Below are 56290 nucleotides of genomic sequence, written 5' to 3'. Positions count from 1 at the left end.
TATACAACAGAGCTATACAGTTATACTCTTCATCATGATCGCCAATACCTAGAGCATGACCGAACTCATGAGACACACAGGATTTTCTGTTCCAATCATTGTAGTTGGCAAAGTAATACACATTGAGCTTTATCTCGCCAAGTGCATACTTACCACATAGCCCATCATTTTGATTGTATTCATTGATTGTTAGATTCCAATTGCTAGAATTCGAGGGTTTTGGATATATATTTACTTTCCCTAATGAGGACCAAGTGCTGTCCGCATGGCTTACAGCACCCCCGTACCGGGTGTAGTTGAGGTATATCATCTTGCCACCTGCCACAGCATCATCCCACCAAGGTTGTTGATGTACTGTGGCAGCTTGCACAACTAAGCTGGGAAGTAGAGTAAGTAGGCAAACTAGAAGGGTGACAGACACGAGGGATGGTTTATAACCAGGCAATAACTGGGTGCTTAGGATTTTTTGATCATATCGTCACCCCTGCAAAAGTTATATCTGTATATTATATTGTGATACGATTGTATAACTAGATGATTATTTAGTCAGTAGATAGTTAGATAAAAAATTTAGGTACAATAATTTCCTAATAGTTATGCTCTGCGATCCGATATGGCTTTATAAGCTAGCGGATTCCGTAATAATTACAAATATCTAGAGGGCATCTACCTATATGGGCTCCCGCGGAGGACGAACGTCGCGTAGCCTAGCCCTCCCAGGAGCACTACACCCAGGCCGGCCAGGCACACGCCGTACCAGCCGGCGGCATTCCACGCGGCCACACCCAGGTAGGAGCCCAGCGCGCCCCCGGCAAAGTACGTCACCATGTAGGCCGTGTTCAGCCTGTTGCGAGCCTCGGCAGAGAGCCCTAGCACCCGCGTCTGGTTGGAGATGTGCACCGACTGCGTGCCGGCGTCCAGCAGGCAGGCCCCCAGGGCCAGCAGCGGGAGCAGCGCACCTCCCAGCAGGCAGAGGTAGGCCAGGAGCAGCAGGAGCAGCCCGGCGGCGATAGTCCGCAGGGGGCCTCGCGCATCGGCCAGCCTGCCCACGACCATCGAGGTGAGCGCCCCCGCCAGCCCCGTCAGTCCGAAGAGGCCCGTGACGGCGCTGCCGTAGCCGTGGGAGGGCCCCTCCAAGTAGAAGGCGAGCGTCGCCCACAGGATGCTGTAGCAGGCAAAGGTCGTAGCCCCGAGAAAGCATGACTGGCGCAGGACAGACTCCTCCCTCAGCAGATGCCACAGGGAGCGCAGTAGACGTCCATAGGAATAACCCACTCCGGAGACGCTGCGCGGCAGGCCCCTCAACAGGGGCAGCAAGAGCGTCGTGGCGACCGCCGCGAGCACGTACACCAGGCGCCACCCCAACAGCTGTCCCAAGAAGCCGCTCACCACGCGCGCCACGACTATCCCCACGAACAGGCCGCTCATCACCGTGCCGATGACCCGGCCCCTGCCCTCGGCATCCGCTAGCCCCGCGGCGTAGGGCACGATGATCTGCGGCGTGACCGTCACGAAGCCCAGCAGCAGCGAGAGCGGCAGCAGCAGCGAAGCCGAGGGCGCGATAGCAAACAGCAACAGCACCGGCACGGAAGCCGCGGCCGTGAGGAATATCAGCCGGCGACGGTCCATCCTGTCCCCCAAGGGCACGAGCAGCAGCAGGCCAAGAGCGTACCCCAGCTGTGAGAGCGATACCACAGATCCCATGCGGGCGTCCGATACGCCGAGGTCGCCGGCCATCTGCGGCAGCAATGGCTGGCTGTAGTACAGGTTGCCCACCGTGACGCCGCAGGCCACCGCCAGCAGCAGCAAGAGCCCCCTGCTTATCCCCTCTCTCTTGGTCAGATCACCTATCACGACCTCCATGATAGCAAGAGGCGCGCCCCAGAGGCACGGCGCCGGCCACACCACAGGCGTGGGGCTTCTATTAAAAGATAAAGGCAGAAATACCTAGTTCATTTACGGGCTTAGTGATTACTTTAGACAGCTTCTATTAAAGATAAAGGCAGAAACACAGCCAGGTGATGGCCTGCAGGTGGGCCGCGGGCGCATCCCCGCTAGCGTCGCAGCCTGGTGACCACCAGGCCGATCACCAGCAGCGCCAGGTAGGCGGCCACACCGGAGAGGATGGGGCCACGACGGGCGCCCATCGCGACCATCCCCTCCCGCTCGCCGGGGCGCGGCCCCGCAGCAGGGTGCCCGGCCTCCCCCGGCGCCTTCTCGCCCTCCTGCTTGCCTCCGGGGGCATGCTCCTCGATGACCTGGTTGATCTCCGTCCCCAGCAGCAGGATGTACGCCGAGTAGTACATGTAGAGCATGAGGATGATCACCCCCGCCAACGCGCCGTACGTCTTATTGTAGGAGCCGAAGTTGTTGACGTAGAGCGAGAAGAGCAGCGAGAACACCAGCCAGAGCGCGACCGCGACCAGCGAGCCCGGCGTGATGAAGCGGAACTGCTGCTCGACGTCGGGCGCGAAGTAGTAGATCAGCGCGAAGGCCAGCAGGACGAAGCCCACCAGCACGGGCCACTGCAGGATTATCCAGGTCCACCTGAACACCGGTCCCAGGCCGGCGGAGGCCCTGGCTATGGCGGTGGCTATGTCGGCGCCGAACACCACCAGCACGAGCGCGGCGATGATCAGCACCGCCGCCCCGAGCGAGAGCAGGATCGAGATCAGGTACCTCTTCCAGAACGGCCTGCCCTCCTTGACCTCGTACATCACGTTCATCGCCTCCATCACCGAGCGGAACGCTCCCGAGACTCCCCACAGGGCCAGCAGGATGGACACCAGCGCGCTGAGCCCGAACGCTCCCGTGGCCTTGCTCTGCGCTATCTGCCTGATGGGCCCGCCGATCAGGTCCACGGCCTCCCGGGGCATCGCCGTCGAGGCGCGGCTGAGCAGCTCGTTCACCAGCTCCTCCGCCCTGAAGATGCCCAGCAGCGACAGCAGGAAGACCATGAACGGGAAGACCGCGAACAGCCCGCTGTACGTCAGGTGGCCGGCGAACACCGACAGATGGTCCTCCTGCGCCTCCTTCAGCACCTGCTTGACGAAGTCCACCAGACCCAGGCGCTCCGTCATCGGCACCTCGACCTCGTTGCCCGTCCTCTCCGCCCTCCTGATCAGCCCCATCCCCGGCAGCTTCATCGTTCTCCCTCCTGGCGCTTGCCCACCTCTTGCGGGCTACCAGCTCTTGGCGCACAGCTCGTGCCAAGGATCGCTCCCCGCCTCACCCAGGCCCAGGGCTCCCTGTCGACAGGTGTTGACATCGAGCGCATGGGGTGTAACATTATGTTGACAGATGCTCTCGGAGGGGTGCAAGATGATAGGTCTAAGGAGGCGCCTCCTGGGAAGGTTGGTGCTCGTCCTGCTGTTTGCGGTGATCGCGACGGTCGCCCTCAACATGAGGGTGGCGGCCAACCCTACGGTGGACTACGGGACCAAGGAGATCACCGGCAGGCTAAGGGAGCAGCTGGCGAGCCGGGCCCTGAGCTACGCGAGGGAATACCGCGTGGGGGGCAGGATGCAGGTGGTGCTCGTGCGGGAGCTAACGGAGGAGTACATCGCCAGGCTGGGACTCTGCCATGACCGTGACCTGAGGAGCCAGGATGGACGCTGGGCGTTGGTGGTGGTCAAGGGCAACTTCGGAGCCAGCAACATGCTGGGGATCATGCTCAGCGGGGAGCTACAGCGCCAGCTCAGGTACAGGTACGTGGGCTTCGTGCTCGACGCGCGCAGTGGCCAGCACGCAGGCGTGGAGTTCGCCTGGCCAAACGACCAGCCGCTCCGTGACCTCCTGAGGGAGGGCGAGGCCCTGAAGTCCCCGTTCCCGCCCCGGGGCAGCTGCGAGGGCTAGCCCCGCAGGGATGAGCGCAACCCCCACGGGACCAGCCATCGCCCGACGGTGCTGCGCGCCTAGCCACGGTGCCAAGGCATGCTCGACAAATCCTGCAGGCGTGCTCACAAGGCTCGACGCTGGCCCCGCCCACAGGGTGTCGCTGCTGTGGGCACCAGATCGGGAGCGAAGGGGCTACCCGCAACTCCATATATCATATATAATTGACGTGGCCTATTTCTGCTGAGAGGTGATCACGTTGACAGTGCGCGCAGCTATCGTTGGTACCGGCGGCATAGCCCACTCCCACATGCGAGCGCTCGGCCGCCTGCGGGACAGGGTGGAGGTGGTTGCCCTAGTGGACACCGACCCCTCCCGCTTGGAAGCTTTTGGCAACGAGTTCGGTATAAGGAGGCGCTACCCCAGCATCGAGCAGATGCTGCAGGCTGAATCGCCAGACCTAGTGCACATCTGCACCCCTCCCTGGACGCACACGGAGCTCGTCGTCCGCAGCCTGGAAGCCGGCGCCTGGGTGCTCTGCGAGAAGCCGCTGTGCGGGTCGCTGGCGGACTTCGACCGCATATCGGCGGCCGAGGAGAGCTCCGGTAAGTACTGCAGCACGGTGTTCCAGTGGCGGTTCGGCACCGCCGCCCAGCAGGTGCGCCGGGCGATAAACTCCTGCGAGCTGGGCAGGCCGCTGGTGGCGGTGTGCAACACCACCTGGTACCGCGACCAGGGGTACTACTCCGTGCCCTGGCGCGGCAAGTGGGCCACGGAGCTGGGAGGCGTCACCGTCGGCCACGGCATCCACCTGATGGACCTGCTGCTGTGGCTGATGGGGGAGTGGCAGGAGGTGACCGCCGTGGCGGACACGCTGGACCGCCAGATAGAGGTGGACGACGTCTCGATGGCGATCGTGCGCTTCGAAGGCGGCGCGCTGGGGAGCATCGCCAACAGCGTGCTCTCCCCAAGACAGGAGAGCTACCTACGGCTGGACCTGCAGGGGGCGACGCTCGAGGTGCGCGCCCTCTACGGGTACTCCCGCGACAATTGGAGCTTCACCCCAGCTCCCGAGCGCGACGCGCCCAATCCCCTGGACTACCCAGCCGAGCAGGATGTACCGTCCTCCCATGAGGCCCAGATAGCTGCCCTGCTGGACAGCATGGAGCGAGGGGAGCGACCACTCGTCAGCGGGCGGGAGGCCAGGAGGATCATAGAGTTCATGAGCGCGCTGTACAAGTCCGCGGCGACCCGGCAGCCTGTGGCCCGAGGGGCCATAGTCGAGGGCGACCCCTTCTACCACCACCTGGCTGGGAAGGTCGGATGAGGGTGCCCACGATCAGCCGCGTGGAGGTGTACCCCGTGGAGCTGCCGATCACCCGCACCTTCGTCTTCGCCTCTGGCTCGGCCGGGAAAGCGGGCGCGGGGGCACGCCTGGTGTTCGTGCGCGTGCTGGACGAGGAGGGCAGGTACGGCTGGGGTGAGTGCCGCCCCATGCCGGGGTGGTCCTACGAGACGCTGGAGACGGTGGTGACCACGCTCAGGCGACACCTCATCCCGGCGGTCGTGGGCACGCCAGCCAGCGACCTGGCGGGGCTGCACGCGCGGATGCACGCGGCAATAGGCCGAGGCCCGAGCACGGGGCAGCCGATCGCACGGTCGGCCCTCGACATGGCGGTGCACGACCTGCTGGCGCGCGCTCTGGGGGTGCCGCTGCGCGCGCTGCTGGGGGGCAGCCCCCGACCGGCCTCGGTGGCCCTCAGCTACACCGTGACGGCTGCGTCACCCGAGGCGGCTTCCCGGGAAGTGAGCGCCGCCAGGGCGAAGGGCTTCGAACACTTCAACTTCAAGGTGGGTGTGCACCCAGAGACCGACGTGCAGGTCGCCAGGGCCATCAGGGAGGCGGCGGGCCCCGAGGCTTTTGTCTGGGCCGACGCCAACCAGGGCCTGGCCGTGGAGCGGGCCGCGCGGGTCGCCGAGGGCCTGGCGGAGGCGGGCGTGGACGTGCTGGAGCAGCCCTTTGCCGCCGACAAGCCACACCTCATGCGGGTGTTCCGGGGGAGGTGCCCCCTCCCGCTGGCGGTGGACGAGGCCTCGGTGAGCCCCTCGGACTTCCTGCTGTACGCCTCCGAGGGGCTGGTGGACTACCTGGTGGTGAAGGTGACCCGCAGCGGTGGCCTGTGGCCGAGCATCGCCCAGGTGCACATAGCACAGGCCTTCGGCCTGCCGCTGCTCATCAGCGGGCTGACCGACTCCATGCTCACCAAGATGGCCGCCTGCCAGCTGGGCGCCGCCTTCGGCTGCCAGGGTCCCGCCGCGCTCAACGGCAGCCAATTCATCGACGACAGCGCGCTCTTTCCCACCAAAGCGCAGGTGGAGCACGACGGCAGGGTGTGGCTGCCCGAGCTGCCCGGGGTGGGTATAGAGCCCGACATCGACACGCTACGCTCGCTCGAGGTCAAGGAGGTATAGCGATGCAGATACACCTACACGAGGCGGAGGGGTACCTGGAGCTGGAGCACGAGGGCAGGGCCCTGTGCAGGTACGTCTACCGACCGGACACCCCCAGGTACGAGTCGCCCAGGCCGTACTTCCATCCCGTGACCACGCTCGGGGGCGCGCTGCTCACCGACTACCGGCCGCCCGACCACCCCTGGCACGTCGGGATCTCGATGACCGTCACCAACCTCTCGGGGCACAACTTCTGGGGAGGGCCCTCCTTCGTGCGCGACCAGGGCTACGTGCCCCTGCCGAACCAGGGGGTGGAGCAGCACTTGGGCTGGAGCGCCGAGGATCCCCGACGGCTTGTGGAGTCCCTCAGCTGGATCGGGCACGACGGCAGCCAGCTGCTGGAAGAATCCCGCACGCTGGTACCCCACATATCGGGAGAGAGGCTGTGGGGGCTGACCCTGCGGTTCGACCTGCGCAACGTGACGGGACGGGAGCTCGTCTTCCGGTCGCCCACCACGGATGGCCGGCCCATGGCGGGCTACGGGGGGCTGTTCTGGCGAGGGCCCGCGTCCTTCGTCGGTGGCCGGATAGCTGCGGCAGGGGCGGGGGGACCAGAGATGATGGGGCGTCGGTCCCCCTGGCTGGCCTACACCGGCCGGGATGAGAGGGGAGAGCTCGCCACGATAGCCTTCATCGACTACCCCGACAACCCCAGGTTCCCCACCCAGTGGTTCGTGCGGCAGGAGCCCTACGCGTGCGCCTCGGCGGCGTTCATGTTCGACGAGCCCCTCAGCCTCCCGCCCGCCGGCAGGCTGGTGCTGCGCTACAGGGTGCTCTTTGCCGACGGGGAGCTGACCGGCGAGGAGATCGATGGGCTGGCCGAGCAGTTCTGGCGGGAAGAGTAGGTCCCAGCCTAGAGCATCTACGGGGCTGGGACCGGGCACAGGAGGTTACATGTGTTCCTGGGGGTTGTCCCAGTAGTAGGCCTCGGGATCGTACACGGCGGGGGTGGGGTGGATCCAGGTGTTCACGAAGCCGTGTAGCGCCAGGTCCTCCCTCTTGGGGACGTTCATCAGCCCCTCCTTGTAGAGCACGATCCTCGGGTAGTTGGCCACGCAGCCCATGAAGAACGGGCCATCCTCGACGTGGATCTTGACGATGTCCCACACCAGCTTGTGCTGCTTGATGGGGTCGGTCTCCCTGCGCGCCTTGTCGTAAGCCTTGTACAGCCGGTCGATGGGATCGCCCGGCTCGGGCAGCACGTGAGGTGGCTGCCTCTTCCACGGGTCGCGGTTCTTCTGCTGCTGTATCTTCTGTGGATCGGTCGACTTCAGGATGTAGCCCTGCCCGTGGAGCGGCGCCCAGCGGGAGGTCTCCAGCGGGATGAGCCAGGTGGGGTTGACGAGGGAGTTGGGCCCATCGCTCACCTCCCAGGCCGTCTTGGAGAGGATCTTGCCAGCGTTCCACCGATCATCGTAGCCGGTCGGCGGCTGCGGGTTGGATCGGGCGTTGAGGCCGATGGCCTGCCAGTCCTTGGCCAGCAGCTCGTTCTTGCGGACGTGCTCGCTGCTCTGTGGCTCGGATGCAGGATAGTCCAAGGTGATGAGGAGCTTGCCGCCGTTAGGCAGCTCGCGCCAGCCATCGCCGTTGACGTCCTTCACCCCCAGCTCATCGAGCATCTGCTTAGCTTTCTCGGGGTCGTAGGTGGCGTAGGAGTCCCGCCACTGCTCGTACACCTTCTTCCCCTGATCGTTGAACACGAACTCTATGGACTTGGGGCTGGTGGTGCCGGTCGTGATCTCGCCGGTCTGCAGGTACACCAGCTTCTGCACGTTGCTGCGGTTGTAGGCGTAGGAGAGCGCCTGGCGGAACTTGGGGTTGCGTATCAGCTGCCGCACCTCGGGGTCGATGTAGTCGTAGTTGAAGAAGAACACGGAGGCCGTCCCCGATCCGGAGTCCCACAGCTCGATCTGCAGCTTGCTGCGCGGCTGCGCCTGCTTGAAGGTGGCTATGTCGTCGACGTTGATCGGGACGAAGCCACCGTGCACGTAGTCCACGGCCCCCTGGGTAAACTTCAGCTTCAGCACCTCGGCGTCCTGCACGTTGTTGTGCTGGATGGTGTCGATGTACGGCAGCTGGTTGCCCCAGCGGTCGATGCACCAGTAGTAGGGGTTGCGCTCCCAGATGGTGTACTGACCGCGCTTGTACTCCTTGAGGCGCCAGCCGGTCATGGTGGGGCACTCAGGGTTGGTGGCGAAGTCCGCCTTGGCGTTGAAGGTGTCCACCCAGTTCTTGCCCACCTTGGGGTTGTACTTGGGGTGGAACTGCTTGAGGTAGTGCTTGGGATCCATCCATCGGGGGCCGATGCCCCGCTTCACCCAGCAGGCCATCAGCCCGGGCAGCAGCGGGGCCGGGGCATCGAAGGTGATCTGCAGGGTGACGTCGTCTATGGCCTTCAGCTTGGCGGGGTTGCCGGTGGCCGATACCAGCTCGAACGGCACCGCTTCGGGGTGCTCCGGGTTGAGCACCTCATCCTCCCACCAGAAGAGGATGTCGGCGGTGGTGTAGGGCTCGCCGTCCGACCAGCGCAGCCCCTCGCGCAGGTGGAAGGTCCACACCGTCTGGTCCTCGTTGGCCTCCCAGGCCTCCACCAGCCCGGGGCCTATCTGCAGGCCATCGCGCAGCCAGCGCAGCGGCGAGTGTCCGTACATGGACTCCTGGATCAGGTGGCCCGTGGCCCAGTCGCCCTGGTCGGTGCAGGCCATCATCAGCTTGCCACCGTACTTGCCCTGCTGCACCCACTTGTGGGGCACGACGTAGGGGTGCTTGGGCAGCCTCTGCTCCACGGGCGGCAGCTTGCCTGCCTTCACCAGCTCGGCCAGCATCGGCGCCTCGTTGTACTTGCCGGTGTAGGATTCGGGCGTGGCCTGCCCTATGTTCTGCACGGGGGTGGAAACGGCCTGGGGCGTCACGTTGGCGGAGACTGTGGCTGCCGCGGTCGGAGACCCCGCGGGCGAGGCCGAGGGCGAGCTTGAGGGGGAGCTTGAGGGGGAGCTCGTCGGCGTGGATGCCGGGCTGCCCCCGCAGGCCGCAAGCAGCAGCGAGCCCGCCGAGAGCGCCGATAGCCTGAGGAACCTTCTGCGATCCAGCTTGGTCATGAGATCCTCCTAGAGATGTTTTGTGAGGGCCTTCCAGAAATATAATATACGTTTACTGTAGAGCACTCAATAATTACTTAAATATTAAGTACTTTTAGTATGCGTTGCAAACAAATAGCGGGCTAGAGGCCCACGCGTCGCCTCCAGGTGGAGATCCACCGGCGCACCCTGGCCACCTCCGCCGGTGAGAGGGAGTCCTGCCGGTCGGGCCGGGGGCCTCGATCGCGCAGGAGCAACTCGCCCGCCCAGGCGAGGAAGGCCGGCATGTGCGCGAGGCGGCCGCGCCTGGACCTGTAACCCCACCTCCACCCCAGCTCGAACAGGCGCACCAGCGCCACCACTATCCACGGCCTCGAGCCCACGTCCAGCCGCAGGATGGAGAGCGTGCGCGCCCAGTCTGCCCTGGGATCCCCCAGGCGGGCGTTGGCCCAGTCGAGCAGGCCGGTGACGCGCCCGCCATCGGTCATCACGTTGAACGGGTGCACGTCCAGGTGCAGGAGGGACTCCCGGCCCAGAGACACCCTCTCGAGCAGGCACCGCAGCTCGGGGTCCAAGGGGATCGCCTCCAGCCAGGAGGGCAGCGCGCTCCGGAGCTCGGGAGGCACATCCAGCGCGTGCAGCTCGGCCTGGAGCCTGCCCATGCTCGCCCCGAGGTGACAAGCCCTCCAGGGGCGCCTCATCAGCTCCGTGGCCATCGGTCTGCCCGGGCACCAGGACATCAGTATGGCAGCTCTGCCCTCCAGCGTAAGCAGCGCGTGAGGCTCTGGTGCGGGTATCCTGGTCCCCTGCAGGTGGCGCATGACGAGGTACTCCCTGCGGGCGAGCTCTTCCTGCCTGGGCGGGAACACTCTGAGGCCGTAAGTGCCGCCCTCGCACTCCAGCCTGAGCACCTGCGTGTGCCTGCCGCCGCGCACGAGCGACGCCCTGCGGAGCTCGCCGGCTCCGAGACGGCGCAGCACCTCCCGCAGTTGGGCCATGCCCTCTCCAGCCCCCGCCTGCCCCGACACAGCGCTAGCCCCCCTCCGCCAGGTAGCGGGCTGGCCGGTCGAGGCCGCCGGGGGAACGCCCCGCGGCCATCAGTCGAAGTCCGGGTAGTGGGCGGGGTCGAACGGCAGCGAGACCGGCTGGCCGCTTCGGTAGGAGGCTATCGCGCCCCAGGCCATCTCGACGGCGTATCGGCCGTCCTCGCCCGTCACTGGGGGCTCCCTGTCCTCGAGCACGCACTGGAGGTAGTCCCTGAGCATGGGCCCCGCGCCGCCGGTGGTGTCGGATTCGCCGGGGATGATGGTCTCCAGGCTGCCTGAGGACAGCCTGGTGCGCGACACCGTCACCCTGCCCCCCTCCTCCAGCCACACAGCCCCCTCGGTGCCCGTGACCTCCGTCGCCCAGGAGGGGGCGCCGAGGGCCCGCGAGCCCGCGCCCTCCAGGACGCCGATCGCGCCGCTCTGGAACCTGTAGAGCACCGCTATCTGGTCGTCCGGCAGCGGGGTGGGCTTGTCCTGGGTGTAGAACGACCCCGCCTCGGCGTAGGCCCTGCTGGCGGGGCCCAGTATCCAGTGCATGAGGTCCATGTGGTGCACCAGCGTCTCGACGGTGACGCCGCCGCTCTGGCGCAGGTCGTAGTACCAGCCCTGAGGCTTCTCGAGCCACCCCAGGTAGAGGAAGCTGCGGGTGTACATGCGCGTCGGCTCGCCGATATCCCCCCTGCGCACCACCTCGTGGATGGTCCTGGAGGCCGGGTCGTAGCGCGTGGGCTGGCCGGCGAACAGCTTCACGCCCGCCTGCCTGGCGGCCTGTATGATCTCGTCGGCATCCCGCAGCATCACCGTGAACGGCTTGATGATGCAGATGTGCTTGCCCGCCTGGGCCGCAGCCACGGCGATCTCCCTGTGGAGGGCCGGCTGCGTGAGGATCTCCACGAACTGGATGTCGTCCCTGGCCAGCAGGTCGTGGTAGTCCTGGTAGTAGTCGGCGCCACCCGCCTGCTGGGCGGCCCGCCTGCCCCGCTCCTCGCTGATGTCGGCCACGGCCACTATCCGCGCGATGTCGCTGCACTGGGTGGTGAGCCCCCGAATGTGCACGCCGGAGATACCGCCCGTGCCTATGATCCCAACGCCTACCTTCTCGCCCATGCGCACCTCCCGTATCCCTGGAATGACCTCAGTTTAGCACAGGGCAGCCAGGACGGGACAGGGAGTGTTGACAGCCCAAGACGATTGATGTTACCTTGGCTTCCAGACACCCCTATCTGGAGATGAGGAGTTGAGGTTCAGCGCAAACATATCCACCCTGTGGCGGGAATCGCCCTTCATGGAGCGCCTGCAGAGGGCCAGGGCGGCAGGGTTCGAAGCGGTGGAGTTCTGGTGGCCCCGAGGAGAGGACCTGCAGCAGCTTGCGGCGCGAGTGCGGGAGCTTGGGCTGTGGGTGGTGCTGTTCAACTTCGACGCCGGCGACATGCCCGCGGGCGACAGGGGACTGCTCTCCGACCCTGCCCGGCACCAGGGGTTCCGCGAGCACGTGCCGGTGGCGCTGGAGCTGGCGCGCGCTCTGGGCTGCAGGAGGCTGAACGCGCTCGTGGGGCTGCGGATCGAGTCCCTGCCGCTGGAGGAGCAGCTGGAGCTGGCACGCCAGAACGTCGCGTGGGCGGCGGACCAGGCAGCTCCCCACGGCATAGAGGTGCTGATCGAGCCGGTGAACACCCACGAGAACGGCCCCTACCTGCTGCCGACGGTAGAGGAGGCCGTGGCGTTCATCCGCGCGGTGGGCAGGGGCAACGTCAGGCTGCAGTACGACCTCTACCACGCCCAGGTGATGCTGGGCGAGCGCCCCAGGGAGGCAGAGCTGCTGGAGCTGTTCGACGCCCATCGCGAGCTGATCTCCCACGTGCAGATCGCCGACTGGCCCGGCAGGGGCCAGCCCGGGAGCGGATCGCTGGACTTCCAGCAGATCCTGAGCGCGCTGGAGGAGAGGGGCTACGCAGGCTACGTGGGGCTGGAGTACATCCCCCGGGGAGTGGGCACCGATGAGAGCCTGCGCTGGCTGCCGCGCGAGGCGCGGGCGGGCGACGCGCGACCGTCGCAAATACTTCTGGCGGAGGGAAGATGATGGAGAGGATAGGCTTTATAGGGCTGGGCATCATGGGCAAGCCCATGGCCAGGAACCTGCTGAAGGCGGGCTACCAGCTGGTGGTGCACAACCGCAGCCGCGGGCCCGTGGAGGAGCTGCAGCGCGAGGGCGCCGAGGGCGCGGGCTCGCCCGCCGAGGTGGCCGAGCGGTCCGACGTGATCATCACCATGCTGCCGGACACCCCCGATGTGCGCCAGGTGGTGGAGGGCGAGCAAGGGGTGCTGGAGGGCATCAGGCAGGGCTCACTGCTGATCGACATGAGCACCATCTCGCCCATCGCCACGCGCGAGATAGCCAGCAGGGTCGAGGAGAGAGGCGCACGCATGCTGGACGCGCCCGTGAGCGGCGGGGATGTGGGCGCCCAGCAGGGCACGCTCTCCATAATGGTCGGCGGCAGGGAGGAGGACTTCCAGCGCGCTCTGCCTATCTTCCAGGTGCTGGGCAAGACGATCACCTACCTGGGCCCCAGCGGCTCGGGGCAGGTCGTGAAGGCCTGCAACCAGATAGTCGTGGCGCTCACGATCGAGGCCGTCAGCGAGGCCCTGGTGCTGGGGGCGAAGGCGGGCGTGGACCCTGCCAAGATCGTGCAGGTGCTCATGGGAGGCATGGCCGGCAACAGGGTGCTGGAGATGCGCAAGGACAATTTCCTGGGCCATACCTTCAACCCGGGCTTCAAGGTAGCGCTCCACCATAAGGACCTGGGGATAGCCCTGCAGACGGGGCGGGAGCTGGGTGTGCCCCTGCCGGCCACAGCCCTGGTGGACCAGGCCTTCGCGGCGCTCGAGGCCAGGGGAAGGTCGCAGCAGGACCACACGGCCCTCATCACGTTCATCGAGGAGCTGGCCAGCTACTCCCCCCAGTATGAATAACTCTTCATCCGAGGGCGCTGCGGGCGCTGCCACTATTTAATGGAAATGGGTTACAATGGGCACACGAAGATCTGTGGAAGGAAGGCCATACCATGAGAGCGATCTCGATGCTACTGGGTCGGCTGGCCTGCCACCTGGCGCTCTCCGCCTGGGTGATGGGGCTGGCAAGGCTGTCGCAGGAGCTGCCCGCATGGGGGGTGGTGGAACCGATGAACGCCCGCACAACGATCGAGCTGCCGACCGAGGAGGACGGGCTCAGCGGGCTGTAGCCTGCGCCCGCTTACGCGACCGGTAGTTCCTGGCCTTGTTGCGGCTGCCGCACACCTGCATCGTGCACCACGTACCCGACCTGTTCTTGGAGTGGTCATAGAAGGCCCACTGGCAGCCCTCGTCCCGGCAGACCTTCAGCCGCTGCCAGGTCCCCTCGAGCATCGCGGCGTAGATGATCGCCAGCATGTGCCCCAGAGCCTCGTACACCCCCGAGGAGCAGGGCTCCAGGTCCAGCCCGCCGTCGGGGTCGAACCGGAAGGCCACCCGGATGGCGCCCACCAGCTGGTTGAGCTTCCCGACCGTGTCAGCGGGCAGGGGGTGGCAGTTGTTGGCCGCCAGCAGGTCTCGCAGGCACTCGCGGAAGGTGAGCGCCGCCCGCAGGTCGTCCTCCCCCAGCTCCGCGTCGCCATGCAGGAGGCCGTGAGCCTCCAGCCAATCCCGCAGGCTCCGGGGATCCGTCAGCTCCTCGCGACCATCCTCCATGTCCAGCGTGTTGACGAAAGCCCTGACGAGCTCCAGATCGCCAGGGGCACCTTGATCATGCATCTGCCCTCTCCCAAAACTTATCATAACCAGTTTACCACTTATGCCGGTGACACTACAAGCCTGATCACCGTCTAAATAGCTTGACAGGTGACACCGGTGCCCCTACAATAACCATCAAAGACCTTTTAAGAGTAACAAGGAGGGTGGGTGATGTTTGGGAACCTGTACCTCATGGAGAGGGAGATGTGGGAGAGGTGGCAGGGGCAGCCCCAACCGGCTGGGTGGGATCCGGGCGACCTCGGCATCTGGAGGCTTGCCACCGCTCTGAGGAGGATCGCGGGCACGCTTGTTGCTCTATACACGGCGATAGCTCGAGCAAGAGAGGATACAGCATGTCCGCAGAACACCCCCAACTTGAGGATCTACTGGAGAAGTTCGGCCATCAGGAGTTCAAGGACGGCCAACGAGAGGCTCTCAGAGCGCTGTTGTCCGGAAGGGACGTCATAGCCATCCTGCCCACGGGCGCCGGCAAGTCGCTGATCTACCAGCTGGCATCGCAGCTGCTGCCGGGGGTGACGCTGGTGGTCACCCCCCTGCTGGCGCTGATGAGCGACCAGCTAGAGGCCATGGAGGAGGTGGGCGTGAAGGCCGTGGGCTTCAGCAGCCTCTATCCCGAGACCCGCGAGGCGCTGGAGGGCATCAAGCGCGGGGAGATCAAGCTGGTGTACGTCACCCCAGAGGGGGCCACGGGCGGCAACCTCCGGGAGGAGCTGGACGACAGGCCGGTCTCGCTCTTCGTGGTGGACGAGGCCCACTGCATCTCGGAGTGGGGGTACGACTTCCGCCCCTCCTACCTGCAGCTGGGGGAGGTGGTCGAGGAGGTGGGGCGTCCGCCGGTGCTGGCGCTCACGGCCACCGCCACCCCGTGGGTGAGGCAGGACATCGCCCGGACGCTGGGGATGCGCGATCCGTTGGTGGTGGCCCACGGCTTCGACCGCCCCAACCTGTTCCTGCAGGTGCACCGGCTGGAGCAGCACGAGGACGAGCGGCAGGTGCTGGAGGCGCTGCTCTCCGGCCAGGTGGAAGCCTACACCGAGGAGGTGAGCGCGCGCATCAGGAGGGCGCTGGAGGGCCCGGGGCTGATCTACACGAACACCACCAGGGCCGCCGAGGAGACGGCCGGGTGGCTCAAGGAGATGGGCATCCCCGCGGGCTACTACCACGGCAGGCGCCGCAAGAGCGAGAGGGAGCGTGTGCAGCAGGATTTCATGGAGGGCAAGCTCAGGGTGGTGGTCGCGACCAACGCCTTCGGGATGGGGATAGACAAGCCCGACGTGCGCTTCGTGATCCACCGCGACGCGCCCGCCAGCCTGGAGGCCTACTACCAGGAGGCCGGCCGGGCGGGCAGGGATGGCGAGTTCGCGTTCTGCTGCCTGCTGCACAAGGACGAGGACCTTGAGAAGGCGGCGTTCATGGCGGGCTCAAGCGACCTGACTCTGGATGAGGTGAGGCAGGTGTACCAAGCGCTGCGCAAGATCAGGCGGCGGGAGCTGGAGGACATCCAGGAAGAGACGGGCCTGGGAAGGAGCCTGATCGTGAGGGCGCTGATGGCGCTGGAGCGCAGCGGCTTCATCCGGCAGGAGGAAGACCGGATACTTCTCACGCGGAAACGCTTCGATCCCCAGCAGGTGTCGCTGGAGGAGGAGCACGCCCGCAGGGAGTACGAGCGCAGCCGGCTGGAGATGATGCGCTCCTATATGGAGTCGCCCGGCTGTCGAAGAGAATTCATCCTCAACTACTTCGGGGAGCAGATGCGGGGCGAGCGCTGCAATATGTGCGACAACGACCTGCTGGGCAGGCGGCCGCGGGCCTCGCGCGTGGACCACCCGTTCGAGGTCGGCCAGAGGGTGAGGCACCCCTCCCTGGGTGACGGCACGGTCCACAGGATAGAGGGCGACAAGATCACCGTGCTGTTCGCGAGCAAGGGGTACCGAGAGCTCTCCCTGGAGCACATCGTGCGGGAGGGCCTGCTGGCGCCCCTAAGCCAGGATGATCGTCAGCCCAGCGGCCTCGAAAGGCGCTAGCTCCTCGCGGGGCACGGAGGCCTCGGTCACCACGTGCGTCAGGTCGGCCAGAGGCGCCACGATGTAGGGCTGGGCGGCCATGATCTTCTCGGCGGAGGCCAGGGCCACCACCTCGGCGGCGCTGGCCACCATGGCCCTCTTGACGTGGGCCTCCTCCAGGTTGTCCGTCGTCAGCCCCAGCTCCGGATGCAGCCCACCGACGCCCAGCATACACAGGTCCGCCCTGATCATCTGGATCTCCTGCAAGGTGGCCGCGCCCACCGTGGACATGCCGTGCTTGTACAGCCTGCCGCCCAGGACCACCACCTCCACGTAAGGGTGCTCGCCCAGGGCCACCGCGATGGGGGGGCTGTTGGTGACCACCGTGGCGTGCAGGTCCTTGGGGAGGTGCTGAGCCACCTGCAGGGTGGTGGTCCCGCCGTCCAGGATGATCACCTGGCCGTTCTCCACCAGCTTGGCGGCCGCCTCGGCGATCGCCGCCTTCACCACCGGCTCCTGTTGCTGGCGGGCCGAGTAGGGCGCCGTGATCGACTGTGACCTCGGGAGGGCTCCCCCGTGGACCCTCACCAGCAGCCCCTCGCGGGCCAGGTCCCTCAGGTCCCTGCGGATGGTGTCGTCGGAGACCCCGAGCTTCTTGCTGAGGTCGTGCGCCAGCACCTTCCCTTCGCGGGCCAGAGTCTCTAAAATAAAACGCTTCCTCTCCTCAGTGAGCATCTACACCCCTTCTTCCCGAAACTGCCAATTTTTGCATGAATTTACGGATTTTTGCACGAATCCCCTTGATTTTGCGGAATCATGCTGTATACTTAATCTCGGAAACGGTAATCATGCAGAAAAACGCATGAACCGTGCAAGACCAAGAGAATTTTAACATAAGTATAGGTAAAGTTGCTGAGTTAGATAGGCAACTTGCCGAGCGGGGAAAGGGTAGAGGCTGACGCCGCAACCGAGGGCAGCGAAGCGGCCTAAGGGAGGGCAGAGAGATGAGAAACGACGTAACAGTAGTTGAAGTAGTGAACAATCCAGATCTGCAGAAGCGAATCGGGTATGGCGTCCTCGACGTGCGCACGGAGAGCGGCGTCGGCTTCGAGGATGTCTACAGGTACTCGTACGCTTCTCGCCCGGAGCTGCACCCGAAGGCCACGGCTCACAGGCTGCAGAGGGTGCTCGGCAGGGCCATGACCGAGGCCGAGGCGAGGGCAGCGATGGAAGAGATCGAGTGCTACAAGCGCGCCAGAGAGCAGCAGCTCGGCAGGGAGTTGACCTTCGAGGAGGCGGCCCGCGAGTGGGACGAGCGCCACGGCGCCGAGTTCCGCAAGCGCTGGTTCCTCTCCCAGCCGGAGCTGAGCCAACGCAGAATAATGCCCGGCGCCCATGAGCAGGGGCCGGGGGCACTGGCCAAGACCACCACGGTGGTTGTGCCGGAGCTGGAGCCGCTGCTGGAGTCGGGCTACGGCGTAGGCGACGTCCTGCTGGCGGCGGCAAGGCACCCTCTCAGGGCAATGAGATACGTGCTGAGGGTAGTGCCAAAGGAAGAGAAGCCGAAGTACTACGTGAAGTTGATAGCTAGATTGACTGGCTGGGAATTGAGTGAAGAGGAGGCCCAGGAGGCCTGGCAGGAGATCCTGCAGCACAGGCAGCGCCTGCAGGCACAGGGCTTCAAGGACGTCTCCCTGGAGAGGGCGGCCGTGGACTACTTCAAGAGGCTGCGCCTGTCCGGGCTCGACAGGGAGGCCATCTGGAGCACCGCCAAGGGCAAGCTGAGGGCCCTGGCCGAAGAACGAGAAGAGGCAAAAGAGAAGGCTGCCCGGTAGGGGCAGCCCCTGAACGAGAAGAACGCTTGGCATCTCAAAGGAGGTACCAACTATGAAGATTATAGCAAGAATTCTGAAGATTGTGAGAAGCAGGCATCATGCTTGCGAGCATATAGGCTGCACCGCGCGCGAGGTCCCCGAGTGGGGCACCATAGAGCTGCCAGAGCTCAAGCGCGAGATGCTCGCCTTCGGCCCCATCGTAGGGGTCGGTCCCAGCCAGTAGGCTGACAACCTAACTTAGACTACTACCTTCCTGCCACACTACTCCTCCTGCACCTGGGGGCCGGTGATCCCGGCCCCCAACCCCTTTAAATCCCCTAGTCCCACCGGGGCGTGACCCAGGACTTGCGTGCCGAGCCCTCGTACATCGCATCCATCACGGAGACCACCCTGGCGGCCTCCATGGGGGTGACCAGGGGGACGTCCTGCCCCTCGAGGGCATCGAGGAACAGCTCGAAGGCGTGCGGCAGGGGCTCCGGCAGGTCCGCCCAGGGGGTGCGGCCGTCGGCGCCCTCGATCTCCTCGCACTTGTAGTACAGCTCGCCGTTGACCACCGCAGCGTGGGCGCGCGTGCCGCTCACGATCAGCTGGGCGGGGTTGTCCAGGTCGACCCAACCGGCGGCCACGGTGCCCACCGCCCCGCTGCTGAAATCCAGCAGTCCCTCGCCGAACTCGTCGGTCTCCCCGTACCTGCCGGTGGCGTTGCCGATGCAGGCGGTGGCGGAGCGGACGAAATCCCCCTCGAGCAGCCACAGCATCAGATCCAGCGCGTGGCTCCCGAGGTCGCCGAAGCCTCCCACCCCCGCATCGTTGAGGTCGGCCATCCATCGCCACTCCGTGTCGAACCAGCCGAGCAGGGCGCCCGCGTGGCCGTTGGAGGCCCTCACGCGGGTGATGCGCCCGAAGCGTCCCTGGGCGATCTCCTGCTTGAGGAACCTGTTGATGGGGTGACTCCGCATGAAGTAGCCGGTCTGGAACTTGACGCCCGCGGCCTCGATCGCCCGCGCGAGCTCGAAGGCCTCCTCGGCCCGTGCCGCCAGCGGCTTCTCCACGAACAGGTGCTTGCGCGCGGCGGTCGTCTCCAGCACGAGGTCGGCGTGCCTGCTGGTCTCGGCACAGATGATGACCGCCTCGACCTGGGAGTTGGTCAGCACCTGCTCGGGCGTGCTGGCCAGCTGCGCGCCGAACATCGTGGCGTACCTCTGAGCCCTCTCGCCATCGTGGTCCCACACGGCCACCACGCGGACGGACTCACGGTTGCGCAGCCGCTGCGCGAAGTTGGGGGTATGGATGTGCGCTGCCCCAAGTATGCCTATGCCTATCATGAAGCCCTCCTCTATTGGATTACAAGTGTCAGTGTACCCCATAGGCGCCGAGAGGGCATAGCTGCCCCCGGGCCGACGATCCGGGTATCATGTAATAAGCACGCTTGGGAGGCACGCGATGATCCACAGCAGGAGAATCAACCGACCGGTCAAGAGGTCCGGCGCCGAGAGGTACCTGATGGTGACGCTGGTCGCCTTCGCGGGCTCCGTGCTGCTCACGCGGCTGTTCCTGTGGCTTACGGGCTACCCGCAGCTGGGCGGCAATGGGCTGCACATCGCCCACGTGCTGTGGGGAGGACTGCTGCTGTTCGTGGCGTCCATCCTCCCCCTGGTCTTCGCCAACCGCTGGGCCTACTCCCTGGGGGCGCTGCTTTCGGGCATCGGGGTGGGGCTGTTCATCGACGAGGTCGGCAAGTTCATCACCCAGAACAACGACTACTTCTACCCGCCGGCCGCCCCGATCATCTACGCCTTCTTCCTGCTGACGGCCCTGCTGTACCTGAGGATCAAGCGGCCGGAGCCCAGGGACGTCAGGTCCGAGCTGTACCGCGCGCTCGACATGATGGAGGAGGTGCTGGACCACGACCTCGACCCGCACGAGAGGAGCCAGATGCGCAAGCTGCTGCGGGACGTCCGCAGGCAGGCCGGCAACAACAACCTCGGGCGGCTGGCGGACGCGCTGCTGGAGTTCATCGACTCCAAGGAGCTGGTGGTCGTGATGCCCTACACTAGCCCCTGGGCAAGGCTCAACAGGCTCATATGGAGGGCGGAGTCCTGGCTGACCGAGAGGCGACTGTGGCTGGGGCTCATCGTCGTCTCCGGCGTGGTGGGGGCGGCGATGCTGCTGGACCTGCTGACCAACCTGGGGATCTACCTCCTGCCCAGCGTGGACGCCAACGGCAGCCTCTGGGTGAAGCTGGCCAGGTACTCACGCATCGAGCTGACGCCAGGGGTGACCTACGGCCTGCTCGCGCTGAGGGTGCTGCTCCAGGGCGTCATAGGGGCTTGCCTGGTGGTCACGGCGGCGCTCCTGCTGATCGGGAGGACGCGGAGGGCGATCGGGCTGGGCACCATCACGCTGCTGGTGGCGCTGACCGTGTTCGACCTGCTGCTGTTCTACTTCAACCAGTTCCTGGCGGTGTCCAGCGCCATATACCACCTCGTGCTGCTGCAGGGGCTCAACCTCTACGAGCGGCTGCACATCCCCGACAGCGAGGGCCATCCCGGGCAGGAGCTCGTTACCCAGCGGGGAATGCCCCCGCGCGAGGGCGGCTAAATCCCGTGTCTACCATTGGCACAGGGCGATGCCCACGTTGCGGAACACCCCATAGGGCAGCCCATGCTTCCGGCAGAAAGTCTCAAAGACGTTCTGCAGTGACAGCGGCACGACCACGTCGTGCGACGACAGCACCCCTCCATACCTTATGTGCTCCAGGGCCGTCGCATACTCCCACGACATGTGCTGCACGGTGTGCAGGCTGTCGTGGTGGAAGTGGTCGATCTGCCCCAGGGTGCGCAGCAGCCCAGGCAGCTCGTCCCGGCTGTCGCCCAGGATGAGCCGCCAGCTGGAGGAGAGCTCCGGCGGCACCAGGAAGTCCTGTGAGGGGGCACCCGGTGGCCGGGGCTTGGGCAGATCGATGCTGTAGAGCGTCCCCCCACCGTTCTCGCGCATCGCCGCCAGGATATGCGCGCTCGAAGCCCCGTAGTTGACGCCGGTCTCGACGACCACCTCCGGCCTGAGCGCCCTCACGAGCATGTACAGCGTGACCAGGTCGAAGTGCGAGGAGGTCTCCTTGTCCCGGACCAGCCTCCCCAGCTCCTGGTACCAGCGGAGGTACCAGGAGGCGAAAGCTGAGGACCAGTACTCATCGTGCAGGGCGGCGGCATCCACGCCGAAGTGCTCGCTAAGGAAGCGAATCGACCTGGCGCGCTCCTGCTCGAGGTCCATTGCAGCCTTCCTGCGCTCGATCAGTGGGCTGGTGGCCTTGCGCAGCAGGATCCAGGGGTCCCTCATCACCTTGACCAGTTTGCGGCCGATCGACATGCTCCACCTCCGCTTGTGTATTTACATCTATGCGTAGCGTATCTATACCTATATGTACTATACCTGTAGCGGACTATGGTGAAGGCGGGGTCGAGGAGAGGTTGAGAATCCACGGAGGTATGGGCTCTGTACGGGCCGCTTGAGAGGCGACCTGGGTGACTCAGAGCTCGAAGGTGAGGGCCGCAAGGACAGTGCGCCCCACGACCTCCAGGCTGTGGGGGCTGCAGGCTGAGGGGTCGTCCCGCAGGGTGTGCCAGTGAGGGTAGTCGAAATCTATGACGTCCACCACCGGGATGCCCCGACGCAGCAGAGGCAGGTGGTCGTCCAGGATGCTCGCGCCCCTCTCCTCCACGAACACGTCGCCGTGCCCTGCCAGCCGGGCCGCCGCCCACACCCTGTCGTTGACAGCGCGCGCCATCTCCTCCGAGAATCCCTCGCGGGGGATGCGCAGGGCCCTGTCGCCCACCATGTCGAGCAGCACCCCCCAGGATGGCCTGCCCTGCGGGAGGGTGGAGGCGTAGTGCCGGGAGCCAAGGTACATGCTCGCCTCATCGGGGCCCCAGTCCTCGCCATCGAAGAGGGCAAAGCTCACCCTGATGGGCGGCCTGAGGACCTGTAGCGCGTGGGCGATCTCCAGCAGGACGGCCACGCCACTCGCACCATCGTTGGCCCCCGGGATGGGCAGCCGCCTGCGATCGGGATCGCGCTCGTTGTCGGCTCTGGGCCTGGTGTCCCAGTGGGCGCAGAGGAGAACGTGGTCCTCCCCTCCCCCATGGTACTGCGAGAGGATGTTACACATCTGGACGCCCTGGAAGCTGAAGGCTTGGGGAGAGGCGCTTCCAAGCGTCGCGCGCAGCTCGCGCAGGAGGAAGTCGCGGCATCTGCTGTGGGGGGCCGTCCCCGGCACCCTTGGCCCGAAGGCCACCTGCCGAAGCAGGTAGCCCCAGGCCCGCCGACGGTCGAAGGGCAGCGGGCCCACGGTCGGGGTGGCCGTCCCCGGGGCGCCACAGCCCAGCTGGGCGCCGGCCAGCCCGAGCAGTCCCCACAGGAAGGTCCTTCTATCCAGGTGACTCATAAGACATTGGAGCACAGCAACGGATGTCCGTCAAATCAGGACGGCGGGGGCCAGGGGGCACCCCCCAGCTGGCGCGCACGCCGGAGGATCCCCACGTAGTACACGGCGAAGTAGGTAGCCACGAGCGAGAACACCGCGATGGTGAAGGGGTCCCCCTTGGGCCTGATGGCCTGCAGGGCGTCGCCGAGCGACACCCTGTGCGCGCCCGCCGGCATGGCTCCCACTTCCCATGACCTATCGCGGTAGAAGACGTACAGCCGCCAGGCCTTCAGGACCAGCTGCACCAGCAGCAGGGTGAACACAGCCACCCCGATGCCCCTCGGAGGCACGAAGTACACCCCGTCGGGCAAGAGCTCCACCAACGACTCCCGCAGCGCGAAGGCCGCCAGCAGCAAGCTCAGGGCGGTGCCCGTGGCCGCGCCCACCAACGCGGCCAGGTCGCCATCCTGCGCCGCGAGGGCCGACGCGAGCATCAGCCCCACGCCAGTGGCCCCGCAGACGCAGGCTGTGGGCAGCAGCTCCCACCTGTCGACGCGCCGGCGCACCACCGTCCGCCGCCATCGCTTGGCGACCGCCAGGGCAGCTATAGCCAGCAGGCCCGCAATCGCCACCCCGTAGCTCACTCCTCGCCTCCTTCCCGCCCCCGCAGCAGGCCGCCAGGGGCATACAGCAGCCTCGCCAGCAGCCCGCGCAGGAGCTCCCTCTCCTCCGGGCTCAGCGGCCCCAGCCATTCGTCCTCAGAGCGCGCGACCACCTCCAGCGCCTCGGCGAGCTTCTCCCGCCCCCGCTCGTTTATGACGAGCTCGTACATCCGGCGGTCCTGGGCGCTGCGCCTGCGCTCCACCAACCCCCAGCGCTCGAGGTCATCGACCACCGCCACCATGGTGGACTTGTCCATCCACGCCTCGTCGGCCACCTCGCCCTGGGGGGCGGGGCCGTGGGTGGCCAGCGCGAGCAGCACCCCGAAGTGGCGGGCCCTCAGGCCCAGGGGAGCTATCGCCCGCTCGAATCTCTCGCGAGCGAGCCTGCCCGCGGTGGAGAGCAGGAACCCGGCGCTGTGCAGGATATCCGGGCCCTCGCGCGATCGATCTAAGGCTTCCATATCGTTTGTCATACAAACTATTGTAAATGCAATCTGTTTAAAGTGCAAACTATATGCCGGGCTATGCCCCGATGGGCGAATTGGGCCATAATCTTATCTAGCACACAGGCGAGGAGTGTAGAGATGGCGAAGTACAGCGTAAGTCAATGGATCTACGGCAGGGAGCCCCTGGAGCACAGCCTCGACAGGCTCGCGCGCTACGGCTACCAGGGGGTGGAGCTGGCGGGTGAGCCTGGGGAGCTGGAGCCCGCCAGGGTGCGTCGGCTGCTGGCCGACCGCGGGCTGGTGGCTTCCTCGATCTGCGGGCTCTATCCCCCCAAGCGGGACCTCTCGCACCCGGACGGGGAGCTGAGGCGATGGGCCGTGCATTACGTCAAGTCGTGCTGCGAGCTGGCCGCCGCGGTGGAGGCGCCCACCGTGATAGTCGTGCCCTCCCCTGTGGGCAGGACCGCCCCGGTGGCCGACGCGCGCACGGAGCTCGAGCTGGCGATGGAGAGCCTGCGCGAGGCCGGAGAGCACGCCGCGGGGCTGGGCGTCACGCTCGTCATAGAGGCGCTCAACCGCTTCGAGACCTACCTCATCAACAAGCTCGAGCAGGCCGTGGAGCTGGCGCGACGTGTGGGTCTGCCCAACGTCGCCGTCATGGCCGACACGTTCCACATGAACATCGAGGAGCCCTCCATCGCGGGGTCGATCCGGCGGGCGGGAGACCTCATCCGCCACGTGCACATAGCCGACAGCAACAGGGAGTCGGTGGGGCGGGGGCACATCGACTTCGCGGAGGTGCTGCGAGCGCTGCGCGACGTGGGCTACGACGGCTGGCTCACCATGGAGTTCCTGCCGCCGGTCTCCAACCCCTACCTGGCGGCCGACAGGCAGGACCGCGAGGGGGTGATGGACCTGTACACGGGGGAGTGCATCAAGCGGTTGCGGGAGATCGAAGCGAATCTGGGCAAAAGTGTTAACCTCTGAGGGCCAACTGTTATAAGATGTTGCGACAGGAGGTGATACACTCTATGCGTACTAGCGTTATCAGCGACGAGATCTCGCAGGACATAGGCGAGGTGCTGGAGGTCTGCCGCCTGAAGGGGCTGCGCACCATCGAGCTGCGCGCCGTGGACGGCAGGAGCATCCTCGAGCACGATGATGCCTACGTCCGTCAGCTCAGGAGCAGGCTGGATGCCGAGGGCGTGCAGGTCTGCGCCATAGCCTCGCCCTTCCTCAAGTGCCACCTGCACGGTGATGGCGCGCCGCAGGGCGCCACCCACTTCGCGTCTCCCGCCGCCAGGGACGAGCAATGGCAGGTGCTGGAGCGATCGATCGAGGTGGCCCACATGCTCGGCGCACCGATCGTGAGGGCGTTCTCCTTCTGGAGGCTGCCGGACCCGGCCTCCGCCCGAGAGGAGATACTGGAGGTGCTGGCGGAGGCCGTGGAGCGCACACGTCCCTCCGGCTTGAAGCTGGGGCTGGAGAACGAGCACGCCTGCAACATCGCCACGGGGGAGGAGGCCAGCTGGTACCTCGAGCGGCTGCCATCACCCCACCTGGGGCTGATCTGGGACCCCGGCAACGAGGCGGCTGCGGGCTCCAGGCCCTACCCCGACGGCTACCGGCACATCCGGGACCGGGTGATCCACGTGCACGTCAAGGACCTGGACTCCTCCGGCAGGTGGACCGTCATCGGCCAGGGCAGCATCGACTACGTGGGGCAGCTGCGGGCGCTGGCGGATGACGGCTACGATGGCCCCCTGTCGATCGAGACGCACATGCGGATACCCGAGGGGCCGAGGGAGGCTACGATGAGGTGCATAGATGGCCTGCGGGAGGTGGCATCCCGAGCGGGCGTGAATCTGGAGTAGACAGGAGAGGAGAAGATGGAGACTTTCGGCGTTGGAATAGTCGGAGCAGGCACCATAGGCAAGGTGCACGCTGCGGTGCTGAGCCGCCTGGAGGGCGTGAGGCTGTTGGCCGTGGCTGAGCCCCGGGAGGAGGTGGGCAGGCAACTTGCCGAGCAGGCCGGCATCGACTGGTACCCCAGCATGGAGGAACTGTTGGCCCGCCAGGACATCGACCTGGTGACGCTGGCGACCCCTTCGGGCATGCACCCCGACCAGGCGGTGATGGCCGCTCGGGCCGGCAAGCACGTGGTGACCGAGAAGCCCATGGCCATCACTCTGGAGGGAGCCGACAGGATGATCCGGGCCGCGAGGGAGGCGGGGGTGACGCTCTCGGTCATATTCCAGAACCGCTTCCATCGCGACGTCCTCAAGCTGAAGAAAGCCATCGATGCCGGGCTGTTCGGCCAGCCGGTGTACGGCAACGCCTTCCTCCACTGGTACAGGTCCCAGCAGTACTACGAAGAGAGCGGTGGCTGGCGAGGCACCTGGAAGTACGACGGCGGCGGGGCGCTGATGAACCAGAGCATCCACTACATAGACCTGCTGCAGTGGATGATGGGCGACGTGGAGAGCGTGGAGGGCTTCACGGCCACCCTGGCGCACAGGATCGAGACCGAGGATGTCGGCAGCGCGGCCGTGCGCTTCCGCAGCGGGGCTCTGGGCACCATCCAGGGCACCACCGCAGCCTACACCAGTCGACCGCCCAGGATAGAGATCGTGGGCACCGAGGGAGGGGCCACCCTTACCGGCTCCTCCATCACCCTCTGGGAGCCCAGGGAGGATCGCGAGCTGCTGACGGCCGAGGACCTCGAGCGCACGCGCCATCCCGAGGAGGGGGAGGAGTGGTGGCTCACCCACGCGGTGCAGTTCCGGGAGATATTCCGCTGCCTGCGGGCAGGGCAGACTCCTCCGGTGAGCGGCGAGGACGCCCGCAAGTCGCTGGAGATCATCCTGGCGATCTACCAGTCCCAGCGGACGGGCTGCGCCGTGCAGCTCCCGCCAGAGACCGGGGAGAGGTAGGCATGGCGGGTAGGCTGAGGCTGGCTCCCGGAGGCAGATACCTGCTGGACGAGGCCGCTGCCCCGTTCTTCTGGCTCGCGGATACCCCCTGGAGCGGCCCTCTGCTCTCAAGCGAGGAGGACTGGGAGCAGTATCTCGCGGACAGGCAGCGCAAGGGCTTCACCGTCATCCACTGCGTCACCACCCAGTGGAGGGCAACGCCGGCCAGCGCCGAGGGCGAGGTGGCCTACGAGGGCAGCGGCCCCATCAGGATCAACCACCGCTTCTTCGACCGCATCGAGAGGCGGGTGAGGGCGATCAACGACCAAGGCATGGTCGCCGCCTGCGTGCTCCTGTGGGACTACGGCCCACCCGACAGGACACCGGGGGAGCTCCCCGAGAGGTACGCCGTGGAGCTGGCAAGCTACATCGTCGACCGCCTGTGGGAGCTGGACACCGTCTGGATACTCGCCGGCGACGGCGACTACACCGGCGAGAGGGCCCGGCGGTGGCAGCGGATAGGTCGGCAGGTGTTCGAGGGACGCGACGGGCTGGTCGCCATGCACTCCAACAGCATGTCCTGGCCCTACGACGCCTTCGAGCACGAGCCCTGGCTGCACGTGTGGGGCTACCAGAGCGGCCACGGGGACGACGAGCGCACCATCCGGTGGATCTACTCCGGACCGCCCACCACCAGGTGGCGCGAGCTCGCGCCGCACCCGATCATCAACCTGGAGCCCCCGTACGAGGGCATCAGGGCGTACCAGTCGGGGCGCCCGCACACGGACTACAACGTGCGGAGGGCGGTATGGTGGTCGCTCCTCTCGCTGCCGCCGGCGGGGGTGGGCTACGGCGCGCACGGGCTCTGGAGCTGGGAGACGGAGCCTCGAGTGCCCATAGAGCACCCCAACTCGGGCGTGGCACCGACCTGGCGGGAGGCGATGGCGCTGCCGGGCAGCGCGCAGATGGAGCACCTAGGCTCATTGGTGAGGAGCCTGCCGTGGTGGGAGCTCAGACCCGCGCAGGAGCTCCTCGATCGCCAGTCGGAGCGCCCTGAAGGGCACATCGCGGTCGCCGCGGCGCTCGATGGTGGGCTGATGCTGGCTTACACCCCGCTCGGGGAGGGGATCTCGCTGAGGCACACGCCAGCCACCGCCAAGTGGTTCGACCCACGGCACGGCACTTGCCTGCCAGCGGAGGTGGGGCTAGATGGCGCGTACGCACCCCCAAGCCGGGAGGACTGGGTGTTTGTGGCCGGCGACGAGTCCCTACTGCCGAAGAGCTGAGACCATGATAATAACTACGGGATACGAAAGGAGACCATATGGCGAGGATACACATCTGGGGTGGAGGGCCATACCACCCGTATCGCGAGCAGGGGGGCTGGCTCATCCAGCAGCTCTCTCCCTGGGGCAACGAGGTGGTCTACAGTGAGGAACGCTCGGTGTTCGACTGGGAGACGTTGAGCAGGGCCGACCTACTGATCATCATGGGCCTGGAGTGGTCCGGCATGATGGAGCTGGACGCCAGCCTGTGGGAGGATTCCAGCCGCAAGCCGGAAAGGTACGAACCCTTCTCCGACGAGCACATGACGGCGGTCCAGCGCTTCCTCTCCGAGGGGCGAGCCCTCCTGTGCCTGCATGCTGGCCTGGCCAGCTTTGACGACAGGCCGGAGTTCGAAGAGATCTTCGACGGCCGCTTCGTTTGGGGGCAGTCCACACATCCCCCCTACGCTGAGTTCGAGGTGCAGGTGGTCCACCCCGAGCACCCCATCTTGGCGGGCGTAGGGAACTTCGTCACCCCCGACGAGCTGTACTACAACCTGCGGGAGCCCAGGAGGTCGGCGGTGCTGCTGGAGGCAGAGTACGATGGCAGGCGCTGGCCGCTGGCCTGGGCGGGCAGCTACGGAGAAGCCCGCACGGCCTACATCGCGCTGGGGCACGACATGCGATCCTTCGCCACCCCCAGCTTCCAGAGCGTGGTCCACAACGCGATATCCTGGCTACTAGATCAAGAAAACTCATGAGGAGGCAAGGATGTACAGGGTAGGCATAATAGGTGTTGGCAGGGGCGGGGAGGGCATCGGCGCGCACAGCATAGGCTACGCGCACGCCATGGCCTACTCCAACGATCCCAGGTGCCAGATCGTGGCGGCAACGGACATCTCCATCGAGAACCTCAACAGGTTCACCGAGCAGTTCGGGGTGACCTCCAGCTTCACCGACTACAGAGAGATGCTGCTGGAGGCGCACCTGGACATCGTGAGCATCTCCACCTACGTAGTGTTCCACCGCGAGATGGTGGAGGCCTGCGCCGAGGCGGGCGTGAAGGGCGTGTGGTGCGAGAAGCCCTTTGCGCTCACGATGGACGACGCCAGGGCGATGGTCGAGGCCTGCGAGCGCGCCGGCACCAGGCTGGTCGTCAACCACCAGCGACGGTACCTCGACGTCTTCCAGCGGGCCAAGCAGCTGCTGCGCTCGGGTAGGGTAGGTCAGCCGGTGATGTTCATGGCCTCCCTGCCGGGCGCCGACCTCATAGAGTGGGGCACCCACTGGCTGGACATGTTCCGGTTCTTCGCCGACGATCAGCCCGCGCGCTGGGTGATGGGGCAGGTCAGGTGCACCGGCGAGAAGAAGGCCTACGGCCACCTGCTGGCGGAGAGCGCCCTGGCCTACGTGTGCTTCGAGGACGGCACCCGCGCGCTGCTGGAGGACGGCGAGATGCTCAACGGCGGCTTCACGATGCGCCTGCTGGGCACCGAGGGCTGGATAGACATCCTGGGAGAGGGACAGCTCCAGGTGCTGGACGGCAACGGCGTGGAGACGATCGAGACCCGCTCCAACGTGCACTCCCCAAAGCCGGGCCACGAGATGGACGAGCCCTTCGGGAAGGTGCTGGACGCGCTCATCGGCTGGATCGAGGGAGGGCCCGAGCCACTGGTCTCCGGCAGGCAGGGGATGCTCTCGACGGAGCTGTACCTGGCGGCCTACGAGTCGGCCTGGCGGAGGGACAAGGTCGACCTGCCCCTGCGCGAGCAGCACAGCTTCCCACTGGACCTGATAGCCGGCGAGGGTCGATAATAGGAGGCGTGCACAGAGCTTGCTAGAAAGGAGAAGCATCTTGCGTCCAAAGGACATGTCCCGCAGGGAGAGACTCAGCAGGTACCTGCTCGCCTACCTCATGCTGGCGTCCATCATAGTGGTAGGGTTCGTGGTGCTGGTGATCATCTGGCCCCAGTCGGTCCTCAACATCATAGCCATGCTGTTCGATGTCACGGACGTGGACGTCCGCTACGCCGGCACCTTCGTCTACCTGATCGCGGGCATCCTGTTGCTTATCATGCTGTTCGTCACCATCATGGTCGGCGAGCCCTATCTGCGCAAGGGGGCGGAGATGGGGCAGCTGCGCCGGCGCTACCTGAGGATCATCATCCCCCTGATAGCCTTCGGGCTGCTGGGGCTGGTCTTCTGGATACTACCACTGCTATAACACAAACATCACTGGAGGTGGAGGATGTCTGACAACTGGCAAGGCGCTGGGGGAGATACCAGCTGGTTCGTGCACGACCGCTTCGGCCTGTTCATCCACTGGGGCATCTACTCGCTGGCGGCACGCCACGAGTGGGTCAAGCACCGCGAGAGGATGACCGACGAGGAGTACCAGAAGTACTTCGACCACTTCTACCCCGACCTGTACGACCCCAGGGTGTGGGCGCAGGAGGCCAAAAACGCCGGCATGAAGTACTTCGTGGTCACCACCAAGCACCACGACGGCTTCTGCCTGTGGGACTCCGCCCTCACGGACTACAAGGCCACGAACACGCCATGGGGCAGAGATGTGCTGCGTCCTATGGTGGAGGCCTTCAGGTCCGAGGGATTCAAGGTGGGCTTCTACCACTCGCTGATCGACTGGCACCATCCGGAGTTTCCCATAGATGGACTGCACCCACGGCGCGACGACGTAGCCTTCAGGGAATCCCAGAAGCAGCGCGACATGCGCAAGTACGTCGAGTACCTCCACGGCCAGGTCAGGGAGTTGCTCACCCAGTTTGGCAAGATCGACATCATGTGGTTCGACTTCTCCTACTCCCACATGGACTGGGGATGGTCCAAGGGCAAGGGGAAGGACGACTGGCAATCCGAGAAGCTCATACAGATGGTGCGGGAGCTCCAGCCCGGCATCATCGTCAACGACCGCCTGGAGATAGGCGGCGATATCAAGACGCCCGAGCAGTACCAGCCGGCAGAGTGGCTGAAGGTGAACGGCCGACCTGTCGTATGGGAGGCCTGCCAGACGCTGAACGGCAGCTGGGGCTACGACCGCGACAACAAGGACTTCAAGCCGGTCGACATGCTGGTGCGGATGCTCGTGGACTCCGTCTCCAAGGGAGGCAACATGCTGCTGAACGTCGGTCCCAACGCCAGGGGAGAGTTCCAGTCGGAGGCCATCGAGACGCTGCGGGGCATAGGCGAGTGGATGCGCCTGCACAACCGAGCCATCTACGGCTGCACCGCCAGCGAGTTCACCCCACCGCCCGACTGCCGCTACACCCAAAACGGCAACAGGCTCTACCTGCACGTGTTCGCCTGGCCCTTCGGTCACCTGCACCTGCCGGGACTGGCAGGCCGGGTGGAGTACGCTCAGCTGCTCAACGACGCCTCCGAGATCCGCATGAGCGTGATAGACCCCGAGCAGCAGGCACAGAACACCACCATGGGAGGCATCGGCCCCGACACACTGACGCTGCACCTGCCGGTACAAAAGCCCCCGGTCGCCGTGCCGGTGATCGAGCTCTTCCTGAAGGACTAACCCCAAGGGCGCACGCACACCACGCAGGGGCCACAGGGCCCCTGCCCCACCCCCTAACCCCACATCATAGCCTTATGTAAAGTGCCCCTACGCACTCCCTGCACCTCGGAGCACACCCAGGCAATCTCGGCCTGCCGGGAATATGACCACTCTCACACCCCGGGGCGGGACACCTTCCCGACGCGCCTCCTGGCGCTAGGGTCATGCCCAGTTGATGCCACTGAGAGCTCCAGTCCGGAGCTCCGGTTCACCCCCACGCGTGTGGGGACGATTATCCCCCTGGCAGAAGGCGTTGCAGCGGTTGCGGTTCACCCCCACGCGTGTGGGGACGATGTCGTGGTGGATGGAGAGGCGCTGCGGGCGGCGCGGTTCACCCCCACGCGTGTGGGGACGATAGCTCCAGGAAGCGTCGGAGGAGCTCGGAGGCCGGTTCACCCCCACGCGTGTGGGGACGATATGGTGCGCCTCTCAACCTCGGGCTCGCTCTACGGTTCACCCCCACGCGTGTGGGGACGATGCCCCCGGAGCGCAAAGCAGGCGTCATCTGTAGCGGTTCACCCCCACGCGTGTGGGGACGATGCGCGCTCGAGCTCCGCCCGTAGTTCCGTGTTCGGTTCACCCCCACGCGTGTGGGGACGATAGCAGCGGTCGGCCAAAGAGGATCCCACACAACGGTTCACCCCCACGCGTGTGGGGACGATGTGCCCGGGTTCAAGGCGGTGGCGGACTACGCCGGTTCACCCCCACGCGTGTGGGGACGATCTCCCCTGGCAGCGGTGGGCGTGGTCGCGCACCGGTTCACCCCCACACGTGTGGGGACAATGGTGGAGTGAGCTCCCACCCCCCTGCGGACAACGGTTCACCCCCACGCGTGTGGGGACAATGTGAGCTCCTGGGGCGCGGGCATGTCGTTGTTCGGTTCACCCCCACGCGTGTGGGGACGATGATGCCCGGGTTGCTGGCGGCAGTGGCGCTGCCGGTTCACCCCCACGCGTGTGGGGACGATCTTATGTGCTACTCACCATTTTTGTCCCCCAACGGTTCACCCCCACGCGTGTGGGGACGATCCCGCACCCCTGGTGCTCGCGCCCGCGCCCAGCGGTTCACCCCCACGCGTGTGGGGACGATCCCGCACCCCTGGTGCTCGCGCCCGCGCCCAGCGGTTCACCCCCACGCGTGTGGGGACGATCTCGTCTCGCTCATCTCTCGAGATCGACGTTACGGTTCACCCCCACGCGTGTGGGGACGATGACGAGAAGGCCAAACAGCCCCGAGGCGGCTGCGGTTCACCCCCACGCGTGTGGGGACGATAGAGAACTCGAGCCCCCAGCTCTGCATCTCCTCGGTTCACCCCCACGCGTGTGGGGACGATGTACCCACCGGGGGCAACACCGTGCAGGTGCAGGGTTCACCCCCACGCGTGTGGGGACGATACTTGCTAACTCCGCATTCTACCTGGGGTTTAATTTTAGATGCCCCGTTTGGTATCGTGCGGGCATGCTTCCGGGCTCCGATGGAGCGCGTCTGACTGCGCGCTGTCCGGTAAGCTCCGGAACAGCCCTGCAGCTCGCTATACGCCCCCTGCCACTTAGACCTTGACCAGCCATAGCCCTTCGAAGTCGACCAGATCCCTGCTCGTGTCCCCGAAGATCCTCATCTCGAACCCCTGCTCGTTGTCCGAGGTGTAGATCATGACTGCCCCTCCCATCTCCTCGGGTCCCGTGCGCTCCACGATGCGCTGGCACACGAGCTCCCATAGCTTGTCCCGTACGAGCGCTGATGGTCGGCCTACGAACACGCCCGTCCTGGGTTCGAGCAGCCAGCGGGTCAGCTCTCCCCTCACGCTGGCGGGGACCTTCTCCACCACTATTACCGTCATGTGTCCGCCTCCCCGGGATCTTCCGGGCCAGGCGTCCTGGCAGCGTTGTAGCCTCCCTGTATCTCCCTCGCTTCGGGGTCCCACCAGCCCCCGGGCACCCCTGGGTCGGAGTCGTATGGATTCTGGTACTTGTGGGGGATGGGACTGTCCACGTTTAGTACGGTATCTATGTCTTCGACTATCCTGGCGAGCAGGCGAGTCTCCCGAAGGATGTCGCGGCACTTGCGCCTCACACGGCTCTCGAGGGATGCGCCGCCCTCGGCCACTGCGTAGAAGGCTGCTGGCATGGAGATCTCCGTCTTGTAGAGGTCTGCTACGTCGTAGACGAAGGACAGCATCTTACCCGTATGGATGAAGCCCAGGGCGGTGGAGTAGCCAGCGGAGACGATCGCCGCGTGGCAGACGCCATACAGGCAGCTGTTGGCCGCGGATATGGCACGGTTGATGGCATCGTTCGAATGCCATGACTTGCTGCTGTAGTCCCTCCCCTTCCACTCCACCCCGGTCTCTCTGCTTAGCTGGAGGTAGGCGCCCCTCACCCTTGCGCCCTCCATGCCGCGTATCTGCTTGAGGCTGGTGTTGGGGTTGATGGGGTGGCGGAAGCGGATCTCGTACATCCGACGGACCACCTGCAGGTGCAGCTCTGGATCACTCCACAGCATCGCCTGCCTGAGGGTGTTGGTTGCGGAGCGGGTCTCGCCCATGCCTTGCGCGTAGAATCTTACACCCTCCTCGCCGACCCAGGCCACCAGGCACCCGTTGTCGGCTAGGGTCTGGATGGCTGCGTGCGTGATCGACGTCCCGGGGCCGAGCATGAGCAGCGAGAGGCTGGCACAGGGCACCATCGTCTTGCCTGTGGCATCGTGCAGGGAGATCGCCCTGGCGTCCTGGTCGATCCTGCAGTGCTCTACGTAGAGGTAGGACCAGCTGTCGCTGACCCTGGGGAGTATGTGCAGGTCCTTCAGCCTCATGGCGCATCCCCCTCGTCAGGGGGCTGGGCGCCGGGGGCTATGGACAGCAGGCCAAAGCCGAAGGCCTTGCCGCTGCCGACGCCCTGCTCGAGCGCCTGCATGAAGCTTTCCCTGTCGGTGACCTCCAGCACGCCCTCGAACTGCACCGACCCGAAGGTCAGCCTGCGGTTGCCGCCTGCATCTCGCCGCCACCCATGGGTCTTGTTGTTGGGGAGCACGCGCAGGTTGGGCACGGCTTGCTGGCGCACGGTGATGCTGAGGAGCTTGAACCCGTGCTGGTCGCCCTTGCGTATGAGCCAGTCGATCTGGTCCTCCTCGCGCTGGAGCTCCACCCTCTTGCCCCTCCATCTCTCGGCCTGCTCGGTGTTGCCCCTGGCTATCCGCCTGGTCGGGTTAGCTCGGAGCCTGAAGATGAAGCGGTCTCCCTGGTTGATCCGGCTGTACTTATCGTCCACGCGCTTGCACTCTGCGGGGAATGCCAGGTACCCCTCTGGCAGGCGACTCCAGTCGGGCTCCAGCCTGGACTGCACTATCACCGTGGGGAAGCGTCCTGCCTCTTCCAGGCGGTACAGGACGCCCATCTCCGCCCTGGGGGAGGATGGGGTGGGCAGCAGGGGGAAGGCCGACAGGATGCGGGAGTGGAGCGCGTGGCAGTTGCTGAGGTCCTTCTGGACATCGCGATGGCGTGGCTGTAGCCTGAGCCTGGAAAGGTAGAGCACGGCGATCACCTCCTTGCGTCCTGCAGTGCAGGGTTGATGATTATCTCGGTGCGCACGAAGCGCGCGGCGTACTGCCTGTTGCCTATCTCGAAGGATATGGGCACGTCGTTGCGCAGCTCTTCGCCCTCCGGATCCTCGAAGACGAACCGCAGCCGATGGGCGCCCTCGGGCCAGGGGTAGGAGATCAGAGCGGTGCGCAGGTCTTCTTCCCGGATGGGTGGCCCCAGCGGAGGTTCCTTCGGCAGGTGGATGGGCTCGCTGGGCACACAGCTCTTCCTCCCGAGGAAGAGCTGCCAGCGGGGGGCCCTCAGCGCCTCGTCGATCTGCTCCAGGAGGGGTCTGTCCTCCTCCCCTCCCTCCAGCGCCACCAGGAAGCTGGCGTCCGCCAGGTAGTAGCGGGAGGACTGCACTGGCCGTTGGTCACCGGTGACCGTTGCCACGCCGTACCGCTCGCCGGCGGGTGCGCCGCCTGCTGTATGGTAGTCGCGCATCACTATGCCCTCGCGGTCCACGCGCACTCCCATGCGCAGCCTGACCAGGTCGTCGACGGGCGCCGTGCGGGGACGTCCCAGGGCGGCGCAGATCAGCCCTATCACCCCGCTCTTGGAGGGCTCCCGGCCGGTATCCCTCACGGTGAACCTGCTCTGCGTGCCCCAGGACTGCATCGGGCCTGAGAGTCTCATGAGAAGCGTGGGCATCACGCACCTCCTGCCGCTGCGACCACCTGTTCTACCAGGGCCTTCACGGTCTCCACTCTGGCGTCTCCGAGGTGCTGGAGGGGCACATCTTCCAGGGTGATGAGCGCCTTCTTGCGGATGTCATCGCCGCCGTACACGCTGACGAGCTTGCCCCAGTAGCTGTCCAGAGCCTGAATGGAGCGCCCTACGAGGTCCTCCTCTCTGCCCGGAGCTACGGGCCTGGCGAAGGCGTTGGCCAGGGACCATGGAGCACCTTCCCTGACGACCGCGAAGACCATCGAAGGGGGGTTGTGGGCTGCCATGCTGTTCTGCTTGCCGGTGGGGATAGCCCGCACGGAGGCGTGTATGAAGGCCTCCAGCGTCTTGAGCGCCAGCTCCCTGTCACCCTGGAGGTTGGTGATCAGCTGCTCCATGCTCACGTTGGAGTAGCGATAGAAGCATGCGGAGTTGAACTCGACCGTGCCCATCATCCCGGCGCCCGTCTCGCTCTCGGGCTGGAGGTCATCCACAGCGGTGTAGAAATCGAACTCTATGCTGACGCGATGCGTGGATATCGCGTGGGCGACCTGCGAGGCAGCATCGATGTTCTTGTCCGGCAGGTCCGCCAGCATGCGCCCGAACAGCGCCAGGTCGGCGGCCTTGCCACCGTCCAGCCTGGCAAGCAGCTCGCGGCTCATATCCGCCGGCACCTGCTGTGCGGCCTTCTTCTTGTCGTTGCTCTGGTCGCTCAGTGACTGGTCCGCAAGGGGGGCGAGCTGATCCCAGCGCTCGTTACACAGTGCCGTTATAGCATCTATCTCCCCCCTGCCGAGGAACAGCAGGTACTCGGTCCGCTGGCTATTATCCACCTTGAGCTTGGCAGCGCTCAGCAGGAAGCCGGCCACCCTGGTAGCCTGCTCGCGGTCTCGCCCGAGCCTGGCCAGTCGATCGGCGATCTCCTGGGTGACCAGCCGGGTGCGCTCCGCGATCCTCTCGCTGTCAAGCAGGCCGTTCTGCTTAAACTCCCTGCGTATGGCCCTCTTGATGCACTGGCTGGATATGCGGGCACGGCGCACGCCCCCGAACTCGCAGTCCTTGGGAGAGCCTGTATCGTCGCGGTTGAGGTTGGATGGGGCGAAGTTTTGGATCATGTGCAGTTCGACCAGCATGTGTGAATCCTCCTTATTAGGTTGTTGTGATTAGGTTGTTGTGGGAAGTTGGTCTGAGGACTGTTCGGCCGGCTGCCGACGCCAGAACTGCTCGGCCCACTGCCGCTGCACGAACCGGTCGGGGTGGTCCCAGTAGGTCAGGTCGATCAGCAGCCTGTACCAATTCACTGGGATCTCCTCGCCCCTCATGAGACCGATCGCACGACGCAGGTGGTGGGGCAGGTCCTCTCCTCTGGAGTCGAGCAAGGCCACGAAGCGGTTCTCCAGGCTGTCCCCTTCCTCCTGCCCCCTGGCCTCTCGCAGCCTGCGGAAGGAAGCGCCGAAGTTGGTGTCCCTCGCGTTCCCGTCCGCCTGCCAGGAGAGTGGGTGGACGGCGAAGAGAGAGGCCACCACGAAGAACCAGTCCTGCGCCCAGAGGTCCTCCGGTAGATAGGGCACAACATAGGGGAACATCTCGGCGGCTTCGCCCGGGCGCTTGCCCAGCCCTCTTCTCAGGGCAGCGAGCGCGCCGCGGTCCTCGGCCTCCACAAGCCCCTGGAGCTCGCTGATGAGCATCCGGGCACAGGTTTCCGTAGTCAGGGTCTGCGACATACCTCACCTCCTTTTAATTTGTTCCTGTACTTATGCAGGTAGCTCCAGGCCGGGAGCCTCCTGCGCCAGCAACGTGTTGAGCCTCCCGTTGAACCTGCCCCTGGCGTTGACCGCGGCCCTCAGGTTCCTGGCGTTGCCGTCCAGTCCGGACACGGCGAACTCCAGGGCCAGCCTTCCCGCCTGCTTGATAGCATCCATCCAGTTGCGCATGGCGTACCCGTAGCCGTAGATCGGGCGTCCCTGGACCAGCTGCCTGTCGGCTTCGAGCTCCAGCAGGAAGTGATGGAAGGGCACCTCCAGCGAGGCCCAGTACGTGGGGGTGGCGTTGATGGCCTTCCTCAGGTTGTTTATCTCGTCTCTGTTGGGGTTGGGCAGGAGATCTCTCGCCAGCTGCTCCAGCGTGCGGTCCAGCTCCTGGCCCACACTCTCGGCCATCGCAAGTGCCCTCTGGAGCTGGCTGTAGAGGTTCCTGTCGCTGAAGTAGCGCGTGGACACAGGCAGCACCTCGTGCCGCCAGAGCTTGATGTTGGCCTGGTCGGTGATTATGCCGTAGATCTCCAGCGGCAGCCTGTGCTCCTCCTGCAGCCGCCCCATGGCTATCAGCTCGGCTATCCACCTGAGGCTGCGAGGTTGGGTGTGCGTATCCGTGGACTGGAAGATCACGTGGCTGTCGCGCCACATGGCACGGTCTTCCCTGAAGCCCACTGGAGGCCTGGGGTTTTCTCCTTTGCCGGCGCGCGGGTTCTTCCGGAAGGCTACCATGGTCTCGTAGTTGGCGATCTCCTCCGTGGGCCGTAACTGACACCCCTTGACGATGATCACTTCACGCACCACTACTCTACCGTCCTGAACCTCCGGGAAGAGCCTCACGCGCCGGCTCTGCCACGTCAGGTAGTCGAGGTAGCCCTTCGGCAGGCGATCGACTGGCTGGGTATCATCGTCCCTTTCCCAGGCGGGACTATCCTCTGGGGTGGAGGGGCAGGGCTCGTCGAACTCCGGGTCGTACCTGACCATGTTGAGCATGAGCGTCTCGAACAGGGTGCGCCCCCTCAGTAGCACGACCGCGCACTTGGCCAGTGGACCTGCATCCGCCGCCTTGTCCTTCTCCCCCTTCAGCAGCCCGAACAGGCCGCCGACCGTGAACGGGTGCAGCAACACCAGGTAGCGGGCAGCCCTGTCGGGGGTGAACGCCACGCCCTCCGGCAGGGTGTGATCAAAGAGCGTTGTGGCGTTGCCGGGGGAAGCGATCTCCGGCGCCAGGCGCGTGACCGGCCACAGCTTCGTTACGCTCTGGCGCTGTATGCTGCCCTTCTGGTAGAAGGGATACTTCTCATGGAAGAGGTCGAACCGGTCATGCCAGCGCTGCAGGTAGTCCTCCAGCGGCTGCGGGGGAAAGCTGCCGCCCCCGTAAAGCTCCGCCCACTCGGCGTCGTCCCGGGGGCCGAACACGCGGTGGAGTATGGCTAGCAGCAGCCTGTGCAGAGATACGGTTACCAGGGGCGAGGGGTCCACAAGCTCCCTGATAGCGTGCGCGCCCAGCAGCACGTCCCTCAAGCCCATGAGCTGGGTGGTGCTGGCCCCAATCGGCCTGACTGGTATCCAGGGCTCATCCACCAGGTTGAAACTATGCATGATCTCTATCCTCCAGCGTGTGTTGTTCACCCTAAGGGCTCTCCACTACAATCCCGAGCTCGGGATCAATCCTTACGATCCACCTGCCAACCATGGCCCTTCCTGAGGCATCAAAGACCAGGGGCCTGTACCCCCTGAGCAGCGAGGAGCGCTCCCAGCCTTTCGGCACGGGCACATCCAGCAGGGGATCCAGCACTCTGGCATCTGTAATGGCCACCGAGCGGCGCAGCAGCCTCTCGGCCATCGCAGCGTCCGGCGGCGTATCGAGATCCACCGGCGTACCATCCGGCAGGCAGGGCCCACCGCTCCCAGCCACGAGGCACACGGCGGACACGCTGGGCTCCGCCAGACGAGTGAGAGCCTGCAGCGCAGGGTGCAGCTCGGGGGCATCCTCCTCCACGCTCGCTGTTACTATCCCCCATATCGAGTTGTATCCAGGCCCCTTGATGTACCTGTATTTGGCCTGCAGGCTATCTTCCCTGAGCACCTTCTGCTGGGCCTTGAAGGTCCGCTCCCAGAGGCTTCGCAGCTCCTCGGAGGCACCCTGCGGCACCCGCCCATCACTGTAGACCTGCTCCACCAGCTCCTCGATATCCTCCGGCAGCTGCAGGGTGTCCCGATCGCGCAGGGCGAGCCAGCTGCGCAGCAGCGTGTGCTCGTCATAGACGCTGGCGCTGCCTCTGTCGAATATCGGCACATCCCCCATGACCTGGGGCGATACCACCCACAGCTCAGGCGACCTCAACCTCTCGGGTCTGAGCGGGTCATGAACGGGGTGGCGGTGCAGCCTACCCATGCGCTGGAGCACGAGATCTACCGGGGCCAGGTCGGTGACCATGAGGTCGAAGTCCAGGTCCAGGCTTTGCTCTATCACCTGCGTGGCCACCAGTATCGCGCGGTGAGGTCTGCGGCCATTGCGTGAGAACCTCCCGAGCGTGCGTGCCTCGCGCACCTCCCTTTCCTCGTAGGGATAGCGGGCGTGCAGCAGGTCCAGCTCCGGCATGCCATCTTCGGCCAGGCCGGGGAAGACCTCCCTGAGTGCGGAGTACAGGGCCTGCGCTCGAGGGACAGTGTTACAGATGATCGCTGCGCAGCCCCCCTGTGAGAGCGCCTCAGCCAGCAGCTGCCCCAGCGCCTCGTGCTCAGGAGCGCTTACCCAGCGCAGCGCCACCTTCCTGCGAGAAGCCTCAGAGGGCGCAAAGTGGATACCCCTCACATCCTCGGCGGCCGCATAGGTTATGCGCGGGTACCCCGCCGGTGGCAAATCCCTCTCAGCCTGCCAACCTGCACCCCTGGCATAGGCCTTCACCAGCTCTCGACGCCGCGCGCTGGGCAATGTAGCCGAGAGCACCACCACGGGGACCGACAGAGCCCCAAGCCACTCCAGTAGCCTGTGCAGCAGGGTGGTCATATACACGTCGTAAGCATGGACCTCATCAACGATCACGGTCTTCGTCGAGAGCGCGAACAGCCTCACGAAGACGTGCTTCACCTGCAGCACCGCCAGCAGCGCCTGATCGACCGTGCCCACCCCATATGGAGGCAGCAAAGCCCGCTTGCCGCGCGTGAACCATTGCCCTGCCACCACCGCGCCCAGCTGCTCATCGCCCAGAGCCTCATCATATACCCCCTGCAGCTGGAAGATCTCCTCCCCCTTCTGCCTCAGCTCCTGCAGCAGTGCCGAGAGATCCGAATGCCCATGCACCAGGTTGACCACCACCACGTCTTCCGGATAGCGGTGCCTGAGGTAATCCGTCACCCTGCCGAACATCTGGTTGCTGGTGGCCATCGTGGGCAGCGCAAAGTAGCAGCCGCTCATGCCATGCGCGGTGCTGAACGTATCCGCAAGCAGCATGGCCGCCTCCGTCTTCCCCTCTCCCATGGGCGCCTCGATGATGGTGATCGATGGGGACTTTACCTCCCCGGCCAGCTCCTCAGCGGCAGCCTGCACCGTGGTCGGCTGCCTGATATAAGGGAACAGCTCGGTAAGCCGCATGGACCCGGAAGCAGGCCTCCAGCCCACCCATCCCAGGCTGGCCATCGCCCTCTCGGCCTGCCGCATCGCCCTCTCGAGGTAGGCTTCAGCATCCAGCTGCGGCACCTGCAGAGCGCTCTGGGCAGCATAGGGGAAGTACTCCTCATTCGAGCCTATCCAGTCCGCCACGGAGACAAGCCCGGCCAGCATGAAGGCATCCGGCGTGGACTCGACAGTCGGGCGAGAGGATCCCGGCAGCCCGAGCGCATCAGCCAGCCTGCACAGCAGCACCTCCCGGGCCGCATCCCACATCCCCCAGCCCACGGCCTGCTGGTCAAGATCCCGCCTGACCTCGTCATAGCTGGGGACGAAGCCATGGTGACCTCCCACAGCAAACGCCACCCACCGCGCAGACCGGCCACTCAAGCCGAAGACATCTGCAAGCACCGTCTCCAGGACATTGGCCGAGATCGTGCCATGAGGCGCACGCGCATTGAACAGAGGCAGGCCAGCATCCCGCAGGCGACGAGCCACCAGCTCCCTGCCCTGCTCAGGCCGCAGCTGCAGCTGGAACGCAGGCGAAGCCTTGCCTATGTCATGGCCGCCCGCAAAGAACGCCAGCCATCTCTCGGCATCTTCCTGCCCTACCCCAAGAACGCCGCTGATCCTGGCCTTCCAGGCCGCCGGCAGCACCCTGCGCCACATCTGCAAGGTCACCGCCGCCACATCCAGCATATGACACAACAGCGGATGCCACCCCAGATCAGGCCCACTACCCCACTTGGCCCAGAAAATCCAGGGATCAACCCTCCAGCCAGCCGCCCCTACCGGGCTCCCAGCCCCTGATAGATCAACCTCGCTAGTGCCATCCATACCCGGTCCGCCATTCATCCCTCACCACCGAGAGCGCAAAGGGCTCACCACCCCGCGATATAGTGAACACTATGATACACACAATGTCACTGACTGTCAATAGACTTAGAGCTCCCCGCCTGAGAATGAGGCACCCTAGCAAGCCCCAGCCCTTACGTACCCCGCACCCGCAGGTGCAGGCACCATGCAACCAGTGGTCATCGCCTCCGGGACCTTATATGCCCCACAGCCACCTACGCGGCCACCCTTGCCGGCCAACCAGAGGCACTGGCCGCTCGGTGCTCCCCCCACCCTCCGCACCTACGCGGCAACCCTCCCGGCCTCATGTATCACCCCCACGACCAGCCAGGCTACTGGCGCTGCCACGTTACCCATATGCCGGTCACATCTACCACCCCCACGACCCCACGTGCAGGCCTCGTATCTGCTCTGGGGTGCAAGAGGATAAGAGGGTATGGCACCTCAAAGACTCCTACGCGTGCAGTCCTCGTGTCTGCTCTGAGGTGCAAGGCAATTGGCAATACGCCCCACCTCCCACAACCCCCTGCACCCCACATCAATAGCCCCAGCCCCAATTCCCGATTTCCCGATTCTTTAGAGACCGGGAATTCGGGAATTAGTCATGACACCCTGCACTGCCTGTGGACCCGGTGCACCCCCAGGGGGAGTATCCCTCCCCACAGCAGGCAATCCTTCTACCCCCACTGATCCCCCAGCCCTCCCATCCCTCAACCCCATGCTCCCCAGGCACCACCCTCCCAGGGACGCAAGAGATCTCTCCACCCCCACGCCACTTTTTCCCGAATTCCTGATTACTTAAGAACCGGGAATTCGGGAATTTCTCCCTGCCTTCTCCCTCTACCGCTTGCCCAGCGGGCAGGAAGCGGTGAGCAGCCCCTGGCGAGATGGCACCATCCAGTCCTGCTTGTCACCTGTCGGTGGATCCACCACCCTCAGGGCAGGCTCCACTCAGGCGCAGTCTCTGCTCTGTCGGCAGCAGCCAGCCCTATGTGTAGTGACCCCTCCGGGGGCCAGGAGATGAGGGGCAACCGTCACACCCTGCAGGCACCCCCTCTTCACCAATTCCCGATTTCCCGATTACTTAAGAATCGGGAATTCGGGAATTTACCATAAGACTTACTTCCCTCTGTGTTGGCCCAGCGCTCCACCTCACACCTCCCCCGACTCTCCATATGCAGGGCGCTCTCATGCCTGGCAGGGGATTGACGACGCACCACATACCCTCCACCTCCTTCGCAGGTCCTCAAGCTGCCAGTGTCCAGCCCCTCAAGGTCAGTTCCCCAGTCCTCAGTAGCCTCGATCAGGCGTCTCCTCCTCATCACCCTCATAGCCCCCCTGCACCCATCGCCAGGCAAAGCCCCACAGCCCCTTATTCCCGATTTCCCGGTCTCTTAACAATCGGGAAATCGGGAATTTACCATAATGCTGTAGATGAGTGATACCCCACACCATGGTGGTAGCATCGCCTGAGGGAAGTCCTCATGACCCTGCGCTCAGGCATCCGCCCGTGCGTTACTTCCTGCGGAGCAATCCCAGGGAGTGGGTGGAGGCAAGGGGCACCTCTGGTCCTGCCAGGCTTCCGTCCATCGTGGGACAGGCGGCCTCCTCTGGCCCCGACACCTCACTCCCGGGCCGCACGCAGGCCTTGATATACCTGTCTCTAATTACTCCTCAGTGCAGGTTCACCTCCAGCTCCCAGCTCCAGGCCATCATGCATCCCTCTCACGACGGACCCCTCCGAAGTAATTCCCGAATTCCCGACTCTTAAGTAATCGGGAAATCGGGAATTTACCATAACACTTACTCCCTTCCAAACCACCTCCCTACCCCCTCCAGGCCCCACTCTGCACCGCGATCCCCTTGCTCCTCTGGCTCTCCCCTCCAGAGAGCAGCAACTCGCATCCCTACCACCACCCCACCCTCCCACTCCCATCCCCAACCGTTCCCTCTCCAGCAGGGGGGTGGCCCTTGTCCTCCCACTACCTCAGTCGGCCACCCTCCCTCATCCTCTCCAACTCCATCCCCAAACCACCTCTCTAAATCCCTCCATGACCCAACCCATATCCAAGTTCCCTGGACACCACCCAGCGTGCCCCTCTCCAGTGGTGGGAGAGGGGCCAGGGGAGAGGGGGTCCCTGGGACATGTCAGGACACCTCAGAGCACTCATATGTTCTCCACAACCTCCCTGGATGGCACCATGGTGCAGCTTTGTGGGGGTGGTGAGGTCATGGAGAGGCAGGAACACCCCAGACGATCCATGATCGTCCGGGGACCCAGGAGGGGCGACTCCCGTCCCCCTCCTCTCCATGAATCCCCCCTCACCACTCAGTGGTGGAAGACCCACAGAGGGAGGGGTCTGGGGAGGATCCTCCCCCCGAGACAAACCCTCTAGCCCTATTTGCCAAATCTCAACAGGGCATTTGACCCCTCACGCAACTTGCAGTATAAATGTACTAAATATTGCCTTGGAAGGATTGTATGAGGACGCGAGTACGGGCCATAGAGGAGCGCCTGGGCGAGCTGTACGGTGCGACGTGCCTGCTGTGCGGCAGGGCCCACGTGGCGTACGTCGGGGAAGGGGAGCGCGAGGTGTGCACCTGTGCGCCCTGCGGGTGCGAGGGCGTCCTGAGAGCCCTCGGCTGGAGGGAGGGCGAGAGCGCACTGGGGGTGCTGGGGGCGGTCGAGCGCGATCCCGCGGCCTGGAGCCTGGCGACGTCGCCGGCGCACGCGCTGCGGCCCTACCAGGTGGATGCCGCCAGGGAGATCCTGCGGGCGGTCGAGCGCGGTGGGGGTGACATGCTGGCGGTGGTGTTCTCCCGGCAGGCGGGGAAGGACGAGATGCTGGCCCAGCTGCTGGCTATGCTCCTCTGGAAGTACCGCTGGCGCGGGGGCCAGGTGGTGGTCGTGCAGCCGACGATGCAGCCGCAGGGGATGATATCGCGCCGGCGCCTGCTCGATCGCCTGCCGGGAGCTTTGGTGCGCGGGCTCCTGCGCGTGGAGGAGAACATGGTGGCTGTGGGGAAGGCATCGGTCACGTTCCTGTCGGCCTCGCCCGAGGCCAGTGCCCGCGGCAACACCGCCTCCCTGCTGCTTGTGGCCAACGAGGCGCAGGACATCTCGCCCGATCGCTGGGACGCCGTCTTCGACCCGATGGCGGCCTCCACCAACGCCACCACCATCTTCATGGGCACCGTGTGGACCTCCCGCACGCTGCTTGCGCGCCAGATGCGCTACCTCCGACAGCTGGAGCTGGAGGTTGGCCGAAGGAGGGTGTTCATGGTGCCCTGGCAGGAGGTGGCTCGCCACGTACCGGCCTACGGCGAGCGCGTGCAGGCCCGCATCGCCCAGCTGGGGCGCCACCACCCCTTCGTGCGCACTGAGTACTGCCTGGAGGAGCTGTCCGACGACGGCGGCTTCTTCCCGCCCGCCGTTACCGAGCGCATGCGCGGCGATCACCCGCGCCAGCTGCTGCCCACCCCCGGCAGGACCTACGCAGCGCTGCTGGACGTGGGGGGTGAGGACCTTGCCGCTGGGCCATCTCCCCGCCGAGACTCCACCGCCCTGACGATCGTGGAAGTGTGCCATCCCGAGGGGGCGGATCTCCAGCCCGTCTACAGGGTCATGACGCGCTACGTGTGGACCGGCGTCGGGCAGCCGGAGCTGCTGCCGCAGGTGGTGCACCTGGTGAGAGACGTCTGGGCATGCCGGAGACTGGTGGTCGATGCCACGGGGCTGGGCGCCGGGCTGGCATCGGCCCTGAGGCGCATCCTGCCGCCCAGGTGCGTGATCCCCTTCGTGTTCACCGCCGCTTCCAAGTCGGCGCTGGGGTGGGACTTCCTGTCGATCTGCGCCGCCGGCAGGTTCCTCGACCACGCCAACGACGGCTCCCGCGAGCAGGCGCTCTTCTGGACCCAGGTGGCGGAGTGCGAGTACGAGCCCCTGCCGGGCACCGGCCAGCAGATCCGCTGGGGAGTGAGCGGGGCGGCCCACGATGACCTGTTGATGAGCGCGGCGCTCGTGGCCCGACTCGATGCCGAGGACCTGCGGCCCCGGGTGGCCCGCGGCCACTCCCGCGCCGAGTAGCCCCCAACCCCGACCTGAGGTGTATTATTGCGTACTATTGTATTACAATGAGGTCAAATTTTCGCTTGATGTAGAGGGTGCCCCATGATAAGGATAGACGAGGGCGCTACGAACTATTGGCTGAGCCTGTTCACGCGGGAGACCTGGTTGGAGTGCGCCCAGCACGGCTTCAGAGTGGCGGGATTTCCCCAGCACAGGTGGGCGACTGTACGAAGGATCAGTCCTGGAGACATGCTCATCTGCTACCTGACAGGAGCCTCTTCCTACGTCGGCCTGCTGCGGGTGACCGGAGAACCCTACCAGGACGACGCGGTTATCTGGAGCTCGCAGATCTTCCCCAGCCGCCTGCCGGTTGAACCGATCGTGACCCTCCATCCCGACCACGGCGTGCCGATAAAGAGCCTCAGGGATCGGCTATCGTACTTTCGTAGCTCTACGAACCCGCATGCATGGACTGGGTATTTCCGTACCTCTCCCGCACAAATAAGGCCCGAAGATGCCAGGGTCATAGTGGAGGCCCTGAAGGAAGCTGCACGCGACAGGTCCCGTGTGCTGGACGCGGGGCAACTCCCCGCGCTCAACATGCCGGGCCGCCTGGAGGATGCCTCGAGGGAGTCCTCTTTGGTGGGCGTCGACGAAGCAGAAGAAGCGGTCGTTGGGGAGCTACGTGCTCCCACGCCTGCTGAGGCCGGCCCGGGGGCAGGGACAGAGCCGGACGAGGTGGAGCAGCTTGCAGGCAGGCTCCTCTCCCATGCCCGCAATAGCGAGAGCTCCAGGCTCCTCGAGGAGGCTGTGGTCGATGCCTTCAGCTTCCTGGGATTTCAGGTCGAGCACAAGAGCGGATCCGGAGATACCGACGTGTTAGTGTTTGCCCCACTGGGGAAGAATGCCTATAGAGCGATCGTGGACGCGAAGTCGAGCCGGCACGAGCGCGTGGCCAACGCGGCGATCGACTGGATGGCCCTCTCCAAGCACCGCGAGATGCACCAAGCAGCGCACACCCTCATCGTCGCCCCTGGCTTCGCGGGTGGGGATCTACTTGAGAACGCGAGGGAAAAGCAGGTGGCCCTTGTAACTGCTCGAGACCTTGCAGAGATCGTCCGCATGCACGCCCGTACCCCCCTTCTCCCTGGAGGACCTGCGGGAGCTGTTCTCCCACCCGGGCGATCCCGACGCACCGCTGCGGATCCTGCAGGCTCGTGCTGAGGAGATGGCGCGCCTGCAGCGGCTGCTGCCGGACATAATCAAGCTCATAGGTGAGTTCTATCGGACGGAGATCCACCCGCCGGTCACGCCGGATAGCATCCTGTACTATCTCAAGATTCGAGGGCAAGACAGGAGGTACACCCTCGAGGAGATAGCGCAGGCAATGCAGCTGCTGTCGATGCCTCAGCTGGGCATCCTCAGGCACAAGGGGGATGCGAACTACGCCCTGCAGATGACCTACCTCACGGCCATAAGGAGCCTGCGCGCCCTGCTGCGAGTGCTGGAGGCAGAGCTGCCGTCATAAGGGCGTGCTGGGGCTGGACTACGGTCTGGGACTGTCGGCCTGACGTGGCGCGATGTGCGTGCCCGCCCATGCCATCAGTGCGCATACCACCCTCAGGTAGATACCCGCGGCACCACCGAACACCAGGCCCGCTGGGACGACGTCTTCCGCCCCCACCCATGCCACACCGGGCAGGACCTCGACGGGTCCGCCAGCCCTGGCGACCCTGGCGCTCCACATCCAGGACGACAGGATCACCGAGAGCGGCAGCAGTGGCAGGGAGGTCGCTATCGCGGAGGGCCAGTCCACGCCCGCCCGGAGCACCATGTTCACCAGCAGCGCACCCAGCGGCACGCCGATCACTACCCAGACCCACAGCGGAGATACGCCCTCGTAGCTCAGCCAGTGGGCGAGCGCCAGCAGTGCCGCCGGCACCAGGCACGCTCCCGCATGCTTGTACCACTTCTGCATCGCTATAGCCTCCCTTCATTACAAAATTATAACTTCTGGTGGCCACGTACATACCAGGGGTACGGAGCCCGTCCCATCGGTGGCCGGGCTGGAGGGCTTGCCGGTGTCAGCGGCGTTATGGGTTGTGGGGCGCGTGCGGGAGTACTACAGGTGGGCAGCGGCCCGCATGCGCCCCGCGGAGGCGACCGGTGGTTGGCCTGGTGCTGCGGCTAATGTACGTCGCGGTTGGCGTAGTTGCCCAGGCAGAACTGCAGCACCGCGTCGGCATCGAAAGAGGCGAACTCGGCGCTCTGGAAGTAGCCGAGGTATTCCCCTCCGGAGTAGTAGCTGCAGGTGGTGAACTGCACCTTGTTGTTGATCTTGCTGGAGGACTGCAGGTCGCCGATCGTGCCGTCGGGGAAGGTCACGCCCGTGAAGGTGAACTTCTCGAGGTTGGCGGCCGATGCGCTCGCAAGCGGCAGCAGGGCCATCAGCATGAGGGTCGCCAGGAGTGCCTTGATCTTCATCGCGCTGCTCCATCAAGGACAGAAGCCTCGCCCAGTATACGAGGTGGATGAGGCTTCTGGTTTCATTTAGGTGCGCCTATTCGCCTCTGGAGTAGCCCAACAGGCGCATCGCCTCTTCGTAGTCGATCTCGCCGGCGGCCAGCCGGTTGAGGATCTCCCGTCGCTCGGGGGGCGAGACCCGCGGGGGCGCCGGCTCGACCGGGCCTCCCAGTGCGGAGGCTATCTCCTCCAAGCGGTTGCGTGCGGTGTTGTAGGCGATGCCCAGCTCGGCGGCCGCACGCTGGACGTTACCCCTGTGGCGCAGGAGCACTCCCACGAACTCCAGCTGCTCGGGCGTCAGCTTGCCGATCCACCCCAGGGTGAAGGTCCCCTCGATGACTATGCCGCTCTGGGGCGACATCAGACGGGTCACCACCAGCTCGCCACCGGTGACGGGGTCGCGCGTTATGAGAGGGTACATTTCTCCACCTCCAGACGTTTACTCACCGGACTCCTCCGCTCGGCGCGGGGGCCGCAGGCGTCCCCAATCCCAGTTGAAGGTCGGCTCAGGGGACGATTGCTCCCCCTGCTCTCCAGAGAGGTCGAACCCTCCCTGTCTCCATTGTCGCAGGAGGTCGGGCGTGAGGCCCACAGCCCGCATCTCGACCAGCTTGTCGACGGGGAGCTTCCCCACGATCGCCGTCACCTCTCGCACGAAGTCCGGGGAGACCCCCACTGCCCGCATCTCGGTGATCTTGTCGAGCGAGACGTTGCCCAGCAGGGCCCGTATCTCCTGGATGTACTCGGGCGTGATGCCCACGGCCTTCATCTCGATCAGCTTGTCGAGGTCGATGCCACCGATGCGCTCCTGCTGGAAGCCCGGAGGCTCGGGCCGCGGTGTGGGAGCCGCCCGCTCGCCCTCTTCGAGCGCCTCGAGCAGCTGCTCCGCCTGTTCGGGGCTGATCCTGCCCTCGGCAAGCATCCTCAGTACCTGCCTTCTTTCCTCGTTCATCTTCTTGCCTCCATGTAATATGCTCTCGGTGATGGTGATCCTGGCTGCCGGCAAGCACGACCACCACCTGCCACAAAAATTGCCATGGCATGTGTTAATAATAATCATGCAGAGCTTAAAAATCAACAAGATGGTGCAAATAATTTGTTGAGAGCTGGCTCTCGAGCCTGGGCGGCGGAAATGTGGGCGATTGTGTGGGTGAGGTGTGTGGTGATCCCTGCTCACCTCCTGCATACTGTCGACTATCGAGTTACACCTGTGCTGCGAGGGGATAGCTATGCGGTGGGATGAGGTTGGAGCGATGCGGGGTGCACCTGGCGCCCCGCCGGCGTCACCCGGCGCTGGGCGGTGCTCCCGCCGGCTTGCTGCCCTCGATAGGGCGGAGGTGGGGATATAAGGGGGAAGATTGCGGATGTCAGAAGCAACATTGACCGACGATATCGATCTGCTGCGCTCGCAGGTGAGCGAGGTCATCCTGCCTGGAGAGCCGGCGTATGATGCCGCAAGGGCGACCTGGAACCTGTCGGTGGACCAGCATCCCGCGGTGGTCGTGGTGACACGCTCGCCGGAGGAGGTTTCTGCAGCAGTGCGCTTTGCGGAGCTGAAGAACCTGGGGGTGGCGGTGCAGGCCACGGGCCACGGCACGAAGCTGCCCGCCGATAATGCCCTGCTGCTCATCACCGCGATGCGGGGCGTGAGGGTGGATCCTGAGACCCACACGGCTTGGGTGGGAGCCGGCACCAAGTGGAAGGCGGTGCTGGAGGAGGCGCAGAAGCACGGCCTCGCGCCGCTGTTGGGGTCGTCCTCCGACGTGGGAGCGGTGGGCTTCACGCTGGGCGGCGGCATGGGGTGGCTGGCCCGCAAGTACGGGCTCGCCTGCGATTCGGTCCTCTCGTTCGAGATGGTCGACATCACCGGCCGCATCATGCAGCTGAGCCCAGGCTCGAACCCTGCGCTCTTCTGGGCCATGCGCGGTGGGGGAGGGGCCGGCCTGGGGGTGGTAACTTCCATGGAGATCCAGCTGTACCCCGTGAGCACGGTGTACGCAGGCAACCTGCTCTACCCGCCCGAGATGGCGCACGAGGTGATGGCTCGCTGGGCCGAATGGGTCCAGGATGTGCCCGAGGAGCTGACCTCGGCGGTCGTCATCATGAACTTCCCACCGCTGCCGATAGTGCCTCCCGAGCTGCAGGGCAAATCGTTCGTGATGGTGCGCGGCTGCTACTGTGGCGACGTGGGCCGCGGCGAGGAGCTGATAGACTCCTGGCGTGCGTGGCGGCGCCCCCTCATGGATTTCTTCCACGACATGCCCTTCGTCCAGTCGGACATGATCAGCCAGGACCCAGTGGACCCGATACCTGTCGGCATCACGGGCGCCTGGATGAGGGAGATCACGCATGAGGCGATCGACGCGATAATCCGCTACACCCTGCCACAGGGTGGCCCGCCCACGCTGCTCTTTGCGGAGATCAGGCATGCGGGCGGGGCGATCAGCAGGGTGGGGGCCGACGAGGCGGCGTTCAGCCATCGCCACCACCCCTTTAGCCTCGAGATGGTGGGGATCATTCCTACCCCAGAGGCGCATGAGCACTTCCTGGAGCACACCGAGGGCCTGAGGGCCGAGATCGCCCCGTGCCTCCCCGGCGACGTGTACATCAACTTCCTCGAGGGTGAGGAGGCCAGACGGCGCACGCCGAGCGCTTTCTCGAACGAGTCCTACCAGCGGCTCAAACGGCTGAAGGCTGCCATGGACCCAGAGAACACCTTCCGGTATGGGCTGGACATTCCTCCACTCATCTAGGCGGATGGCAGGTCGGCTGGCCTGCCATCCAACAACTCCCTTTTGGCCGCCAATTCCTTCTGGCAAAAAATCGGCAAACGTTTTATCATACCCAGGGGATCAACCTGCACACTTTACCAGAAGGAGGAGCCAATGGCACAGAAGATTAGGGTGGGGGTGCTCGGCCTGACGCACGACCATGTGTGGTCCAACCTCGAGGCGCTGGCGGGCTGCGAGGAGGGCGAGCTGGTGGCTGCCGCCGACCTGCACGAGGAGCTGAGGGAGAGGTTCTCCCAGCGCTATCCCCAGGCGCAGGTGTTCGACGACTACGAGCGCATGCTCGATGCCGTGGAGCTCGACGCTGTCTACGTCTTCTCCGACAACCTGGAGAGCGTGGAGCTGGTGGAGCTGGCCGCCGACAGGGGGCTGCACGCGATGGTCGAGAAGCCGATGGCCTCCAGCCTCTCAGGAGCCGCTCGCATGATGAGCGCCGCCCAGGAGGCGGGCACCATCCTGATGGTCAACTGGCCCATCGCCTGGTCGCCCGCGGTGCAGCACGCCTTCAACCTCATCCACCAGGGGCGCATCGGCGAGCTGTATCAGGTGCACTACCGCTCGGCGCACGCCGGTCCCAGGGAGATCGGCTGCTCGACCTACTTCTGCGACTGGCTGTATGACCCGCTGCGCAACGGCGCTGGCGCCTACATGGACTACTGCTGCTACGGCGCGGCCATGACCTGCTACCTGCTGGGGCTGCCCTCCCGCGTGACGGCCACGATGGCCCGCCTGCGCAAGCGCGACCTCGCGGCAGACGACAACGCCGTGCTGATCATGCAGCATGCCAGGGCGATGAGCACAGCCGTCGCCTCCTGGACCCAGATAGGGCACCTCACGAGCTACGAGCCCACCTTCTACGGCAGCGAGGGCACGATCCTGGTGAGGGGCAGGCAGCTGCTGCTGGCCGACGCTCAGCACGACGACGGCCAGGAGATCGAGGTGCCGGAGCCCCCGGAGGGGATGCGCAACAGCGCCGAGTTCTTCCTCTCGCACGTCCGCCAGCGCAAGCCCATCGAGGGCCTGTGTAGCCCCGAGGTGGGCCTCATGGCGCAGGAGGTGCTCGAGGCCGGCATCATCTCCGCCCAGGAGGGCACAGCCGTCAGCCTGCCGCTCCCCGTCAGCTACCTGCAGGGCTGGGTCTAACCCCAACTCAAAAACATATAATCTGTGGAGGCACACATGGAACGCAAGCCTTTGAAGTTGGGCATACTTGGCGCTGGCATGATCGCCACCTTCGATCACGGGGTCATCCCCAACCTGAAGTACATCCCTGAGAAGGTCGAGCCCGTGGCCGTGGCCGACCCAGTGGTGGAGAAGGCCGAGGAGGCCAGCAAGCGCTTCGGCATCCCGCATGTGTTCGCAAGCCTCGACGAGATGCTGGAGAAGGTCGACCTGGATGCCGTGGTGAACCTCACGCCGATACCTGTCCACGGCGAGACCTCGCGCAAGATCGTGGAGGCGGGCAAGCACCTGGCGACCGAGAAGCCGATCGCGACCACCATGGAGGACGCCGACGCGATCATCGAGATAGCTGCCTCCAGGGGCGTCACCGTCGTGTGCTCGCCGCCCGACATGCTCTATCCCCACTACAGGGAGGTGCGCAGGCTGGTGCAGGAGGGCACCATCGGCAAGGTGGCGTTCGCCCGGGTACGCTCCTCGCATGGCGGCCCCGGCTCCAGCTGGTGGCCGGGAGACCCCAGCTGGTTCTACCAGAAAGGGTCCGGCCCACTCTTCGACATGGGAGTGTACGGCATCCACGAGATCACGGGCATACTCGGTCCCGCCACCAGGGTGTTTGCCTTCTCGGGCATCACCGAGCCGTACCGGATAGTGCGCGGGGGGCCGTTCGCCGGCAAGCAGATCGAGGTCACAGCCGATGACAACACCCTCATCATGCTGGACTTTGGGCAGTCCACCTTCGCCTTCGTCGACGCCACCTTCAACGTCAACGCCGCCAAGTCGCCCAAACTGGAGATCTTCGGTCGCCAGGGGACGATCCAGATCGCCGACCACCGCGCCATCCGGGAGGGAGCCCCGCCGGTGGAAGTATTCCGTACCGATGCCGTGCCCGGGCTGGGAGGCTGGATCGTGCCCGAGTCCTGGGGACTGCAGATGGAGGGCGAGCGACAGAACAGGCTGGGCAGGGCCATCCTGGTGGACCACCTGGTGGACTGCGTGTGGGAGGGCAAGAAGCCCGTGCTTAGCGCCGAGCATGCCAGGCACGCGCTGGAGATCATGATCAAGTGCCTGGAGTCCGCGCGCCAGGGCAAAGTCCTCGACCTGACCACGTCGTTCTAGAGCAGGGACGCTCCTCACATCACCCCCGGTAGGGGTCGGGATCATCATCCGCCTTCGGGAAGCATAGGAGTGTGAGGGGTGTGCCCCCTTCTCCTCGGTGGAGGAAAGGGGGGCTGGGGGTAAGATGGATCTACCCTTCTCGCTAGGAGAAGGAGGTGAAGGCTTCTCTGTGTATCCCCGCTGCATATGCTGCCTGCGGTGATAAACGAAGGGCTGCCTCTGTGAAGGTTTTTCTGCATCGGCGCCCTACCGCTCCTCGCCGAGGTGGACTACCTGCTGCCAGGTGCCGGCGTCGTACCGCTCCTCGATGCCCGTGACCACCCGCTCGATCGGCTCTGCTCCCTCCTGTGGGATGATCCGGATGCGGTCCCATATCTGCAGGCCGAGGTGTGGGGGCGCTTTGAGCCTGCCTGCCTGTGCGCTGCGGGTGAGCGCCAGGAGATGGGCGGCGGCTACCGTGGCGGCTTCCTGGGAGGAGCCGGCAAGTGGATCCACCACCTTGCGGATGCGTGCGCCGAGCTCGATGTCGCCCAGCGCCTCCCCGTAGTACACCTGCCCGCGGTAGGCGGGAGTCTCCGGCAGTCCGTAGACCTGCACGTAGTTGGGAGCCTGCAGCTGCTGGTCGCGGTACTCCCATAGCGGGTGCTCGCCCGCACCATAGGTGGCGACGACCCCTGCGCGGGGATCCGCCAGCTGGAGTCCTTCGCCCTCGGGCCGCATCCTGTGGGGCACTCGACGGAGAGCGTCTGTTATCGCCTGCTGGAGGGATGTGCCGGCGGGGATGGTCATCGGGGGCTGGGCTTGCAGCTCGCTGGCGTTCATGCCCTCCAGCTCGATGCCTCCCAGGGCGCAGATCTCGGCCAGGAGCTGGGCCGTGGTGCGGCTGCCCCTGGGCCAGGTGCGTGGCCGCTGGGGGACCGTGGTGGCCAGGTGCTCCCAGGCGGAGATGCAGCGGATGGTCGCCCGCAGGGGGGCACCGTCCTCCCAGTGGCGGTCGAGGGAGGCGATCATCATCTCCGGCAGGGGCACGAGCTCGACTCCCTCGGAGGTCTGTAGTCCCCGGGAGAGGCGGACGCAGCTGCCCACCCGGAGGATCTCCGGCAGGGTGGCGGGGGCGTTGCCGCGTGGCCACCTGTCGCCGAACTGCAGGGTGACGACCAGCTCGTGGGGCTCCCGGTAGGTGTAGGTCAGCACGTCCTGGGCGAGGTCGATGGACTGCTCGGTGCGGGCCAGGCGCCAGGCCGACCTCTCGCCGAGGAGGTAGTCGGCGGTGGCGATCGCAGGCTCCTGCACCTGCGTGGAGGCGGGGAGGGTGCTGCCCGTGGGCAGGAGCGTGCAGTAGTGCGTGCGGCCTGTGGCCTCGGGACGGGTGGCGTACCAGAAGATGCGAGTGGCTTCCAGGCGGACGATCGAAGGCTGGGAGAACGCGTAGTGGTCAGCGTCCTCGGCGCGATCCAGCAGCTGGGGAGGGGTCCAAGCGCCGGTGGAGTCGTTGTAGCTGCAGGCCCATACGGCGGAGGCGCCCTCGCGCCGGCCGGTGGTGACCAGCTGCCAGGTGGAGGCGTCGGCGCCGATGGCGATCGCCAGGCCGCTGGCCGCCTGGAAGAGGTCGCCCGTCCAGGTGACGACCGTGCCCCAGCTACCGGAGGCCGCGCGCCGGCGGACCCTGACGGCTTTGTCGCTGGGGCCGGCCGTGGGTGGGCCGTAGACCCAGGCGTAGATGCGCTCGTTGGTGCCGGTGAGCGGGTACTTGGTGCCGACGGCAAGGGCGTGGATGACGTCGGTGCCGCTCTCGGTGTAGACGGTGATCTCGCTGCTCCAGGACTGGGCGTTGTCGGTGCTGACGCGGGTGGCGAGCACCTGCTGCCCGCTGCGGACGTAGGCGAGCATCACCTGGGCAGTGCCTGTGCTGCCGAGCGCGGGCGTCACGCTGGGGGAGACTCCCGTCGCCAGCAGGTTCCAGGATGCCCAGGCCGAGGGAGGAGCGCTCTGGGGAGAGGCCACGCGGTTGACGTACAGCTCGCCGGATGGGGTGACCCTGGCGCGCACGACGGAGCCATCGGGCGCGACGCAGGCGGCGAACCGCTGGCCAGAGGCCGCCTCCGAGTAGAGCTGCGAGGTGCCCGGCAGGAGAAGTCCCCAGCGGCGGGTAGAGACCACCAGCTGGCCGATCACCGGTATGGGTGCGGGGGATCTCTGGGCTTCCAGCAGGGTGGGAGTCAGCGTCCTCATCGGCGGCCCTCCCGTGGGAGGGTCTGCAGACGGGCCTCGATGGCGCTCACGCGCTCCTCCAGCTCTGCCTGCTCCACCAGCGCCAGGATGGCCCTTGCGAGGGTGGCCGCTGCCTGCGCCTGCTGGGGCTTGATCTCCTCGGCGAGCACCTCCTCCACGGCACGGGGGAGTATCTCCAGCAGGTCGCGGAGGATCTCCCTGCCCGTGCGCTGGACCGGCAGGGGCACGACTTCCGGGCTACTTGCGATCATCTTCACGCTCCAGGTCCTCCCTTGCTCTGTTGATCTTGCGCCACAGGCCGCTGCCGGCGAGGTAGCGGACGATCAGGATGATCGCCACGGAGAGCACCATACCGTAGTCGTCGCACCCCAGGCGTATATCCAGCAGGCCATGCAGCATGGAGGCCATCCCGAAGGTGGCCGCCACATCCATCAGCTTGTCTCCCATTGCCTTGACTCCTTTCGGCTATGGGAGGGGGCGTCTGCATGCAATATAGCAGAACATAGAATCTTAATCAAGTCCAAAGTGTAG

56 protein-coding genes and 1 CRISPR repeat array (1 of these 57 cut by a window edge) are annotated in these 56290 nt (G+C 65.4%); of the genes, 29 read left to right on the top strand and 27 right to left on the bottom strand.

The window, feature by feature from the left end:
• The 3 genes from TTER_RS09820 to TTER_RS09810 form a co-directional block, all read right to left on the bottom strand.
• Window positions 1-325, bottom strand: the 5' portion of a protein-coding gene (locus TTER_RS09820) for a hypothetical protein (RefSeq protein WP_041425221.1). The gene continues 68 nt to the left of window position 1, outside the view; only the first 325 of its 393 coding nucleotides appear in the window; it begins with the start codon at window positions 323-325; the stop codon falls past the left edge of the window.
• A 341-nt stretch (window positions 326-666) separates the two neighbouring features.
• Window positions 667-1854: an MFS transporter gene (locus tag TTER_RS09815; protein WP_049823048.1), complete on the bottom strand. Its 1188-nt coding sequence runs from the start codon at window positions 1852-1854 to the stop codon at window positions 667-669.
• Between the two features lie 200 nt (window positions 1855-2054).
• A complete protein-coding gene (locus TTER_RS09810) occupies window positions 2055-3146 on the bottom strand; it encodes a YihY/virulence factor BrkB family protein (protein WP_012875869.1) in 1092 nt (363 codons plus the stop codon).
• A gap of 175 nt (window positions 3147-3321) precedes the next feature.
• Here TTER_RS09810 and TTER_RS09805 point away from each other — a divergent pair, with 175 nt between their 5' ends.
• From TTER_RS09805 to TTER_RS16065, 4 genes are all read left to right on the top strand, one after another.
• Window positions 3322-3855: a hypothetical protein gene (locus TTER_RS09805; RefSeq protein WP_012875868.1), complete on the top strand. Its 534-nt coding sequence runs from the start codon at window positions 3322-3324 to the stop codon at window positions 3853-3855.
• Window positions 3856-4099: 244 nt separating this feature from the next.
• Entirely contained in the window at window positions 4100-5161 is a 1062-nt protein-coding gene (locus tag TTER_RS09800; protein WP_241215276.1) for a Gfo/Idh/MocA family protein, read from the top strand.
• Between the two features lie 35 nt (window positions 5162-5196).
• Window positions 5197-6306 (top strand): mandelate racemase/muconate lactonizing enzyme family protein, encoded by a 1110-nt coding sequence (locus TTER_RS09795; RefSeq protein ID WP_169302677.1) that lies wholly within the window; start codon window positions 5197-5199, stop codon window positions 6304-6306.
• 2 nt (window positions 6307-6308) lie between these two features.
• On the top strand, window positions 6309-7190 hold the full coding sequence (locus TTER_RS16065; RefSeq protein ID WP_012875865.1) for a DUF6807 domain-containing protein: 882 nt from the start codon (window positions 6309-6311) through the stop codon (window positions 7188-7190).
• A 45-nt stretch (window positions 7191-7235) separates the two neighbouring features.
• Here the strand turns inward: TTER_RS16065 and TTER_RS09785 are convergent, their stop codons facing one another.
• Window positions 7236-9170: an ABC transporter substrate-binding protein gene (locus tag TTER_RS09785; protein ID WP_241215266.1), complete on the bottom strand. Its 1935-nt coding sequence runs from the start codon at window positions 9168-9170 to the stop codon at window positions 7236-7238.
• A 37-nt stretch (window positions 9171-9207) separates the two neighbouring features.
• On the opposite strand from TTER_RS09785, the gene TTER_RS16060 reads away from it, so the two are divergent.
• Window positions 9208-9456, top strand: a complete 249-nt coding sequence (locus tag TTER_RS16060) for a hypothetical protein (RefSeq protein WP_241215265.1) — start codon at window positions 9208-9210, stop codon at window positions 9454-9456.
• 109 nt (window positions 9457-9565) lie between these two features.
• Here the strand turns inward: TTER_RS16060 and TTER_RS14870 are convergent, their stop codons facing one another.
• Window positions 9566-10450 (bottom strand): phosphotransferase family protein, encoded by an 885-nt coding sequence (locus TTER_RS14870; protein ID WP_049823047.1) that lies wholly within the window; start codon window positions 10448-10450, stop codon window positions 9566-9568.
• 69 nt (window positions 10451-10519) lie between these two features.
• Window positions 10520-11575, bottom strand: coding sequence for a Gfo/Idh/MocA family protein (locus TTER_RS09775; protein ID WP_012875862.1), 1056 nt, complete (start codon window positions 11573-11575; stop codon window positions 10520-10522).
• Between the two features lie 130 nt (window positions 11576-11705).
• Here TTER_RS09775 and TTER_RS09770 point away from each other — a divergent pair, with 130 nt between their 5' ends.
• From TTER_RS09770 to TTER_RS15800, 3 genes are all read left to right on the top strand, one after another.
• Window positions 11706-12548: a hydroxypyruvate isomerase family protein gene (locus TTER_RS09770; protein WP_012875861.1), complete on the top strand. Its 843-nt coding sequence runs from the start codon at window positions 11706-11708 to the stop codon at window positions 12546-12548.
• Window positions 12548-13438 (top strand): 2-hydroxy-3-oxopropionate reductase, encoded by an 891-nt coding sequence (locus TTER_RS09765; RefSeq protein ID WP_012875860.1) that lies wholly within the window; start codon window positions 12548-12550, stop codon window positions 13436-13438. The genes TTER_RS09770 and TTER_RS09765 overlap by 1 nt, the downstream gene beginning before the upstream one ends.
• 92 nt (window positions 13439-13530) lie before the next feature.
• A complete protein-coding gene (locus TTER_RS15800) occupies window positions 13531-13707 on the top strand; it encodes a hypothetical protein (RefSeq protein ID WP_012875859.1) in 177 nt (58 codons plus the stop codon).
• Here the strand turns inward: TTER_RS15800 and TTER_RS09760 are convergent.
• Window positions 13694-14254: a CGNR zinc finger domain-containing protein gene (locus TTER_RS09760; protein WP_012875858.1), complete on the bottom strand. Its 561-nt coding sequence runs from the start codon at window positions 14252-14254 to the stop codon at window positions 13694-13696. The two genes, TTER_RS15800 and TTER_RS09760, sit on opposite strands and share 14 nt — an antisense overlap.
• 150 nt (window positions 14255-14404) lie before the next feature.
• On the opposite strand from TTER_RS09760, the gene TTER_RS15795 reads away from it, so the two are divergent.
• Window positions 14405-14701, top strand: coding sequence for a hypothetical protein (locus TTER_RS15795; protein WP_169302676.1), 297 nt, complete (start codon window positions 14405-14407; stop codon window positions 14699-14701).
• On the top strand, window positions 14587-16278 hold the full coding sequence (locus tag TTER_RS09755) for a RecQ family ATP-dependent DNA helicase (protein ID WP_012875857.1): 1692 nt from the start codon (window positions 14587-14589) through the stop codon (window positions 16276-16278). The genes TTER_RS15795 and TTER_RS09755 overlap by 115 nt, the downstream gene beginning before the upstream one ends.
• Here the strand turns inward: TTER_RS09755 and TTER_RS09750 are convergent.
• On the bottom strand, window positions 16234-16992 hold the full coding sequence (locus TTER_RS09750; protein ID WP_012875856.1) for a DeoR/GlpR family DNA-binding transcription regulator: 759 nt from the start codon (window positions 16990-16992) through the stop codon (window positions 16234-16236). The genes TTER_RS09755 and TTER_RS09750 overlap by 45 nt on opposite strands.
• Before the next feature lie 269 nt (window positions 16993-17261).
• On the opposite strand from TTER_RS09750, the gene TTER_RS09745 reads away from it, so the two are divergent.
• Together TTER_RS09745 and TTER_RS15790 are read left to right on the top strand one after the other, a co-directional pair.
• Window positions 17262-18092: a hypothetical protein gene (locus tag TTER_RS09745; RefSeq protein ID WP_012875855.1), complete on the top strand. Its 831-nt coding sequence runs from the start codon at window positions 17262-17264 to the stop codon at window positions 18090-18092.
• 52 nt (window positions 18093-18144) lie between these two features.
• Entirely contained in the window at window positions 18145-18315 is a 171-nt protein-coding gene (locus TTER_RS15790) for a hypothetical protein (protein WP_012875854.1), read from the top strand.
• Window positions 18316-18409: 94 nt separating this feature from the next.
• Here the strand turns inward: TTER_RS15790 and TTER_RS09740 are convergent, their stop codons facing one another.
• Complete coding sequence (locus TTER_RS09740) at window positions 18410-19417, bottom strand: Gfo/Idh/MocA family protein (RefSeq protein WP_012875853.1); 1008 nt, start codon at window positions 19415-19417, stop codon at window positions 18410-18412.
• Window positions 19418-19535: 118 nt separating this feature from the next.
• Between TTER_RS09740 and TTER_RS14865 the strand changes: the two genes are divergently transcribed.
• Window positions 19536-20693, top strand: a complete 1158-nt coding sequence (locus TTER_RS14865) for a hypothetical protein (RefSeq protein WP_012875852.1) — start codon at window positions 19536-19538, stop codon at window positions 20691-20693.
• A gap of 9 nt (window positions 20694-20702) precedes the next feature.
• On the opposite strand, the gene TTER_RS09730 is transcribed toward TTER_RS14865, so the two are convergent.
• The 4 genes from TTER_RS09730 to TTER_RS09715 all read right to left on the bottom strand — a co-directional run bounded on the left by TTER_RS09730 (window position 20703) and on the right by TTER_RS09715 (window position 23650).
• Window positions 20703-21461, bottom strand: a complete 759-nt coding sequence (locus TTER_RS09730; RefSeq protein WP_012875851.1) for a class I SAM-dependent methyltransferase — start codon at window positions 21459-21461, stop codon at window positions 20703-20705.
• 160 nt (window positions 21462-21621) lie between these two features.
• Window positions 21622-22536, bottom strand: coding sequence for a M28 family peptidase (locus TTER_RS09725; protein ID WP_012875850.1), 915 nt, complete (start codon window positions 22534-22536; stop codon window positions 21622-21624).
• A gap of 35 nt (window positions 22537-22571) precedes the next feature.
• On the bottom strand, window positions 22572-23267 hold the full coding sequence (locus tag TTER_RS09720; RefSeq protein ID WP_148211981.1) for a CcdC protein domain-containing protein: 696 nt from the start codon (window positions 23265-23267) through the stop codon (window positions 22572-22574).
• A complete protein-coding gene (locus tag TTER_RS09715) occupies window positions 23156-23650 on the bottom strand; it encodes a MarR family winged helix-turn-helix transcriptional regulator (protein ID WP_012875848.1) in 495 nt (164 codons plus the stop codon). The genes TTER_RS09720 and TTER_RS09715 overlap by 112 nt, the downstream gene beginning before the upstream one ends.
• A gap of 30 nt (window positions 23651-23680) precedes the next feature.
• On the opposite strand from TTER_RS09715, the gene TTER_RS09710 reads away from it, so the two are divergent.
• From TTER_RS09710 to TTER_RS09675, 8 genes are read left to right on the top strand one after another with little or no spacing between them, the layout of a single operon-like run.
• A complete protein-coding gene (locus TTER_RS09710) occupies window positions 23681-24610 on the top strand; it encodes a sugar phosphate isomerase/epimerase family protein (protein ID WP_148211980.1) in 930 nt (309 codons plus the stop codon).
• Window positions 24611-24654: 44 nt separating this feature from the next.
• A complete protein-coding gene (locus TTER_RS09705; protein ID WP_012875846.1) occupies window positions 24655-25497 on the top strand; it encodes a sugar phosphate isomerase/epimerase family protein in 843 nt (280 codons plus the stop codon).
• 15 nt (window positions 25498-25512) lie between these two features.
• On the top strand, window positions 25513-26556 hold the full coding sequence (locus tag TTER_RS09700) for a Gfo/Idh/MocA family protein (protein WP_012875845.1): 1044 nt from the start codon (window positions 25513-25515) through the stop codon (window positions 26554-26556).
• Window positions 26557-26558: 2 nt separating this feature from the next.
• Window positions 26559-27821, top strand: a complete 1263-nt coding sequence (locus TTER_RS09695) for a glycoside hydrolase family 140 protein (RefSeq protein ID WP_012875844.1) — start codon at window positions 26559-26561, stop codon at window positions 27819-27821.
• A gap of 38 nt (window positions 27822-27859) precedes the next feature.
• Complete coding sequence (locus TTER_RS09690) at window positions 27860-28561, top strand: ThuA domain-containing protein (RefSeq protein ID WP_012875843.1); 702 nt, start codon at window positions 27860-27862, stop codon at window positions 28559-28561.
• Between the two features lie 10 nt (window positions 28562-28571).
• On the top strand, window positions 28572-29615 hold the full coding sequence (locus TTER_RS09685; RefSeq protein ID WP_012875842.1) for a Gfo/Idh/MocA family protein: 1044 nt from the start codon (window positions 28572-28574) through the stop codon (window positions 29613-29615).
• Between the two features lie 40 nt (window positions 29616-29655).
• Window positions 29656-30024 (top strand): hypothetical protein, encoded by a 369-nt coding sequence (locus tag TTER_RS09680; protein ID WP_012875841.1) that lies wholly within the window; start codon window positions 29656-29658, stop codon window positions 30022-30024.
• A 24-nt stretch (window positions 30025-30048) separates the two neighbouring features.
• Entirely contained in the window at window positions 30049-31344 is a 1296-nt protein-coding gene (locus tag TTER_RS09675; protein ID WP_012875840.1) for an alpha-L-fucosidase, read from the top strand.
• Window positions 31345-31587: 243 nt separating this feature from the next.
• A CRISPR array of direct repeats spans window positions 31588-32777; the repeat unit is 29 nt; unit sequence CGGTTCACCCCCACGCGTGTGGGGACGAT.
• A gap of 155 nt (window positions 32778-32932) precedes the next feature.
• Here the strand turns inward: TTER_RS09675 and cas2e are convergent.
• The 9 genes from cas2e to TTER_RS09630 form a co-directional block, all read right to left on the bottom strand.
• Window positions 32933-33223: a type I-E CRISPR-associated endoribonuclease Cas2e gene (cas2e, locus tag TTER_RS09670; protein ID WP_012875839.1), complete on the bottom strand. Its 291-nt coding sequence runs from the start codon at window positions 33221-33223 to the stop codon at window positions 32933-32935.
• Window positions 33220-34194: a type I-E CRISPR-associated endonuclease Cas1e gene (gene cas1e / locus TTER_RS09665; protein ID WP_012875838.1), complete on the bottom strand. Its 975-nt coding sequence runs from the start codon at window positions 34192-34194 to the stop codon at window positions 33220-33222. Before cas1e ends, cas2e begins: the two co-directional genes overlap by 4 nt.
• Window positions 34191-34913, bottom strand: a complete 723-nt coding sequence (gene cas6e, locus TTER_RS09660) for a type I-E CRISPR-associated protein Cas6/Cse3/CasE (protein WP_012875837.1) — start codon at window positions 34911-34913, stop codon at window positions 34191-34193. The genes cas1e and cas6e overlap by 4 nt, the downstream gene beginning before the upstream one ends.
• Window positions 34914-34918: 5 nt before the next feature.
• Window positions 34919-35611: a type I-E CRISPR-associated protein Cas5/CasD gene (gene cas5e, locus TTER_RS09655; RefSeq protein WP_012875836.1), complete on the bottom strand. Its 693-nt coding sequence runs from the start codon at window positions 35609-35611 to the stop codon at window positions 34919-34921.
• Window positions 35611-36759 carry a type I-E CRISPR-associated protein Cas7/Cse4/CasC gene (gene cas7e, locus TTER_RS09650; protein WP_012875835.1) on the bottom strand — a complete coding sequence of 383 codons (1149 nt, stop codon included), beginning with the start codon at window positions 36757-36759 and terminating at the stop codon, window positions 35611-35613. The genes cas5e and cas7e overlap by 1 nt, the downstream gene beginning before the upstream one ends.
• A gap of 30 nt (window positions 36760-36789) precedes the next feature.
• On the bottom strand, window positions 36790-37314 hold the full coding sequence (casB, locus tag TTER_RS09645) for a type I-E CRISPR-associated protein Cse2/CasB (RefSeq protein WP_241215305.1): 525 nt from the start codon (window positions 37312-37314) through the stop codon (window positions 36790-36792).
• A gap of 66 nt (window positions 37315-37380) precedes the next feature.
• Window positions 37381-39012 (bottom strand): type I-E CRISPR-associated protein Cse1/CasA, encoded by a 1632-nt coding sequence (gene casA / locus TTER_RS14860; protein WP_049823045.1) that lies wholly within the window; start codon window positions 39010-39012, stop codon window positions 37381-37383.
• A 1-nt stretch (window position 39013) separates the two neighbouring features.
• A complete protein-coding gene (gene cas3, locus TTER_RS09635; protein WP_169302675.1) occupies window positions 39014-41830 on the bottom strand; it encodes a CRISPR-associated helicase Cas3' in 2817 nt (938 codons plus the stop codon).
• 1076 nt (window positions 41831-42906) lie between these two features.
• Window positions 42907-43170, bottom strand: coding sequence for a hypothetical protein (locus tag TTER_RS09630; RefSeq protein ID WP_148211979.1), 264 nt, complete (start codon window positions 43168-43170; stop codon window positions 42907-42909).
• Window positions 43171-43301: 131 nt separating this feature from the next.
• Here TTER_RS09630 and TTER_RS09625 point away from each other — a divergent pair, with 131 nt between their 5' ends.
• The 4 genes from TTER_RS09625 to TTER_RS09610 all read left to right on the top strand — a co-directional run bounded on the left by TTER_RS09625 (window position 43302) and on the right by TTER_RS09610 (window position 47445).
• Window positions 43302-43619 carry a hypothetical protein gene (locus tag TTER_RS09625; RefSeq protein WP_041425217.1) on the top strand — a complete coding sequence of 106 codons (318 nt, stop codon included), beginning with the start codon at window positions 43302-43304 and terminating at the stop codon, window positions 43617-43619.
• 711 nt (window positions 43620-44330) lie between these two features.
• On the top strand, window positions 44331-45935 hold the full coding sequence (locus TTER_RS09620; protein WP_012875827.1) for a hypothetical protein: 1605 nt from the start codon (window positions 44331-44333) through the stop codon (window positions 45933-45935).
• Between the two features lie 84 nt (window positions 45936-46019).
• A complete protein-coding gene (locus TTER_RS09615; RefSeq protein WP_012875826.1) occupies window positions 46020-47141 on the top strand; it encodes an EVE domain-containing protein in 1122 nt (373 codons plus the stop codon).
• Between the two features lie 4 nt (window positions 47142-47145).
• Window positions 47146-47445: a hypothetical protein gene (locus TTER_RS09610; RefSeq protein WP_012875825.1), complete on the top strand. Its 300-nt coding sequence runs from the start codon at window positions 47146-47148 to the stop codon at window positions 47443-47445.
• An 18-nt stretch (window positions 47446-47463) separates the two neighbouring features.
• Here the strand turns inward: TTER_RS09610 and TTER_RS09605 are convergent, their stop codons facing one another.
• The 4 genes from TTER_RS09605 to TTER_RS09590 all read right to left on the bottom strand — a co-directional run bounded on the left by TTER_RS09605 (window position 47464) and on the right by TTER_RS09590 (window position 49446).
• Window positions 47464-47895, bottom strand: a complete 432-nt coding sequence (locus TTER_RS09605) for a hypothetical protein (RefSeq protein WP_012875824.1) — start codon at window positions 47893-47895, stop codon at window positions 47464-47466.
• A gap of 209 nt (window positions 47896-48104) precedes the next feature.
• Window positions 48105-48401, bottom strand: a complete 297-nt coding sequence (locus TTER_RS09600; protein ID WP_012875823.1) for a hypothetical protein — start codon at window positions 48399-48401, stop codon at window positions 48105-48107.
• A gap of 76 nt (window positions 48402-48477) precedes the next feature.
• On the bottom strand, window positions 48478-48861 hold the full coding sequence (locus TTER_RS09595; RefSeq protein ID WP_012875822.1) for a DUF2089 domain-containing protein: 384 nt from the start codon (window positions 48859-48861) through the stop codon (window positions 48478-48480).
• Between the two features lie 18 nt (window positions 48862-48879).
• Window positions 48880-49446, bottom strand: coding sequence for an SHOCT-like domain-containing protein (locus TTER_RS09590; RefSeq protein WP_041425214.1), 567 nt, complete (start codon window positions 49444-49446; stop codon window positions 48880-48882).
• Window positions 49447-49804: 358 nt separating this feature from the next.
• Between TTER_RS09590 and TTER_RS09585 the strand changes: the two genes are divergently transcribed.
• The 3 genes from TTER_RS09585 to TTER_RS09575 all read left to right on the top strand — a co-directional run bounded on the left by TTER_RS09585 (window position 49805) and on the right by TTER_RS09575 (window position 53527).
• A complete protein-coding gene (locus TTER_RS09585) occupies window positions 49805-51193 on the top strand; it encodes an FAD-binding oxidoreductase (RefSeq protein ID WP_012875820.1) in 1389 nt (462 codons plus the stop codon).
• A 132-nt stretch (window positions 51194-51325) separates the two neighbouring features.
• Window positions 51326-52372, top strand: coding sequence for a Gfo/Idh/MocA family protein (locus TTER_RS09580; RefSeq protein ID WP_012875819.1), 1047 nt, complete (start codon window positions 51326-51328; stop codon window positions 52370-52372).
• Window positions 52373-52408: 36 nt separating this feature from the next.
• Window positions 52409-53527: a Gfo/Idh/MocA family protein gene (locus TTER_RS09575; protein ID WP_012875818.1), complete on the top strand. Its 1119-nt coding sequence runs from the start codon at window positions 52409-52411 to the stop codon at window positions 53525-53527.
• Between the two features lie 246 nt (window positions 53528-53773).
• Here TTER_RS09575 and TTER_RS15630 read toward each other — a convergent pair whose 3' ends face one another.
• Window positions 53774-54613 carry a hypothetical protein gene (locus tag TTER_RS15630; protein ID WP_148211977.1) on the bottom strand — a complete coding sequence of 280 codons (840 nt, stop codon included), beginning with the start codon at window positions 54611-54613 and terminating at the stop codon, window positions 53774-53776.
• A gap of 78 nt (window positions 54614-54691) precedes the next feature.
• Here TTER_RS15630 and TTER_RS15625 point away from each other — a divergent pair, with 78 nt between their 5' ends.
• A complete protein-coding gene (locus tag TTER_RS15625; RefSeq protein WP_148211976.1) occupies window positions 54692-56290 on the top strand; it encodes a hypothetical protein in 1599 nt (532 codons plus the stop codon).

The sequence above is a fragment of the Thermobaculum terrenum ATCC BAA-798 genome, assembly GCF_000025005.1.
Lineage (GTDB): Bacteria > Chloroflexota > Chloroflexia > Thermobaculales > Thermobaculaceae > Thermobaculum > Thermobaculum terrenum.
This window is presented reverse-complemented; position numbering and strand designations above follow the sequence as displayed.

Coding starts and splice junctions, on each gene's coding strand:
- TTER_RS09595 (WP_012875822.1), bottom strand. CDS start 48,861: ATGTACCCTCTCATAACGCGCGACCCCGTCACCGGTGGCGAGCTGGTG.
- TTER_RS09730 (WP_012875851.1), bottom strand. CDS start 21,461: ATGTCGATCGGCCGCAAACTGGTCAAGGTGATGAGGGACCCCTGGATC.
- TTER_RS09625 (WP_041425217.1), top strand. CDS start 43,302: ATGGTGGTAGCATCGCCTGAGGGAAGTCCTCATGACCCTGCGCTCAGG.
- TTER_RS09725 (WP_012875850.1), bottom strand. CDS start 22,536: ATGAGTCACCTGGATAGAAGGACCTTCCTGTGGGGACTGCTCGGGCTG.
- TTER_RS09685 (WP_012875842.1), top strand. CDS start 28,572: ATGTACAGGGTAGGCATAATAGGTGTTGGCAGGGGCGGGGAGGGCATC.
- TTER_RS09585 (WP_012875820.1), top strand. CDS start 49,805: ATGTCAGAAGCAACATTGACCGACGATATCGATCTGCTGCGCTCGCAG.
- TTER_RS09765 (WP_012875860.1), top strand. CDS start 12,548: ATGGAGAGGATAGGCTTTATAGGGCTGGGCATCATGGGCAAGCCCATG.
- TTER_RS16065 (WP_012875865.1), top strand. CDS start 6,309: ATGCAGATACACCTACACGAGGCGGAGGGGTACCTGGAGCTGGAGCAC.
- TTER_RS09695 (WP_012875844.1), top strand. CDS start 26,559: ATGGCGGGTAGGCTGAGGCTGGCTCCCGGAGGCAGATACCTGCTGGAC.
- TTER_RS09715 (WP_012875848.1), bottom strand. CDS start 23,650: ATGACAAACGATATGGAAGCCTTAGATCGATCGCGCGAGGGCCCGGAT.
- TTER_RS09720 (WP_148211981.1), bottom strand. CDS start 23,267: ATGGCTGGGGCCGCTGAGCCCGGAGGAGAGGGAGCTCCTGCGCGGGCT.
- TTER_RS14865 (WP_012875852.1), top strand. CDS start 19,536: ATGATCCACAGCAGGAGAATCAACCGACCGGTCAAGAGGTCCGGCGCC.
- TTER_RS09580 (WP_012875819.1), top strand. CDS start 51,326: ATGGCACAGAAGATTAGGGTGGGGGTGCTCGGCCTGACGCACGACCAT.
- TTER_RS09605 (WP_012875824.1), bottom strand. CDS start 47,895: ATGCAGAAGTGGTACAAGCATGCGGGAGCGTGCCTGGTGCCGGCGGCA.
- TTER_RS15790 (WP_012875854.1), top strand. CDS start 18,145: ATGAAGATTATAGCAAGAATTCTGAAGATTGTGAGAAGCAGGCATCAT.
- cas7e (WP_012875835.1), bottom strand. CDS start 36,759: ATGCTGGTCGAACTGCACATGATCCAAAACTTCGCCCCATCCAACCTC.
- TTER_RS09630 (WP_148211979.1), bottom strand. CDS start 43,170: ATGAGGAGGAGACGCCTGATCGAGGCTACTGAGGACTGGGGAACTGAC.
- TTER_RS09600 (WP_012875823.1), bottom strand. CDS start 48,401: ATGAAGATCAAGGCACTCCTGGCGACCCTCATGCTGATGGCCCTGCTG.
- cas5e (WP_012875836.1), bottom strand. CDS start 35,611: ATGCCCACGCTTCTCATGAGACTCTCAGGCCCGATGCAGTCCTGGGGC.
- TTER_RS09785 (WP_241215266.1), bottom strand. CDS start 9,170: ATGCTGGCCGAGCTGGTGAAGGCAGGCAAGCTGCCGCCCGTGGAGCAG.
- TTER_RS09575 (WP_012875818.1), top strand. CDS start 52,409: ATGGAACGCAAGCCTTTGAAGTTGGGCATACTTGGCGCTGGCATGATC.
- cas1e (WP_012875838.1), bottom strand. CDS start 34,194: ATGAGGCTGAAGGACCTGCACATACTCCCCAGGGTCAGCGACAGCTGG.
- TTER_RS09700 (WP_012875845.1), top strand. CDS start 25,513: ATGGAGACTTTCGGCGTTGGAATAGTCGGAGCAGGCACCATAGGCAAG.
- TTER_RS09620 (WP_012875827.1), top strand. CDS start 44,331: ATGAGGACGCGAGTACGGGCCATAGAGGAGCGCCTGGGCGAGCTGTAC.
- TTER_RS09610 (WP_012875825.1), top strand. CDS start 47,146: ATGGCGCGCCTGCAGCGGCTGCTGCCGGACATAATCAAGCTCATAGGT.
- cas3 (WP_169302675.1), bottom strand. CDS start 41,830: ATGGATGGCACTAGCGAGGTTGATCTATCAGGGGCTGGGAGCCCGGTA.
- TTER_RS09745 (WP_012875855.1), top strand. CDS start 17,262: ATGAGAAACGACGTAACAGTAGTTGAAGTAGTGAACAATCCAGATCTG.
- TTER_RS09740 (WP_012875853.1), bottom strand. CDS start 19,417: ATGATAGGCATAGGCATACTTGGGGCAGCGCACATCCATACCCCCAAC.
- TTER_RS09775 (WP_012875862.1), bottom strand. CDS start 11,575: ATGGGCGAGAAGGTAGGCGTTGGGATCATAGGCACGGGCGGTATCTCC.
- TTER_RS09750 (WP_012875856.1), bottom strand. CDS start 16,992: ATGCTCACTGAGGAGAGGAAGCGTTTTATTTTAGAGACTCTGGCCCGC.
- cas2e (WP_012875839.1), bottom strand. CDS start 33,223: ATGACGGTAATAGTGGTGGAGAAGGTCCCCGCCAGCGTGAGGGGAGAG.
- TTER_RS15800 (WP_012875859.1), top strand. CDS start 13,531: ATGAGAGCGATCTCGATGCTACTGGGTCGGCTGGCCTGCCACCTGGCG.
- TTER_RS09675 (WP_012875840.1), top strand. CDS start 30,049: ATGTCTGACAACTGGCAAGGCGCTGGGGGAGATACCAGCTGGTTCGTG.
- TTER_RS15795 (WP_169302676.1), top strand. CDS start 14,405: ATGTTTGGGAACCTGTACCTCATGGAGAGGGAGATGTGGGAGAGGTGG.
- TTER_RS09705 (WP_012875846.1), top strand. CDS start 24,655: ATGCGTACTAGCGTTATCAGCGACGAGATCTCGCAGGACATAGGCGAG.
- casB (WP_241215305.1), bottom strand. CDS start 37,314: ATGCTCATCAGCGAGCTCCAGGGGCTTGTGGAGGCCGAGGACCGCGGC.
- TTER_RS09615 (WP_012875826.1), top strand. CDS start 46,020: ATGATAAGGATAGACGAGGGCGCTACGAACTATTGGCTGAGCCTGTTC.
- TTER_RS09805 (WP_012875868.1), top strand. CDS start 3,322: ATGATAGGTCTAAGGAGGCGCCTCCTGGGAAGGTTGGTGCTCGTCCTG.
- TTER_RS09690 (WP_012875843.1), top strand. CDS start 27,860: ATGGCGAGGATACACATCTGGGGTGGAGGGCCATACCACCCGTATCGC.
- TTER_RS09760 (WP_012875858.1), bottom strand. CDS start 14,254: ATGCATGATCAAGGTGCCCCTGGCGATCTGGAGCTCGTCAGGGCTTTC.
- TTER_RS09755 (WP_012875857.1), top strand. CDS start 14,587: ATGTCCGCAGAACACCCCCAACTTGAGGATCTACTGGAGAAGTTCGGC.
- TTER_RS09810 (WP_012875869.1), bottom strand. CDS start 3,146: ATGAAGCTGCCGGGGATGGGGCTGATCAGGAGGGCGGAGAGGACGGGC.